The following is a 57,671-nucleotide window of genomic DNA, read 5'->3' on the forward strand; positions in this document are numbered from 1 at the left end:
CACCCACGTCGTCCCCATCGGCCGCCCCATGGCCAACACCCGCACCTACATCCTCGACCACGGCCTCCAACCCGTCCCTCCCGGCGCAGTGGGCGAGCTCTACATCGCAGGCGCCGGCCTCGCCCGCGGCTACCTCGGCCGACCCGACCTCACCGCCGAACGCTTCATTGCCGACCCCTACGCCCCAGAACCCGGCACCCGCATGTACCGCACCGGCGACCTCGTACGCCACAACCCCGACGGCAACCTCGAATTCACCGGCCGCGCCGACCAACAGATCAAGATCCGCGGCTTCCGCATCGAACCCGGCGAAATCGAAAACATCCTCACCGACCACCCCGACATCACCCAAGCCACCGTCACCATCCACCAAGACCAACCCGGCAACACCCGCCTCATCGCCTACGTCGTCGCCGACACCGCCGTAACGCCGGAAGACCTGCCTGAGTTCGCGCGACGACGACTGCCGGACTACATGCTGCCGTCCGCGTTCGTTGCGCTCGACCGTCTGCCGTTGACGGCCAACGGCAAGCTGGACCGGGCCGCGTTGCCCGCTCCCGTCCCGGCCGCGCGGGCGGATCTGCCGAGTCGTGAGCCGCGCACCCCGCGCGAGCGGCTGCTCGGAGAATTGTTCGCGCAGGCGCTGGGAGTGAACCGGGTCGGGCCCGACGACGACTTCTTCGCGCTCGGTGGGGACAGCATCGTCTCGATCCGCCTGGTCAGCCTGGCGCGTTCGGCGGGTGTGGGATTCGCGGTCCGGGACGTCTTCGAGCAGCGGACGGTAGCCGGACTCGCCGAGTTCGCCGAGGAACTGGTCATGTCGGCCCCGGAGGCCGACGACTCCGGCATCGGAATGGTGGAACCGACCCCGATAATGCGCTGGTTCGACGATCGCGGCGGTGCAATCGACGAGTTCCACCAGGCGATGCTGCTGGAGGTGCCCGCCGATCTTGGCGAGGACCGCCTTACCGCGGCCGTCCAGGCGCTCGTGGACCACCATGACGCGCTGCGGCTGACCCGGACGCCGGGTGGCTCCGACGGCCGGTCGTGGTCGCTGGAGGTCGGGCCGGTGGGCGCCGTGTCGGCGACCGACCTGGTGCACCGCGTCGAACTGGGTGGCGCTGACGTCGACGAGGCTCTGCTCCGCGGCCAGGTGAAGGCGGTGGCCGCCCGCCTGTCGGCCGAGCGAGGGCTGCTGCTCCAGGCGGTCTGGTTCGACGCCGGAACGGCTCGTCCAGGCAGGCTGCTGTTCCTCGTCAACCATCTCGTGGTGGACGGGGTCTCCTGGCGGATCCTGCTTCCGGATCTCATCGCCGCGTGGGAGGCGGTCGTGCTCAGCCGCCCCCCGCGCCTGGAACCGGTAGGCACATCGCTGCGCCGCTGGTCGCGGCTGCTGGCGGCGGAGGCCCAGCAACCGGCCCGCGCCGCGGAGGCGACGCTGTGGGCCGACTTGCTCGCCGCGGCCGACCCCTCGCTGGCCGCCGGCCGGCTGGATCCCGTACGGGACACCGTGGGCCGGGCCCGCGAACTCACGCTCTCCCTCCCGCCCGAGGTCACCACCCCGCTCCTCACCACGGTGCCGACGGCCTTCCACGCGGGGGTGAACGACGTCCTGCTGACTGCGCTGGCCCTGGCGGTCGCCCAGTGGCGCCGTGGCCATGCCCGCGGACGGCACACGGCGCTGCTGGTGGACGTGGAAGGACACGGGCGCGAGGAGATCGTCGAGGGCACAGACCTGTCGCGCACCGTGGGCTGGTTCACCTCGCTGTATCCCGTCCGCGTCGATCCTGGCCCGCTGGTCTGGGAAGAGGTCGTCGATGGCGGGCCGGCTCTCGGGCAGGCGCTGAAGCGAGTAAAGGAGCAGCTGCGGTCGCTGCCCGACCGGGGCATGGGCTTCGGTCTGCTGCGCCACCTCAATCCCGAGACCGGGCAGCAGCTGGCGGGGCGCGCCGTGCCCCAACTCGGGTTCAACTACCTCGGCCGGTTCCCCTCAGCGGGCACACCGGTGGTTCCCGGCAATCCGGCCTGGAGGGTGGCGTCCGAGACGGGCCTGCTGAGCGGCGCCGATCCGGCGACAGCCCTGGCCCACGGGCTGGAGGTCAACTCCATGGTCCGAGACGCCCCGGACGGACTGTGGTTGGAGGCCGTCTGGACGTGGGCCCCCGATCTCTGGCCCGAGAAGCACGTCCGTGTCCTCGCCGAGCAGTGGTTCCAGGCGATCCGGGGCCTGGTCCGGCACGGCGGCCGGTCCGGCACGGGCGGCCACACCCCCTCGGACTTCCCCCTGACCGAACTCAGCCAGCACGACATCGAACAGCTCGAAGCTGCGTGGAGGATTCAGAAATGACGTCGTCCGGCCTGGAAGACATCCTTCCCCTCTCCCCGATGCAGGAAGGGCTGCTGTTCCACTCCCGCTACGAGCAGGACGGCGCGGACGTCTACGCGGTCCAGCACGTCTTCGACATCGAGGGCGCCCTCGACGGGGCGCGCCTGCGGACGGCGGTCCGCGCCCTCGTGCAGCGGCACCCGAACCTGCGCGCCGGATTCCGACAGGTGGATTCGGGACAGACCGTTCAGCTGATCCCACATCAGGTCGATGTGCCTTGGGAGGAGTTCGACCTCTCGTCACTGCCCGGCGCCGAGGCGGAGGAGGAGTTGGCCCGGCTCGCCACCAAGGAGCACAGCCGCCGCTTCGACCTCGCCGAGCCGCCGCTGCTGCGCTTCTCCCTCGTGCGGCTGGCCGGGAAACACCACCGCCTGATGATGACCACCCATCACATCCTGCTCGACGGCTGGTCGACGCCCATCCTGGTCCGCGAGCTGATCACGCTGTACGGCAGCCATGGCGACGTCGCCGCGCTACCCCGGGTGACCCCCTACCGGCAGTACCTGAGCTGGCTCGCGCAGCAGGACCGGCCGGCGTCGGAGGCCGCCTGGCGCGAGACGCTCGCCGGCCTGGAGCAGCCGACCCTGGTCACTCCTGTGGATCCGGCGCGCCCCGCGCTGATGCCGGAGCGGATCACCGTTGAGCTGGACGAGGACCGTACGGCGGCGCTCGCCGACTGGGCGCGCCGGCAGGGCGTGACCCTGAACACCGTTCTGCAGGCCGCCTGGGGGCTGGTGCTGAGCCGGCGCACGGGACATGACGACGTGGTGTTCGGGGCCGTCGTGGCGGGACGCGACCCGAAACTGCCCGGCGTCGAGGCCATGGTGGGCCTGCTCATCAACATGGTGCCCGTCCGGGTCGCGCTGGATCCGGGGCAGTCGCTGTTGTCCGCCGTCGTGCGGCTCCAGGACGAACAGTCGCGGCTGACCGCGCACCACCACCTCGGGCTGGCCCGCATCCAGCAGTTGGCCGGGCCGGGCGACCTCTTCGACACGTCCCTGGTGTTCGAGAACTATCCCTGGGACGACCCAGCCGGGCTGCCGGACACCGGGCTGCGGATCACCCCGGATCTCGGCCGCGGGCGGGACGCGACCCACTATCCGCTCACATTGATCGCCGCCCCGGGGCGCCGTCTTTACCTCCGCCTCGACTACCGGGACGACCTCTTCGACCGGGCCACGGCCACCGGGTTCCTCGACCGGCTGATCCGGGTGCTCGACCTTGTCGTCACCGATGCCGATCGGCCGATCGGCCGGATCGACCTGCTCACCGACGAGGAGCGCCGGGACCTGCTCGTCGCCCGCAACGACACAGTCACGGCGACCAGCGGGACGACGCTGCCGGGGTTGTTCGAGGCACGGGCCGTCGAGACCCCGGACGCGGCCGCCGTGGTCTGCGGCAAGACCACCCTGACGTACCAGGAGCTCAACGAGCGGGCGAACCGGCTGGCCCACCTGCTCGCAGCCCACGGCATCGGCCCCGAACACATCGTCGCCCTCGCCCTGCCCCGCTCCACCGACCTCGTCGTCACCATCCTCGCCGTCCTCAAAGCCGGCGCCGCCTACCTCCCCCTCGACCCCGCATACCCACCCGCCCGCCTGACCCACATGGTCACCGACGCCCACCCCACCCTCCTCCTCACCAGCACCGCCACCGAGCCCAGCCTGCCCGCCACGCACGACACCCCCGTCCTCGTCCTGGACACACCAGACGTCGCCACCGACCTCACCGACCAACCCACCCACAACCCCGCCACCGAACTCGCACCTGATCACCCCGCCTACGTCATCTACACCTCCGGCTCCACCGGACAACCCAAAGGCGTCGTCATGCCTGCGGGCGCACTGCTGAACCTCTTGGAGTGGCACCACGGGGCGGTCGGCGGCGAACCGGGCATCAGGACCGCGCAGTTCACAGCGATCAGCTTCGACGTGTCCGCGCAGGAGGTGCTGTCGGTCCTCGCCTTCGGCAAGACGCTGGTGATCCCCGACGAGGACGTCCGGCGTGACGCGGCCCGGTTCACCGAGTGGCTGGACGAGCACCGGGTGGAGGAGCTGTTCGCCCCGAACCTGGTGCTGGAGGCGCTCGCCGAGGCCGCCGCCGAACAGAGTCGTACGCTGCCGCGGCTGCGTACAGTCGCGCAGGCCGGTGAGGCGTTGACGCTGAGCCGCCTGGTCCGTGAGTTCCACCGGTCGGCACCGGGCCGCGCGCTGCACAACCACTACGGGCCCACCGAGACGCACGTGGTCACGGCCCACACCCTGGGCGAGGACCCCGACGGCTGGCCGCTGACCGCGCCCATCGGCCGGCCGATCGCCAACACCCGTGCCTATGTGCTTGGCACCGGGCTGCAGTTGGTGGCGCCCGGTGTGGTGGGTGAGCTGTACGTCGCGGGAGCGGGTGTCGCCCGGGGCTATCTGGGCCGACCGGGCCTGACGGCCGAGCGCTTCGTCGCGGACCCGTACGCCCCCGAGCCCGGCGGCCGCATGTATCGCACCGGCGATCTGGTGCGCTGGAACCTGGACGGAGAACTGGAGTTCATCGGCCGCGCCGACCACCAGGTCAAGATCCGCGGCTTCCGCATCGAACCCGGCGAGATCGAGAAGACCCTCACCGACCACCCCGACATTGCCCAGGCCGCCGTCATCGCCGGCGAGGACCAGCCCGGCAAGACCCGTCTGGTGGCCTACGTGGTGGTGCGGGGGGCTCTTCGGCCCAAGGACGTAAGGGAGTTCGCGCGCGAGCGGCTGCCCGAGCACATGGTGCCTTCGGCCGTCTTGCTCCTTGAACACCTCCCTCTGACAGCCAACGGCAAGCTGGACCGCGCCGCACTGCCTACGCCGGGCTTCACAGTGCCGGCGTCGGGGCGGGAGGCGCGTACGCCGCAGGAGGAGATCGTGTGCGACCTGTTCGCGCAGGTCCTCGGGCTGCCGCGGGTCGGGGTCGACGACGACTTCTTCGACCTGGGCGGGCACTCCCTGCTGGCCACCCGCCTGATCGCCCGCATCCGGGCCGCCTTCAGCGTCGAGATCGGCCTGCGCACGCTCTTCGAGGCCCGGACCGCCGGCGCGGTGGCGGCCCGCCTCGACACAGCAGGGCCTGCGCGGCTCGCCCTGACCAAGCAGCAGCTACCCGACGTGGTGCCGCTGTCGTTCGCCCAGCGGCGGCTGTGGTTCCTGCACAAGATGGAAGGGCCGAGCGCCACTTACAACATTCCGCTGGCACTGCGGCTCACCGGCGAGCTGAACCACGACGCGGTTCGCGCCGCCGTGGCCGATGTGGTGGCCCGGCACGAGACCCTGCGCACGGTGTTCCCCGAAGTCCACAGCAGCCCACATCAGCACGTAATCGACGCCGTGACGGTCGAGCTGCCGACCAGCGACACCACCGAGACCGAGCTGCCGGACGCACTGGCGACAGCGGCCCGCCACGCCTTCGACCTGGCGACGGAACCGCCACTGCGGGCCGAACTGTTCCGCCTCGCACCCGACCGGCACGTCCTTCTCCTCGTCCTGCATCACATCGCGGGTGACGGCTGGTCACTGGGCCCGCTCGCCTCCGACCTCACCCGCGCCTACACCGCACGCACCCAGGGACAGGCCCCCGACTGGCCTGCACTGCCCGTCCAGTACACCGACTACACCCTGTGGCAGAACGAACTCCTCGGCGACCAGAACGACCCCGACAGCCTCTTCGCCACCCAGATCAACTACTGGACCAACACCCTCGCCAACCTCCCCGACCAACTCACCCTCCCCACCGACCGCCCCCGCCCCGCAGTGATGACCTACCGCGGCGACTACCTCACCGTCGACATCGACCCCGACCTCCACCAACGCCTCACCGACCTCGCACGCACCACCGGCGCCAGCCTCTTCATGGTGCTGCAAGCAGGCCTCGCCGCCCTCCTCACCCGCCTCGGCGCCGGAGAAGACATCCCCCTCGGCAGCCCCATCGCCGGCCGCACCGACCAAGCCCTCGACCACCTCATCGGCTTCTTCGTCAACACCCTCGTCCTACGCACCGACACCACCGCCAACCCCACCTTCACCCAACTCATCACCCGCGTCCGCGAAACCAGCCTCGCCGCCTACGCCCACCAAGACGTCCCCTTCGAATACCTCGTCGAACACCTCAACCCCACCCGCACCCTCGCCCACCACCCCCTCTTCCAAATCATGCTCGCCCTCCAAAACGCCCCCGAAGCAACATTCCAACTCCCCGGCCTCCACATCGACGTCGCCCCCGGACGCACCGGCACCGCCAAATTCGACCTCTTCATCAGCCTCGCCGAACAACGCGGCCCCCACGGCCAACCCCACGGCATCACCGGCGCCATCGAATACTCCAGCGACATCTACGACACCCCCACCGTCCAAACCCTCTTCAACCGCTGGATACACCTCCTCGACACCGCCACCACCCACCCCGACCAGCCCCTCAGCCACATCGACCTCCTCACCCCCCAAGAACACCAACAGGTGCTCGACACCTGGCTGGACACCGAGGCCGAAGTCGGCGAGGACCTGTTGCCGGTCCGCTTCGCCGCACAGGCGGAGGCCACGCCGGACGCCGTGGCCCTGATCGCCGGCGACACCACCCTGACGTACGCGGAACTGAACAGCCGCGCCAACCGGCTGGCTCACGCCCTGCTGCGCCTGGGCGCCGGACCGGACCGGGTGATCGCGCTCGCCCTGCCGCGCTCCGCCGACCTGATGGTGGCCCTCCTGGCTGTGCTCAAGTCCGGCGCCGCGTACTTGCCGCTGGATCCGGACCACCCCGCCGGGCGCATCGAGTACGTGCTGAATGACGCGCGGCCCGCCCTGCTGCTCACCACCCTGGCGACGGACTCACCGATACCGGGCGGCGGCTCGCCGCAGCGGCTGGTGCTGGACTCCGCGGAGGTGCAGGCACTGCTGGCCGACTGCCCCGACACCGACCCGGCCGACGCCGACCGTGCCGCGGCGCTGCTGGCCGCCGACGCCGCGTACGTGATCTACACGTCCGGCTCGACCGGCCGTCCCAAGGGCGTGGTCGTGCCGCACGCGGCGCTGCTGAACTTCCTGGAGGCCATGCGGCAGAAGGTCCCGCTCCGGCCCGAGGAGCGGCTGCTCGCGGTCACCACGATCGCCTTCGACATTGCCGCGCTGGAGCTGTACCACCCGCTGCTCTCGGGTGCCGCGGTCGTCCTCGCGCCCAAGGAGGCCGTCCCCCAGCCATCCGCCGTGCTCAACCTGATCGCCCGGCACGGCGTCACGGTCCTGCAGGGGACACCGTCACTGTGGCAGCTGCTGGTCGCGCACGAGCCGGAGGCCCTGCGTGGTCTGCGCATGCTGGTCGGCGGCGAGGCGCTGCCCGTCACGCTCGCCGAGTCGATGCGGACGCTCACGGAGGACCTGTCCAACCTGTACGGGCCGACCGAGACCACCATCTGGTCGACCGCCGCGGACATCGCCGGCGCCACGGGGGCCCCGCCGATCGGCCGTCCGATCGCCAACACCCGCGTGTACGTCCTGGACAGCGGGCTGCAGTTGGTGGCACCGGGCGTGGTGGGTGAACTGTACGTGGCTGGGGCCGGTGTGGCCCGCGGCTACCTGGGCCGACCGGGCCTGACTGCCGAGCGCTTCGTCGCGGATCCCTACGCCCCCGAGCCCGGCGCTCGCATGTACCGCACCGGCGACCTGGTGCGCTGGAACCCGGACGGCGACCTGGAGTTCATCGGCCGCGCCGACCACCAGGTCAAGATCCGCGGCTTCCGCATCGAACCCGGCGAGATCGAGAAGATCCTCACCGATCACATCGACATCGCCCAGGCCGCGGTCGTCGTCCGTGAGGACCAGCCCGGCGACGCCCGCCTCGTCGCCTACGTCGTCGCCGACACCGCCGCTCGAGCGGGCGACGAGGAGGTCGAACAGGACCAGCTGAGCGAGTGGCAGGATCTGTACGACTCCGTCTACACCACGGCGCCGGAGACAGCGTTCGGCGAGAACTTCGCCAGCTGGAACAGCAGTTACGACGGACAGCCGATCCCGCTGCCCGAGATGCGCGAGTGGCGCGATATGACCGTCGACCGCATCAAGTCCCTCCGCCCGCGCCGCATCCTCGAAATCGGCGTGGGCACCGGTCTACTCCTCGCCAGGCTGGCGCCCGAGTGCGACGAGTACTGGGGCACAGACTTCTCCCCCACCGCCATTGAGGACCTTCAGCGTCACGTCGACGGGGATCCCGCCCTTGCCTCCCGGGTCCACCTCCGGACCCAGCCCGCCCACGACTTCGGCAACCTCCCCGCGGGCCACTTCAACACCATCGTGCTCAACTCGGTCGTCCAGTACTTCCCGAACGCCGACTACCTGGAACAGGTCATCCACAACGCAGTCCGTGCTCTCACCCCGGGCGGGGCCCTCTTTATCGGCGACGTCCGCAACCCGCGGCTCCTGCGCACCTTCGCCGCCGCCGTCCACACCGCGCGTGCCGACGACCCGACGGACATGGCCGCCATCCGTCACGCCGTCGAACACAGCCTCGTCCTGGAGAAGGAACTCCTCGTCGACCCCGAGTACTTCACCGCCCTCGCGCACCACATCCCCGAACTCGCCGGCACCGACATCCAGATCAAACGCGGCACCAGCCACAACGAGCTCACCCGCTACCGCTACGACGCCACCCTCTACAAGACCGGCATCACCCCCCGCCCCCTCGCCGACGCCCCCACGCGGCCCTGGACCAGTCACACAGGCCCCGGCGCCAACGTCGCCGACCTGAGGCGCCAGCTGGAAGTCGAGCGGCCCGCGGAGCTCCGCGTCACTGGAATCCCCAACCCCCGCCTCACCCACGAACTCGCCGCGCGGCAAGCCCTCGACGACGGCACGCGCCTGACCCCCGACGCCGCCGACTACCACGTCGCCCTCGAACTCTTCCACGACCTGGGCGACGAGCACGGCTATTGGACCGGCATCACCTGGAACACCCACGACTCCGACACCGTCGACGTCGTCTTCGTCGACCGGATCCGGCTGGCCGACGGTGCACCCATCGGCGCCTATGCCCCCGTCCATACGGGCGCCTCCGCGCCGCCCCTGTCGACATGGACGACCAACCCCGCCTCCCGCCGCGGCACCGGTGCCCTCGTCACCAAGCTCCGCGAACACAGCCGTCATCATCTGCCCGACTACATGGTCCCGACTGCTGTCGTCCCCCTGGACCGGCTCCCCCTGACGGCCAACGGCAAGCTGGACCGGGCCGCACTCCCGGTGCCGGAGTTCACGTCGGCAGGGACCGGGCGGGAGGCGCGTACGCCGCAGGAGCAGATCGTGTGCGACCTGTTCGCGCAGGTCCTCGGGCTGCCGCGGGTCGGGGTCGACGACGACTTCTTCGACCTGGGCGGGCACTCCCTGCTCGCCACTCGCCTGATCGCCCAGATCCGAGCCGCGTTCGGGGTCGAGCTGGAACTGCGCTCGCTGTTCGAGGGCCCGACCCCGGCCGCGGCGGCGGCCCTCCTGGACACCGCCGGCCCCGGGCGCCTGGCGCTCACGGTGCGGCAGCGGCCCGAGGTCATGCCGCTGTCGTTCGCCCAGCGCCGACTGTGGTTCATCCACAAGATGGAAGGGCCGAGCGCCACTTACAACATTCCGCTGGCACTGCGGCTCACCGGCGAGCTGGACCGCGACGCGCTGCGCGCCGCCCTCGGTGACGTAGTGGCTCGACACGAGAGCCTGCGCACGGTGTTCCCGGAGGCCGAAGGCGTGCCGTGCCAGCAGGTACTGGCCCCCGAGGCGGCCGTACCGCGCCTGACCGTCACTCCGACGACCGAGACCGAACTGCCGGACGTACTGACGTCAGCGGCCCGCCACGCCTTCGACCTGGCCGTCGAACCGCCACTGCGCGCCAACCTGTTCGAGCTGTCGGCACAGGAGTACGTCCTGCTGCTGGTCGTGCATCACATCGCGGGTGACGGCTGGTCACTGGGCCCGCTCGCCTCCGACCTCACCCGCGCCTACACCGCACGCACCCAGGGACAGGCCCCCGACTGGCCTGCACTGCCCGTCCAGTACACCGACTACACCCTGTGGCAGAACGAACTCCTCGGCGACCAGAACGACCCCGACAGCCTCTTCGCCACCCAGATCAACTACTGGACCAACACCCTCGCCAACCTCCCCGACCAACTCACCCTCCCCACCGACCGCCCCCGCCCCGCAGTGATGACCTACCGCGGCGACTACCTCACCGTCGACATCGACCCCGACCTCCACCAACGCCTCACCGACCTCGCACGCACCACCGGCGCCAGCCTCTTCATGGTGCTGCAAGCAGGCCTCGCCGCCCTCCTCACCCGCCTCGGCGCCGGAGAAGACATCCCCCTCGGCAGCCCCATCGCCGGCCGCACCGACCAAGCCCTCGACCACCTCATCGGCTTCTTCGTCAACACCCTCGTCCTACGCACCGACACCACCGCCAACCCCACCTTCACCCAACTCATCACCCGCGTCCGCGAAACCAGCCTCGCCGCCTACGCCCACCAAGACGTCCCCTTCGAATACCTCGTCGAACACCTCAACCCCACCCGCACCCTCGCCCACCACCCCCTCTTCCAAATCATGCTCGCCCTCCAAAACGCCCCCGAAGCAACATTCCAACTCCCCGGCCTCCACATCGACGTCGCCCCCGGACGCACCGGCACCGCCAAATTCGACCTCTTCATCAGCCTCGCCGAACAACGCGGCCCCCACGGCCAACCCCACGGCATCACCGGCGCCATCGAATACTCCAGCGACATCTACGACACCCCCACCGTCCAAACCCTCTTCAACCGCTGGATACACCTCCTCGACACCGCCACCACCCACCCCGACCAGCCCCTCAGCCACATCGACCTCCTCACCCCCCAAGAACACCAACAGACCGTCGTCGACTTCAACGACACGGCCCTGCCCTTGCCAGAGGCCTCCCTCGCCGAGCTCTTCACACGGCAGGCGGCCAAGACCCCGGGCGCCCCCGCCGTCACAGACGGGGAGACCTCCCTGACCTACGCACAGCTCGACAACCGCGCCAACCAGCTCGCCCACAAGCTGATCACCCGCGGAGTCCGCCCCGGCGACGCCGTCGCCGTCCTCTTGCAACGCTCCATCACGACGGTCACCACCGTCCTCGGGCTGATGAAGGCCGGCGCCCTCTACGTCCCCCTCGACACCCGCTACCCGGCCGAGCGCATCCGCCAGATCCTCGCCGACACCGGCGTCTCACTCATCGTGACCGACGAGGTCTCCCAGTCCGAACTGCCGCCGCTGACAACGGGCCTGCTCGTCATCGACTCCGCCGGCCGGGACGAGCAGGAGCACGAAGCGCCGAACGTGGTCGTGGCTCCGGACGCTGCGGCGTATGTGATGTACACCTCCGGGTCGACCGGCATCCCCAAGGGCATCGCGGTCACCCACCGCAACGTCACCGCCCTCGCCCTCGACCCCCGCTTCAACCCCCAAGCACACCAACGCGTCCTCCTCCACTCCCCCGCCGCCTTCGACGCCTCCACCTACGAACTGTGGGTCCCCCTCCTCAACGGCGGAACCGTCATCATCGCCCCCACCGGCGACCTCGACGTCCCCACCCTCCAACAAGTAATCACCCAACAGCGCGTCACCGCCCTGTGGCTCACCAGCTCCCTGTTCAACGTCGTCGCCGACCACGCACCCCAATGCCTCACCGACGTCCACGAGATATGGACCGGCGGCGAAGCCGTCTCCGCCACCTCCGTCCGACGCGTCCAAAACACCTGCCCCTCCCTCACCATCGTGGACGGCTACGGACCCACCGAAACCACCACCTTCGCCACCTGCCACCCCACCACCAACCCCTACACCGGCACCCACGTCGTCCCCATCGGCCGCCCCATGGCCAACACCCGCACCTACATCCTCGACCACGGCCTCCAACCCGTCCCTCCCGGCGCAGTGGGCGAGCTCTACATCGCAGGCGCCGGCCTCGCCCGCGGCTACCTCGGCCGACCCGACCTCACCGCCGAACGCTTCATTGCCGACCCCTACGCCCCAGAACCCGGCACCCGCATGTACCGCACCGGCGACCTCGTACGCCACAACCCCGACGGCAACCTCGAATTCACCGGCCGCGCCGACCAACAGATCAAGATCCGCGGCTTCCGCATCGAACCCGGCGAAATCGAAAACATCCTCACCGACCACCCCGACATCACCCAAGCCACCGTCACCATCCACCAAGACCAACCCGGCAACACCCGCCTCATCGCCTACGTCGTCGCCGACACCGCCGCACCGACGAGCGACGAGGAGGAGCGGAGCCAGATCGGCGAGTGGCAGGATCTCTACAACTCGCTGTACTCCGATCCCGGTTCCGAGTTCGGCGAGGACTTCTCCGGCTGGAACAGCAGTTACGACAGCGAGCCGATCCCGCTGCCCGAGATGCGGGAGTGGCGTGAAGCCACGGTCGAGCGAATCAGGGCGCTCAAACCCGGCCGGGTCCTGGAGATCGGTGTGGGCACCGGTCTACTCCTCGCCAGGCTGGCGCCCGAGTGCGAGGAGTACTGGGGGACAGACTTCTCCCCCACCGTGGTAGAGGCGTTGCGGCGCCACGTCGACGCCGACCCCGAGCTCGCCCGGCGTGTCACGTTGCGCGTTCAGGCCGCACACGAGCACGGAGAGCTTCCGCAGGGCCACTTCGACACGATCGTCCTCAACTCGGTCGTCCAGTACTTCCCGAACGCCGACTACCTGGAACAGGTCATCGGGCAGGCTTTCCGTCTGCTCGCTCCCGGCGGATCCGTGTTCATGGGTGACATCCGCAACCCGCGGCTGCTGCGCACGTTCACGAGTGCGGTCCAGGCGGCCCGTGCCGACGACCCCGGCGACACCACCGCCATCCGCCGCGCCGTCGAGCACAGCCTCGTGCTGGAGAAGGAACTCCTCGTCGACCCCGAGTACTTCACCGCCCTCGCGCACCACATCCCCGAACTCGCCGGCACCGACATTCAGCTCAAACGCGGCACCACCCACAACGAGCTCACCCGCTACCGCTACGACGCCACCCTCTACAAGGCCGGTGTCACACCCCACCCCCTCGCCGACGTACCCGCCCGGCCCTGGGCCCGGGACATGGGCACCCTCGCCGATCATCTGCGCACCACGCGGCCCGAACGGCTGAGGGTGAGGGGCGTCCCGAACTCGCGCATCGCGCAGGATCTCGCCGTACAGCACACCCTCGAAACCGGGACACCGCCACCCGATCGACTGACTCCCGGCGTGGATCTGGAGGACTTCCACCGCCTGGGCGAGGAGCACGGCTACTGGACCGCGATCAGCTGGAACGCCCACGATCCGGCCGCCGTCGACGTCACCTACGTCAGGCGCGGGCTCCTCGGCGAGGGTGCCCCCGTCGGTGCCTACTCGCCCATGGCGGCACCTGGCCCCGCCACCCCGCTGTCCTCATGGACCACCAGCCCGGTTACCGGCCGGGGCACCGGCGCCCTGCTCACGGCCCTGCGGGAGCACACCCGCCGTCATCTGCCCGAGTACATGCGCCCCGCCGCCATCGTCCCCCTCGACCGGCTCCCCCTCACCGCCAACGGCAAGCTCGACAGTGCCGCGCTCCCAGCGTTCGACCTGGAGCGCGCCGACATCGGCCGGGCACCCGCCACGCCGCAGGAGCAGGTCGTCTGCGAGCTGTTCGCGGAGGTGCTCGGGCGACCCGTGGTCGGTGTGGACGAGGACTTCTTCGACCTGGGCGGGCACTCCCTGCTGGCCACCCGGCTGATGGCCCGGCTGCGGGCCGCCTTCGGTGTCGAGCTGGGTCTGCGGAGCCTGTTCGAGGCGCCGACCCCGGGCGGGATCGCGGCGCGGTTCGATGTCGACGACGCGGACGGCTCGTACGAGGTGGTGCTGCCGCTGCGCACCGGGGGCAGCCGACCACCGCTGTTCTGCATCCACCCGGGCGGCGGCATCAGCTGGTCGTACAGCGCGCTCATCAAACACCTCGGTCCGCAGTACCCGCTGTACGGGATCCAGGCGCGCAGCCTGGCCCGTTCAGAGCCCCGGCCGGGCAGCGTCGAGGAGATGGCGGTGGACTACGCCGACCAGATCCAGACGGTGCAGCCGCACGGGCCGTACCACTTGGCCGGCTGGTCGTTCGGCGGGCTGTGCGCCCACGCGCTGGCGGCGGAATTCGAGCGGCGCGGCGAACCGGTGGCGCTGGTCGCGGTGCTCGACGTGATCCCCAACTGGCAGGGGCTGACCCACGCCGACGTCCCCGCTCCCGACGACCGGGTGATGCTGCTCTACCACGTGGGTCTCGTCGACGACGGCACCCACCGACAGGACGACGAGGAGATGACCTTCGCCAAGGCGCGGGAGATCCTGCGCCGCCAGGGCAGCGTGCTGGCCAACCTGGAAGAGGACCGGCTCGCCACGATCACCGAAATCTCCGCGAACAACACCCACCTGACCGTCGACTACCGGCCCGGCCCGATCGACGGCGACGTGCTGCTGATCGCCTGCTCGCAGCAGCAGGACCCGCCGGTCACCGCCGCGGCCTGGCAGCCGTACGTCCGCGGCACTGTCGAGGCCCATGTGGTGCCCGGCGAGCACGGGACGATGCTGACCCGGCCGGACACGCTGGCGGAGATCGGACGGATCCTGTCGGCCAAGCTCCACGAGCTCACCGGCGACGAGTGACGTTCGCAGGCCGCCTACGAGGCACCCACCGTCCGTTATCTGCGAGGACCGACACCCGAGGACTGACAACGATGCTGACCGACGTGCTCTCCGTCGACCTGGCCAAAGCCTTAGCGGCCGTCGACGGCTGGCTGAGCGACTACATCCGCCAACCGCACAGCGGACTCGGACGCCCCGGTCCGGTGTGCCCGTTCGTCGAACCGGCCCAACGCGCCGATGCGCTCGAGATCCGGGTCAGGCTGGTGGGCCCCACCCCGAGCCAGACCCTCATCGACGAGATCGTCCGCTGCGGCCTGGACGAGTTCAGCGAGGTCGACTGGAAGGCCGGCAACCCGAATCTGCGCTCGCTGCTGCTCGTCCTGCCGGACCTGCCGCCCGAGCATCTGCACCTGCTGGACGCGGCGCACACCGCGCTCAAGCCCGAGAGCGTGCGCCGCGGGCTGATGATCGCCCAGTTCCACGAGAGGTGCCGGGAGAAGGCGATCCGCAACCCGGAGTTCGAGGTGAGCTACGCCCCCGTGCCGATGATGGCGGTGCGTTCCATGGCGATCCACGATGTGCTGTTCCTGGCGGACCGGCGGGAGTGGTTCGAGGAGTACGCAAGCCGCTTCGGGGCCCGCTACCTCAACTCGGCGCAAGGCATTGACCCGTTGCTGACCGAGACGTACGAACGGGCTCGTGACGCCTACGGGTTGGGGGCTGAGCCGGTGCGCGAAAAACCACGTCCTCGGGGCGCCCGATGACTGGCGCCGCCGTGTACCGGGGAATGGATCAGGCCACGCTGGACCAGCAGTACTCGCCGAGTTCCCGCGTGCCGAGCCTCGGGGCCTACCTCCGCGAATACGAGCGGCTGAGCACGGCCGCCCGCCGGGACCACCCGGTGCGGACCGGTCTCGCCTACGGCCCGCACCCGTCCGAAGTGCTCGACTACTTCCCCGGCACGGGTCCCGATCGTCCGCCGCTGCTGGTGTTCGTGCACGGCGGCAACTGGCAGGCGCTCGGCCGGGCCGAATCGGCCTTCCCGGCACCGCCGTTGCTGGCCGCCGGTGCGGCGTTCGCGGTGGTCGAGTACGGGCTGGCACCGGACGTCGGGCTGGACGCCATGGCGGGGATGGTGCGGCGCGGCGTCGACTGGCTGCTGCGGCACGCGAGCCGGCTCGGCTTCGCACCGGACCGACTCCATCTGTGCGGCACCTCGGCCGGCGCCCATCTGGCCTCGATGGCCCTGCTGCCCGGTCCGCCGGACGGCCCCGACATGTCAGCCCGGATCGCCGGGGCGGTGCTGCTCAGCGGCATGTACGACCTGGAGCCGGTCCGGCTGTCGTACGTCAACGAGGCGCTGCGGCTGGACGAGGCCGGGGCGCGCCGCAACAGCCCGCTCAGCCTGTTGCCGGCGCGGCTGCCCGAGGTGGTGGTCGCCCGCGGCGGCAACGAAACCGAGGAGTACGTCCGCCAGCACGAACGGATGGTAACGGCGCTGCGCACCCGGGCTGCGGTGACGGAGGTCGTTGCCGCACAGCGCAACCACTTCGATCTCCCCCACGACCTGGGCGTGAGGGGCACCGAGCTGGGCGATGCGGTCCTCGGGCAGATGCGACTAGGAAGGACAATCACATGACCACCGAGCAAACCGCCCAGGGCTCCGAGCCGAGCCCCGGGTGTCCTCTGTCCGCCGGCTTCCCGCCGGGCACCACCCCGTACGCGCACTATGCGCGAATGGACGAGTTGCTGACGCTGCAGCATCCGCTCAGCGCGGCGGACACCGAGCCGGGCTTCATCATCATGAGCCAGGTCAAGGAGCTGCTGTTCAAGCTGCTGCACACTGAACTCACCACCGCCCGCGACCAGTTGGGCAAGGATCGGCTCGGAGACGCGCTGTGGACGCTGCGCCGCTCGGCGCGGGTGCAGCAGGTCCTGCTCGTGTCCTGGGAGACTTTCTCCGTGCTGTCGCCCGTGGAGTTCGCCGAATTCCGGGACGTCCTCGGGTCGGCCTCCGGCTTCCAGTCGGCCGGCTACCGGCGGCTGGAGTTCCTGCTCGGCAACAAGAACCCGGCGATGGCACAGCCGCACCGAGACACGGCCGGCTACGACGCGGTGGTGAACCAACTGCACGAGCCGAGCCTGTACGACGCGGCGCTCGCGCTGCTGGCCCGCCGCGGGCTGCTCACTCCGGACGACTCCCCGGCCCGGGACGCCACACGACCGTACCGGACCGGCGCGGAGGTCGAGGAGGCCTGGCGGACGGTCTACCGGGATCCGGTCCGCCACCACGACCTGCATCTGCTCGCCGAGGCGCTGATGGACACCGCGGACCAGTTCGCCCGCTGGCGCTACACGCATCTTGTCACCGTGCAGCGGATGCTGGGCGCCAAGCCGGGCACCGGCGGCACCGAGGGCGTGGCCTGGCTCGCCCGGATCAGCGAGCACCGCTTCTTCCCGGAGCTGTGGTCGGTGCGCTCGACGCTCTGACCCGCCCGGCAGATGACGTCCTTCCGGCCGAGGGCCGGCGGCGTGGAGGACGCCGGGGACACGCAGACGCCGACCACACGAAGCAGAAGGAGGGCCGATGGAGGGCGGGATCCCGCGCGCGGCAGCCGAGGAGCTGGACGCGGCCGATCCGCTGGCCGAGTTCCGGGAGCGGTTCGTCATCACCGATCCGGAGTTGATCTATCTGGACGGCAACTCGCTGGGTCGGCTGCCCGCGGCCACCCCGGACCGGCTGCGCGAGGTGGTCGAGGAGGGCTGGGGCGGCGGGCTGGTGCGGTCGTGGCAGGGCTGGATCGACTGGGGCGCCCGGCTCGGCGACCGCCTCGCGGAGCACGTGCTCGGTGCCCGGCCCGGCGAGGTGGTGGTCTCGGACTCGACCTCGGTCAACCTGTACAAGCTGGCCGCCGCCGCGCTGGACGCGGCGCCGCGGAGGGGCACCGTCCTGATGGACGCCGAGGACTTCCCGACCAACCGGTACGTCCTGCAGGGCCTCGCCGACCAGCGCGGGCTGAGCCTGCGCCGGCTCGCCTCCGATCTCGACGGCGGCCTCGATCTCGACCTGCTGCGCTCCGCCCTGGACCGGGACGTCGCGCTGGTGGTGCTGTCGCTGGTGTCGTACCGCAGCGGCGCGCTGCTGGACATGGCGAAGGTGAACGAATTGGCCCGCGCGGTCGGCGCCCGGGTCCTGTGGGACCTGTCGCACGCGGCCGGAGCCGTCCCCGTCGACCTCGCCGCGACCGGCGCGGAACTCGCCGTGGGGTGCACGTACAAGTACCTCAACGGCGGCCCGGGTTCGCCTGCCTTCCTCTATGTTCGCCGCGAGCTGCAGGCCGGGCTGCGGCAGCCGGTGTGGGGCTGGTTCGGGCAGCGGGAGCAGTTCCGGATGGGGCCCGACTACGATCCGGTGCCGGGGATCGAACGGTTCCTGGTGAGCACCCCGCCGCTGCTGTCGCTGGCGGCGATCGATCCGGCCCTCGCCCTCGTCGAAGAGGCGGGCGTGGCGCGGATCCGGGCGAAGGGGCTGCTGCTGGGCCGGCTGGCCGACGACATGGCGGACGCCTGGCTCACCCCGCTGGGCTTCCGGCCGGCCTCGCCCCGACCGCCGGAGCGGCGCGGTTCGCATGTGTCGCTGTACCACCCCGACGCCTGGCGGATCTGCCAGACGCTCGCTGCGGACGCGAAGGTCGTCTGCGACTTCCGGGTCCCGGACCGGCTGCGGATCGGCCCGTCCCCGCTCTACACCCGGTTCACGGAGGTCTGGGACGCGCTGGCCCGCCTCCGTGAGGTCGCCGCCGGGCGCAGCTATGCATCTTGGCCCGCCGACCTGGCCCGGGTGACATGACCGCCTGCCCGGCACGGCACACCCCCTGCCCGAACCCTCACCACCCCACCCGATACGGAGTGCCCATGGCAGACGCATCCCCTCTCACCACCGACGGCCTGGTACAGATACTGTTCGGCTCCTCGGCCTTCCAGATGCTCAACGCGGGCCGCAATCTGGGCCTGTTCCCGTTGCTCCACCGGCACCCTGGATTGACTCCGCAGGAGATCGGGCGGGAACTCGGCCTGGAGGAGCGCCCGGTGCAGATCCTGCTCCTGGGCACCACTGCCCTGGGACTGACGATCCATCAGGGCGATGGTTACGGCAACGCCGACCTTATGAACGGCATGTTCGCGGACGGAACGTGGGAGATCATCGAGGACCTGATCGAGTACGAGGAGCGGATCGTCCGCCCCGCCGAGGTGGACTTCACAGAGTCGCTGCGCGAAAACACCAACGTCGGCCTGCGGCGGATCAGGGGCAGCGGCACGGACCTGTACCACCGGCTGTCTGCTGACCCAGACCTTGAGCAGCTGTTCTACCGCTGCATGCGGTCCTGGTCCCGGCTGTCGAATCCCGTGCTGGTCGAGAAGGCGGACCTGACCGGGGTGCGCCGGGTGCTCGACGTCGGCGGCGGCGACGGCGTGAACGCCATCGCCCTCGCACGGGCGAACCCTGGGGTCGAGTTCACCGTCCTCGACCTCCCCGGCACGGTGGAGATCGCCCGCCGCAAGATCGCCGAGCACGGCCTGGACGACCGGATCTCCGTCCGGGCGGCCGACATCTTCGCCGATGCCTACCCGTCGGGGCACGACTGCGTGCTGTTCGCCAACCAGTTGGTGATCTGGTCGCCGCAGGAGAACGTACGCCTGCTGCGCAAGGCCCACGCGGCTTTGCCGGACGGCGGGCGGGTGCTGGTGTTCAACGCCATGTCCGACGACAGCGGCGACGGTCCGCTGTACGCGGCGCTCGACAACGTGTACTTCGCGACCCTGCCCGCCGCGAGCAGCACCATCTACCGGTGGGGGCAGTACGAGGAGTGGTTCGCCGCGGCCGGCTTCGTGAACTCCGACCGGCTGCCGGGCGGCCGGTGGACGCCGCACGGCGTGATCAGCGCGGTCAAGTGACGCCCGAGCGAGAACCGGAGCCGACCATGTCCCTCACGTCCCGCGACGCCTTATTGACCGGCGGGGGTGCCGTGTGCCCCGCCGGTCCGCACATGATGGATCCGGATCTGCTCGCGGACCCCTTCGGCGGCTACGGCCGGCTGCGCGAGCAGGGGCCGGCGGTCCGCGGCAGGTTCGTCGACGGCACACCGGTATGGTTCGTGACCCGTTACGACGACGTCCGCGCGACACTGCGCGACCCCCGGTTCGTCAACACCCCCTCCAACGTGCCGGGCGAGGGGGGCGCGGATCCGCGCGAGGGCATGATGGAGCTGCTCAAGGTCCCCGAGCACCTGCGCGTCTACCTGCTCGGCTCCATCCTGGACAGCGACCCGCCGGACCACACCAGGCTGCGCCGCCTGGTGACCCGAGCGTTCGCGGCCCGCCGGATTCTCGATCTGCGGCCGGACATCGAGCGGATCGCCGACCGGCTGCTGGTCGAACTGCCGCACCGGGCGGAGGACGGGGCGGTCGATCTCCTGGAGCACTTCGCGTATCCGCTGTCGATCACGGTGATCTGCGAGCTCGTCGGGATACCGGCGGCCGACCTAGACCGGTGGCGGGAATGGGGCGGCGACCTTGTGTCGATGCGGCCCGAACGGCTGCAGCACTCCTTTCCCGTGATGATCGACTACTGCCACGAACTGATCGAACAGCGCCGCACCGCGCTCAGGGGCGATCTGCTGAGCGAGCTGATCCGGGCCCAGGACGACGACGGCGGACGGCTCAGCGACATCGAGATGGTCACCATGGTCCTCACCCTGGTGCTCGCAGGCCACGAGACGAGCGCGCATCTGATCGGCAACAGCACCGCCGCGTTGCTCACCCATCCCGACCAGCTGGCGCTGCTGCGCAATGACCCGGCGCTGCTGCCGCGCGCGGTGCACGAGCTGATGCGCTGGTGCGGGTCGGTGCACGTGGCGCGGCTGCGCTACGCCACCGAGGACCTGGAGCTCGCCGGCAAGCCCATCGCCCGCGGCGACGCGGTCCAACTGGTGCTGGTGTCGGCCAACTTCGACCCGCGGCACTACACCGACCCGGACCGGCTGGACATCACCCGCCAGCAGGACGGGCAGGCGGAGAACCATGTCGGCTTCGGCCACGGCATCCACTACTGCCTGGGCGCCACGCTGGCTCGGCAGGAAGGCGAGGTAGCGCTCGCCCAACTGCTGAAGCGCTACCCGGACTTGGCACTGGCGGAGGGCGACCCGGAGCTGGACCGCGCCCGGCTTCCGGGCAGTTGGCGGCTGAATTCGCTGCGCCTTCGGCTGCGGCCCTGACCGCGCTTCCATGACAGGGGGCCGCCCGGCGTAGGGAGGCCCCCTGTCATAGAAGTGTCCTGGCAGCATGCTCAGTCGGCTTGCGGGCCGTCCGCCACTACGATGGCCTGCACCGGGCAGGACAGCGCCGCCTCGGTTATCTGCTGCCGCGTCGCCGTCTCAGTGCCTCCGGGCACCAGCACCGAGTAACCGTCGTCGTCCTGAATGAAGAGACCGGGCGCCGTCAGGAAGCACTGCCCGGACCCGATACAGGTGTTGTGGTCGATACGAATCTGCATGAGATGCCGTCTCCGGTGGTGAGGCGAGCAAAGACCGTCAGCGATCGAGCTCGTGCGCGGCGGCGCGGTCGAGTGATACGAGTATCCATTCCTCGAAGTCCCGTTCGACCTTCGACGCGGCCTCGCGCCAGCGCTCCACGCGGTCGCCTGGCGCGCTGATCCGGGGCAGGCTGGCGCGTGCGGGCGTAGCCGCCAGATTGCCCTGACGGCTCTCCCGCAGATGAACCCTGAGCTGGTTCCTGGACCAGCCTTGCTGCTCAGCGCGGTCGAGCCACCCGTCCGCCTCCACAGCAGGCAGGGAGGCGACCTCGGCATGGTGGCCGAAGCTGAGGTTCTCACGCCGGCGCCAGAGTTCGAAGTGCCGAGCCACCCACGCGTAGTTGCGCAGCGTCTGGTAGTCGAGCCCGGCGGCCTGCACTCCGGTCTGGTAGCGGTCGGCGTACCTCTCCTGGCCGTACACCAGCCAGTCCCCCAGACACCAGGCGGAGGAGTCCGCGATCTGGAAGATGTGCAGTCCGGCCTTCTCCCACCGGTTGTACGACAGGGTGGCCGGGATCTTCAGGCCGACCCGGGTGGTCAGGATCCGCTCCTGGCCGCTGTTACTGCGGCGAACGGCCGCGTCGCCCGCCCTGCGACCGACTGGTAATTGGCTGTCACGCTGGTAGTCGTTGGTGAATCGCTTCACGAGCATTCCCCCGCATTTGACGCACTGACAATTCTCGTAGGTCATCGGCGGCTGAGAGCCATGGAAGGTTCAAGCTGAAAGTAACGGTAGATCACCGTTCGAGATGCAGTCAACGATCATTTCTAGTCGGAGTGCGACCGGTTCTGACGTAAGTTGGTCACCGACTGACACAATTGTTCCGGAACCCCGCACAGCCCGCCCCGTCCGGCCTGTCAGAGCGTGGGCGAGGAAGCGCGAACCGGGCTGCCAGAGGTGGACCGCACGGCCGCGTCGATGCCGTCAAGGATCAGCTCCAATCCAGCCCGGAAGGCATTCTTGGCCTCGCGCTCCAAGTACGGTATGGCGTCATCGGCTTCCTCCTCGGCGGCTGCAGGAGTCGCCCGCGCCTCCAGTGCCGCCAGCGACGGGAAGCGCTCGGCGAAGTCCGGCACCACCTCCGCGAGCAGCGCGGATCGGACCGACCACCACTCGTCGTCGGACACCCCGGTCGCCGGCGCCGCCTGCCGGTGCTCAGCGGCGACCCGAGCCATGCCGCGGACGAACTGGAACAGCACGGCGATGACACGACGGACCTTCAATGGCTCCAGGCCGATTCCGCCCAGGATCCGCACCACGGTCTCCAACTGCGCGTACTCTCCCGGCCCGAGCACCGGCCTGGCCTGGGAGACCTGCAGCACCCACGGATGCCGCAGGTAGAACGCCCACGTGCCCTCGGCCCAGGCGGCGATCGCCGGGCGCCACCCGGCGCCGGTGTCGTACTCGGTGGGCAGCTCGGCCAGCACCCGGTCGTGCATAAGGTCGACCAGTTCGCTCTTGCTCGGCACATAGGTGTAGAGCGCCATGGCGGTCCGCCCGAGCCACGCCCCCACCGCCCGCATCGACAGGGCTGCCATCCCCTGCTCGTCGGCCACCGCGATGCCCGCAGCCACGATCGTGTCGACGTCGAGTCCAGGCTTGGGCCCGGGCACGGCTCTGACGCCCCCGGGATCGGCCACGCGCCAGAGCAGAGCCATCGAGCGGCGGGCATCGCCCTGTCCGGCAAAAACAACCACCTTGCAACTCCTTACTGCATAAAGTAACCTCGCCGAGGCATCTCCTTACAGCGTAAGGATATCAGGTGGACACGGGGTCCACCTCGGGATGCCCGACGTTCTTGGAAGGTTTTCGATGGCAGAGCTGCCTGTCTCATTCATCCAGGTCACCGACATCACACACCTCACACCGCGTATGGCCCGCGTGACATTCGACGCCGACCAACTTGACGACCTCGTCGGGCAGGCGCCCGACCAGCAGGTCAAGCTCTGCTTTCCCCGGCCCGGTCAGCGCCTCCCCGTCCTGCCGGAGCCGGGCGAGGACGCGACGAGCTGGTACCAGGCATTTCTCGCCATTCCGGAAGACGAGCGCCCGTGGATGCGCAGCTTCACCATCCGCCGGCGCCAGCCGGGTACCAACACGATCGAGATCGACTTCGTCCTGCACGGGGAGACCGGCCCAGCCACCCGCTGGGCCGGCTCCGCCCAGGCCGGTGACCAGCTCGGCATGGTCGGACCGTCGGCGGTCTACTCCCGGCCGGTCTCGCTGACGGACTCGATCACGCACTCCGACTGGCTCTTCCTGGCCGGTGACGAGACCGCTCTGCCGGCCATCTGCACCCTGCTCGAGGCACTGCCCGAGGGAGCCCGTGCCGTGGCCTACGTCGAAGTCGCCGACGCCGCCGAGCGGCAGGACTTCGAGACCCGCGGCGACGTCACCGTCCACTGGCTGTACCGCGACGGACCTCAAGCCGGCCAGAGCGACGTCCTGATCCGCACTGTGCTCAAGGCCGAGTTCCTCCCCGGCCGCCCGTTCGCCTGGCTGGCAGGCGAGTCGGGCACCGTCCGGGCCCTCCGCCGCCACCTGGTCGACGACCGCGGGCTGGACAAGCGGTCGATCGACTTCAGCGGGTACTGGCGGCTCAAGCTGACCCAGGACGACGCCCCGACTGCGCAGGACATGGCCGAGGCTCAGGAGCGCCTCGCCGAGGCCCAGGCAGCCGCCGAGGTCGGCTCGGAATGAGCCGCGCGGAAGGGCCTGTCACTCGGCCGTGCCCTTCCGCGACCTGACCGAACAGCGAGCACACGAGAGAAGGATCTCATGATCACAGTGCGAGGTCTTGCCCGGCAGTTCGCCCTCCGGGGGCGAACCGTCGACGCTGTGAAGGGCATCGACTTCGATGTGGCGGCCGGGGAACTGGTCGGGTTCCTCGGCCCCAACGGGGCCGGCAAGACCACGACCCTGCGGATGCTGACCACCTTGCTGCGCCCCACCGGCGGAACGGGCACCGTGGCCGGCTGCGATCTGCTGACGGACCCGCAGGGAGTCCGGCGCAGGATCGGCTACGTGGCTCAGGGCGGTTCCACCTGGCCAGAGTCCAAGGTCGCGGAGGAGATCGAGCTGCAAGCCCGGCTCTACGGCCTGTCCCGGGCCGAGGCTCGGCGCCGCGGGGCGCTGCTGGCGGAGCGGCTCGACCTGGCCGGCCTGGACCAGCGCCCCTCCAAGACGCTCTCCGGCGGCCAGCGGCGCCGACTCGACATCGCGCTCGGGCTGGTGCACGAGCCGTCGCTGGTCTTCCTGGACGAGCCCACCACCGGACTGGACCCGCAGAGCCGCGCCAACCTGTGGGACCACGTCCGCCGGATGCGCGCCGAGCAGGGCATGACCGTCTTCCTCACCACCCACTACCTCGACGAGGCCGACACCCTGTGCGACCGGATCCTGGTGACGGACCACGGCACGATCGTCGCGGAGGGCACCCCGGACGAGCTCAAGGCCCACGTCGCCGGCGACGCGATCACCGTCGACGTCGGCGACCGGGCCACGGAGGCCGCCGAACTCGTCCACCGGCTGCCCGGCGTGCAGGAGGTCACCGTCGTCGCCGACACCGTGCGGTTCAGGGTCCCCCGTGGTGATGCGGCGCTGCCGGAGCTGCTGCGCACGCTCGACAGTCACCGGATCACCATGAGCTCGGTCAAGATCACCCGACCCACCCTCGACGACGTGTTCCTCAGCCTGACCGGGCGCTCCCTGCGCGACGGCGAGGCCGCGACCCCGGTCATGGAGGCCACCCATGCTGCGTGACACCCGTCTGATCTTCCTGCGGGACATGAAGCTCTCGCTGCGCAATCCCACCTGGCTGATCATCGGGATCATGCAGCCGCTGCTGTACCTGTTCCTCTTCGGGCCGCTCATGGTGACGGTGGTCGACCACACCCCCGGCTTCCCGTCCGACGACGCCTGGAAAGTGCTCACCCCGGCCCTCATCGTGCAGACGGCGCTGTTCAGCGGCTCCTTCGCCGGGGTCGGGCTGCTCACCGAATACCGGGTCGGCGTGGTCGACCGCTTCCGCGGGACCCCGGCCAGCCGGTCCGCCCTGCTGTTCGGCAAGGTCCTGGCCCAGGCCGTCCAGGCCACCGCGCAGTCGGTGCTGATCGTGCTCGTGACACTGCTCGTCTTCGACCTGGACGCGCCGCCGTCCGGGATGCTGCTGAGCCTCGCGATCGCCGCGGTACTGGCCATCACGCTGTCCTCGGGATCGTATGCGCTGGCCATGGTCCTCAAGAGCGAGGCCGCGTTCCCCTCGCTGATGAACGCCGTGCTCCTGCCGCTGCTCCTGCTGTCCGGCGTCCTGCTGCCGGTCACCGAGCAGATGGCCCCCGGCTGGCTCTACAACCTGGCCCGGATCAACCCGCTGACCCACGTGGTCGACGCCGAACGCGCGGCGTTCCGGGGGGACTGGAGCTCGACGGAGCTGCTGACCGGTTCCCTCGTCCTGTTGTGCATGTCTGCGTTGGCCCTGCTGTGGGGCACGCGGACGTTCCAGAAGGAAAACGCCTGAGGGCGACGTCCACCTGCCCGAAAGCGACCGGGGCTCCCCAGGAGCCCCACCCGTACCGCCCAAGGAGCACATGTGAGTACCGACGCCATCAGGGTGACCGGTGCGAGGGAGAACAACCTCAAGAACGTCTCGGTGCAGATCCCGAGACAGCGCCTAACGGTCTTCACCGGCGTCTCCGGCTCGGGCAAGTCCTCCCTGGTGTTCGACACCATCGCGGCCGAGGCGCAGCGCCAGCTCAACGAGACCTTCACAGCGTTCGTCCGCAACTTTCTGCCCGACCACGGCCGTCCGGACATGGACACCATCGAGAACATCTCTGCCGCGGTCGTCATTGACCAGAAACGCCTGGGCGGCAACCCGCGCTCCACGGTGGGCACGATCACCGACATCGCCCCGCTTCTTCGGCTGCTGTTCTCACGCGCGGGCGACCCTGCCGGCCTGCCGCCCAGCGCCTTCTCGTTCAACGACCCTCAGGGCATGTGCCCGACCTGCGAGGGCCTTGGCACAGTCGTGCGGCTCAACCTCGACGCGTTCGTCAACCGCACCAAGTCCCTCAACCAGGGCGCGCTGCTGCACCCCGACTTCTCCACCGACAGCTGGTACTGGCTGAGTTGCGTGGAGTCCGGCTTCTTCGACAACGACAAGCCGCTGGCCGACTTCACCGAGCAGGAGTGGCACCTGCTGCTGCACGGTGAGATGCCGCAGAAGCTCCGCCTGGTGTGGCAGGGCAACACACTGAACGTCAAGTACGAGGGCTTGGCGGACAAGTTCGCCAGGCTGTACATCAAGAAGGAGGTCATGTCCGAACGCAACCGCCAGGTCTTCCAGCGGTTCGTGCGTTCGACTCCCTGCCCGGACTGCGACGGCACCCGCCTCGCCCCCGCCGCCCGTACCAGCCGGATCGCCGGCCACCACATCGCGGACCTCACCGCGATGGAGGCGGGGAACCTCGTGGCGTTCCTGGTGCAGTTGGACCTGCCCCATGTGAAACCGGTCCTCGACGACCTGATGGCCCGCCTGCGGCACCTGGTCGACATCGGTCTCGGGTACCTGAGCCTGGAGCGGGAGACCCGCACCCTCTCAGGCGGCGAGTCGCAGCGGATCAAGATGGTGCGTCATCTGTCCAACAGCCTGACCGAGATGCTGTACGTGTTCGACGAACCGAGCGTCGGCCTGCACGCACGGGATGTCCACCGGCTCAAGGAACTCCTGGTCGCGCTGCGGGACAAGGGCAACACCGTGCTGGTGGTCGAGCACGATCCGGACGTCATGGCCATCGCGGACAACCTCGTCGACATGGGCCCGAAGGCCGGGACGCTGGGTGGCGAAGTGGTCTACGAGGGGAGTTTGGCGGGCCTCGCCGACTCCGACACCCTCACCGGCCGCCACCTCCGGCACCGCCTGCCCATCAAAGCCGAGCCCCGCCGCCCCACCGGAGCGCTCACCGTCTCCGGCGCGAACAGCCACAACCTCAAAGACGTCACGGTCGGCTTCCCCACCGGCGTCCTGACCGTGGTCACCGGAGTGGCCGGATCGGGCAAGACCTCGCTGGTCAACGACGAGTTCCTGAGCCAGCACCCAGACGCGATCGTGATCGACCAGTCCACAGTGACGGGTAGCCGGCGGTCCAACACCGCCACCTACACCGGGCTCATGGACCCGATCCGCAAACTGTTCGCCAAGACCAACGGGGTCAGCGCCTCGCTGTTCAGCGCCAACTCCAAGGGCGCCTGCCCCAACTGCCAGGGGCTCGGCGTGCTCTACACCGACCTGGCGTTCATGGAGACGCTGAAGTCCGCCTGCGAGGTCTGCCGGGGCCGCCGCTTCTCCCACGACGTCCTCGGCCACCGCCTGCGCGGCCGCTCGATCAGCGACGTCCTGGAGATGACGACGGCCGAGGCGGCGGACTTCTTCACCGAACCCAAACTCCGCCCGGTCCTGCACGCACTGAACGAGGTGGGTCTGGACTACCTGCGCCTCGGCCAGCCGCTCAGCACCCTGTCCGGCGGCGAGTGCCAGCGCATCAAACTCGCGGCCGACCTGCACCGGGTCGGCAGCATTTACGTGATGGACGAGCCCACCACCGGCCTGCACATGTCCGACACCCACCGCCTCCTCGGCATCGTCGAGCGCCTCGTCGACCAGGGCAACACCGTCATCGTCATCGAGCACAACCTCGACGTCGTCAAGAGCGCTGACTGGATCATCGACCTCGGCCCCGAGGGCGGCAGCGGAGGCGGGCGGATCCTGTTCGAGGGAACCCCGGCCGAACTCCTCAAGACGACCGGCTCCCACACCGCCGAACACCTCCGTATGGACCTCTCGGTCGTCTGAACACATCCGCGCGCGAAGGACACCGTCCCTGCGCCTCGGCAGCCGTGTCCGCCAAACAGCGTCCAACTCGGCTCTCCCCAGCCGCCCCGTTGGGGAGCAACTGGGGAGTTCCATCACCGCTCGGGGAGTCCCTGAGGAGTTCAAACCACCTAAGCAAGTAAGCTCGTGAAAAGCTCCGAAAGAAGAATCCCCGCAGGTCAGCCCCACATAGTCGACGGAAAGCCCCGGTCACTGACCGAGCCCCAGGGCCTACATGACGTACGTGCCGAGATCGTCGGCCTCGACGATGCCGGGGAGCGAGCCGCCTTCACGCAAGGGCGTGACATAGCGGGTCGCTGTGACTTCGGAGAGCATTGCCCCACAGTACTTCGGGGCGGGTCGGGTGATCGCTCGGATTTTCGCTTGTCATGACCTGTGCGGACATGCCAACGATGCCCCATGGCCGAAGACACACAAGACCTCATGGACGCCCAGGCCGCTCTCGGGGGCCACCCACCTGGCCACTCAGGAGGACCAGGCCGCCAACCTGATGGTGCTCGAGACGGCCTTTCTGAAGAAATCCTTGAATTCCCCGAGTATCTGAACGTGCCGCGCCGCCCACTCGTACACCATCAAGAACCGGCCGTTGCGCGGGGCCGGACAGGGACCGTTGAGAGGGAGCCATCATGACCGGATCGCAGGGTTCTGCGCGGAACATGACACGCCGTGCCGTCGTCGCCGCGGCGGGCGGGGCCGGTCTCGCCGTCGCGCTGACCGCGTGCGGCAGCTCGGACGACGGCAGTACGTCGGTGGCCGACAAGCCGACGGGCGGGGCGGACGGAGCGGGCGCCGGGGGCGGCGGCAAGGAGATCGCCAAGATCACGGACATTCCCGAGGGCGGGGGCAAGGTCATCGGCGATGTGGTCGTCACCCAGCCGAAGCCCGGAGAGTTCAAGGCGTTCTCGTCCAAGTGCACCCACGCGGGCTGCGCGGTGAAAGACATCTCGAACGGCACCATCAACTGCCCCTGTCACGGAAGCCAGTTCAGCGCGGAGGACGGCAGCGTCACCAAGGGGCCCGCCACCAAACCGCTGCCCGCGGCCTCGATCACCGTGGACGGCGGCTCGATCAAGATCGCGTAGCGCGCCGGGGCCGTTTCCAGCAGGACAGGACATCCTCGGTCGTGGTGATCGTGGCGACGAGCGCGAGCGTGTTGCGGACCATCGCGGGGATGTAGTCGGCGGGCACCCCCGCGATGGCATCCTGCGGAACCACCGCCGTATAGCCGAGGTTGACCGCGTCGAAGACGGCGTTGGGGATGGCGATATTCGCCGAGACCCCGGTGACGACCAGCGTGCGGCAGCCGAGATTGCGCAGCAGTGCGTCGGCGTCCGTGCCCGCGATCGGTGACAGGCCGTGCAGCCGCCGTACGACGAGATCCTCCTCCGCCACCTCGATCGGAGGTGCGATACGGACGGCCGTCGTACCGGGGTGCTGCTGGACGGGCAGCCGGGCAGCCGCACGGAACAGCCGGGCGTTGTTGCCGGCGCCGCGCCCGTCGGGACGCCGCTCGGCGACCGCGTGGAGCACCTGCACGCCCGTCTCATGAGCCGCGGCGACCAGCCGGGCGACCCGGTGGAGCGCGCCGGACGACCTGGCCTGCTCGGCGAGTTCGGGCAGCGCGCTGTCCATGCCGACGACACCTTGCTGGCACTCGACGGTGAGCAGCACGGTGGTGGCCCGGTCGAGCTGGTCCGCGAGCTGTTCGATGGACGGCACGGCTTCCCCCTCATGCGGCTGGGACTGGGCGCGCGACAGTAACCGCCATTGCGCGAGGGCGGAAGAGCCCCCATGATTTCTGACACACAGTCAGTTACATGGGTCAGCTACGAGGGAGGGGCCGCGCATGGCCGTCACACAGCGCCGGGGCCGTCGCATCATGATGACGCCCGGCGAGCTGGACGAGTTCCTGGCCGGGCAGCGCACCTGCCGGGTGGCCACCGTGTCCGCGGACGGCCGTCCGCATGTCAGTGCCCTGTGGTTCGCCTGGGACGGGAGCTCGCTGTGGTTGTACTCCCTCACCCGCAGCCGCCGCTGGACCGAACTGCGGGCCGATCCACGGATCGCGGTCGTGATCGACGACGGCGAGGAGTACGGGGAGCTGCGCGGCGTCGAGCTTTCCGGTACGGCCGTCTTCGTCGGCGAGGAGCCGCGCACCGGTGAGCCGTGCCCCGAACTGGACGTACCGGAAAGCCTGTTCGCGCGGAAGAACTTCGGCCTCGACGAGATGCCGCACGACGGCAGGCATGCCTGGCTGCGGCTGACTCCCGACGCGATCGCGTCATGGGACTTCAGAAAGCTGTCGGACCTCTGAGCCGGTCGCGCCGCTCGGCCGGTCAGAGCTGCTGCCGGCCGTCGAGACGCTGTCAGGCCGCCGAGCCGTCCGCGCCCTCCCGGCCGGCCGCCTCGCGCAGCGCCGCGACCGCCGCCCTGATCGACGGTCGGCGGTCGGCGTCCGTCCGCCACACCGCGTAGATGTGCCTGAGCATCCGCTGCCGTACGGGTACCAGCCGCACCCCCTCGGGCACCCAGCCCCGCCCCAGCCTCGGCGTCACGCACACCCCGAGCCCCGCCTCGATGAGCGCCAGCTGCGTGTGGTGCTCCTCCGCCATGTGCCCGATCCGCGGCTCGAAGCCCTTCGAGCGCAGCGTGAACATCAGCCACTCGTAACAGAATTCGCCTTCCGGCCAGGACACCCACTCGTCCTCCGCGAACTCCTCCAGATCCACCTCGGTCCGGTCCGCCAGCGGATGATCCGCGGGCATGGCCACATCGGGGATGTCGTCGAGCAGATGAGCCTGGGCGAGCCCGCCGGGCATGGGCAGTCGTTTGTTGCTCCAGTCGAGGACCACGGCGAGGTCGAGGTCGCCCCTGACCACCTCCCTGATCCCCTGCTCGGGCTCCACCTCGCGTGAGCGCACGCGCAGTTCGGGGTGGGCCGAGCGCAGTGCGGTCAAGGCGGCGGGGAAGAGCCCGCGGGCGGCCGTCGGAAACGCCCCGATCCGCACCTCGCCGACAACCTGTCCGCGCTGTGCCTCGATGTCGGACTGGGCGAGCTCGACCTGGGACAGGATGCGCGCGGCATGGTCGGCGAGCAGCTGACCGGCGTCAGTCAGCCGGACTCCGCGTCCGTTCTTCGCCAGCAGCTGCTGGCCCACCTCCCGCTCCAGCTTCGCCATCTGCTGGGAGACGGCCGAGGTCGTCACATGCAGCCCGTCGGCTGCTCCACTGACCGAGCCGTGGCGGGCCAGCGCGTCCAGGGTTCGCAGGCGCTCCAGATTCAACATGTAAGCAATGCTAAGCGAAGGCCGCAAAAAATTCTCGCTTGTCCTACGAGATCGGAAACGGGATCGTTGACACCATGAGCACCGCTGCCCCCTCCAGAACCTCTTCGGCACCCACCCACACCCCGACCGGCTCCGTACGCCGCCGCGGCCTCGACTGGCGCATCCGGTTCGCGGTGCTCTCCACCGTCTGGGGCTTCAGCTTTCTCCTCATCAAGGTCGGCACCGGCGCGTACGCCCCCTTTCAAGTGACCTTGGGGCGGCTCTTCTTCGGTACGGCGGTGCTGGCCGTCGCGATGGCAGTCCGGCGGGACCGGCTGCCGCGCGGAATCCGCACCTGGATGCACCTGACGGTGGCCGCCTTCCTGCTCAACGCGCTGCCGTTCTCACTCTTCGCCTACTCCGAGCTGACGATCCCCTCGACGCTCGCCGGGATCTGCAACGCCACCTCGCCGCTGTGGGGCATGGCCCTGTCGATGGTCGCCCTCTCCGAGGACCGGCCGACCCGCCGCCGGGTCGCCGGGCTCGGTATCGGCTTCCTCGGCGTGCTGACGGTGCTCGGCGCCTGGCAGGGCTTCTCGGGTCTCGACTTCGGCGGCACGGCGATGGCGCTTCTCGCCTCGCTCAGCTATCCGATCGGCTGGATCTATGTCCGCCGCACACTGGCCGGGAGCAGCGACTCCAATCTCTCGCTGACCGGGGCACAGCTGCTGCTCGCGACAATTCAACTCGCCGTCGTCACACCGCTGTTCACCACACTGCCCGCCTCGTTCCCGCTCGTCCCCCTGCTGGCGGTGATCGCGCTCGGCGCGCTGGGAACGGGCTTCGCGCTGCTGCTGCAGTACGGCCTGGTCGCGGAGGTCGGCCCGACGACCGCGCAGATGGTCACGTACTTCATTCCGGTCATCGCGACAGCGGCGGGCGTCGCGGTGCTGGACGAGCAGCTCGGCTGGAACACCCCGGTCGGCGCGCTGATCGTCCTGGCCGGCGCGGCGCTGAGCCAGAGCAGGCCGAAGGCGCGCGCCGCGGCTCAGCCGTAGCTGCGCGCGGGTGCCGGGCCGGCCGCCGCGGCGACCGCGTCGGCGACCTGCCCGATCTCGTCCATCGCCAGGCCCGAGACGGTGAGCCGCACGCCGGGCACCGAGGACATCCGGAAGCGCGCTCCCGGCGCGACCGCCCAGCCCGCGCGCAGCAACCGGGTCACGGCTCCGGTCTCGTCTGGCACGGGCACCCAGACATTCATCCCGCTGCGGCCGTGGGCCTCGATACCGCGCTCGGCGAGGGCCTGGACGAGCGCGTCGCGGCGCTGCCCGTAGGAGCGGGCGACCTCTCGGGGATCCACCGCGCCGGACCTCCACAGCTGGACGACAGCACGCTGCAGCAGCCTGCTGACCCAGCCGGGCCCGAGCCCCTGCCGGCCCATCACACGGTCGACGGTGACCGCGTCGCCGGTGAGCACGGCGACGCGAAGATCCGGGCCGTACGCCTTGGCCGTGGAGCGTACGAGCGCCCAGCTGTCCGTCGGCCCCGCGAGGGGGTGCAGCGGCAGATCGACGATGGCGTGCCCGTGGTCGTCCTCGATGAGCAGGGTGTGGGGGAACTGGGCGAGTACCGCGCGCAGTTCACGCGCGCGTGCCTTGCTCACGGCGGCGCCGGTGGGGTTCTGGGCGCGGTCGGTGACGATGAGCGCCCTGGCTCCTCCGGCGAGCGCCTTGCGCACCTCGCCCGGCAGGGGCCCGTCGTCGTCGAGCGCCACCGGCACGGGCTTCAGCCCCAGCGCCGAGACCAGATCCAGCAGGCTTCCCCAGCCGGGGTCCTCGACGGCGACGGCGTCACCGGGCTTGAGGTGGGCGGCGAGTACGCGCTCGATGGCGTCCAGCGACCCCGATGTGACGGCGACCGGCCCGTCGGGCACCCCGTCGGCATCCATCGCGGCACGGGCGAGACGCCCGAACTCCGCGTCGACAGGGGCCTGTCCGTACAGGCCCGGCTCCTGGGCATTGCGCCGGGCCGCGGCGGCCAGCGCCTCGTGCAGCGGAGGCAGCAGCGCGGGGTCCGGGTTCCCCTCGCCGAGGTCCCGCACGCCGGGGGGCGCTTCGACCCCGATGGTGCCGCGGGCGGTGCTGGCCGGGCGGGGCCGCACCCGGCTGCCCTTGCGTCCGGCCGTCTCGATCACCCCGCGCTCGCGCAGGGTCCGGTACGCGGACGCGACGGTGTTCGGGTTGACGCCGAGCTCGGTCGCCAACTCCCGCATGGGCGGCAGCAGTTGCCCCGGCTCCAGGTCACCCGTGCCGACCCCGCGCTCGACGCTGGCGGCAATCTCCGATGCGCGGCGCCCTACGATCCGATACTCTCCTAGCACAAACGAGATTATGCACTAGTGCAATGGAGAAGGCAATGCCGGACGCATACGAGCCGACCGACCGCACCGTCCCGACGCGCGCCAAGGAGCGCGCGGCGTACGACCGCGAGCAGGTCCACTCGATACTGGACGAGGCGTATGTCTGCCACCTCGGTTTCGTCCGTGACGGCGCGCCGGTGGTTCTGCCGACGCTGTACGCCCGCGTCGACGACCACCTCTACCTCCACGGCTCGACGGGCTCACGCCCCCTCCGCATGGCGGGCGAGCCGGACCCGGGCCTCGCCGTATGCCTGACAGTCACCCATGTCGACGGCCTGGTCCTGGCCCGCTCGGCCTTCCACCACTCGATCAACTACCGCTCGGTCGTCGTCCACGGCACGGCCCACCCGGTCACGGACCCCGACGAGAAGCGCACGGCCCTGGACGCCCTGGTGGACCACGTGGTCCCGGGCCGCTCGCTCGACTCGCGGCCCGCCAACCCGAAGGAACTGGCGGCGACGGCGGTCCTGCGCCTGGACCTGACGGAGGTCTCGGCCAAACTCCGCACGGGCGGCCCGAACGACGACCCGGAGGACGCGACGCTCCCGTACTGGACGGGTGTGGTGCCCGTGACCACGCACCAGGGAACCCCGATCCCGGCGGCGGACCTGGACGAGTCGATCCGCGTACCGGCCTACCTGACGCGGAGCTGACCCTCAGCCCGCGGGGCGGGGGAGGCGCCCCCACCCCGCACCCCTAACGCCGCCCCACCCGCGTCTCCGCCACCGCCAGCCCAGCCACCGCCGCCAGCAGCAGCGAGGTCCCGGCCACCGTCGCCCCCGTCAGCCGCTCGTCCAGCACCGTCACCGCGATGACCGCCGCGCTCACCGGCTCGAGCAGCATGATCACCGAGACCGTCGCGGCCCGCACCACCGCCGCACCGGCGAAGTAGAGGGCGTACGCCAGCGCCGTCGGCACCGCCGCCACATAGGCCAGCAGCCAGAGAACACGCCCCAGTTCCTCGGTGTGCGGCAGCAGCCCCTCCCCCAGCGCCATCGGCAGCAGCCCGACCGCACCGATCGCGAACGCCCAGGCCGTCGTCGACAGCGAGTCGCCACCGCCCCCGCCGCGTCCGAGCCAACGTGTCAGCAGGGTGATCGCCGCGTATCCGGCGGCGGAGAGCAGCGCGAGGGCCACACCCACCGGCCGTACCGTCCCGCCCTCGCCGCCGAGCACGAGCACGAGCAGGCCGGCCAGTGCCCCCGTGACCGCCATGACACCGCCGCGCCCGAGCCGCTCGCCCATCGTCAACCGCGCACCCACCGCGATCAGCACGGGACCCGCGCCCAGCGTGACGACCGTGCCGACAGCGAGCCCAGTCGCGTCGACGGCCGCGAAGTAGGCGCTCTGGAAGACGGTGAGGCCGATGCCCGTGGCCACAATCCGCAGCAGCCGACGACGACGCGGCTCACCGGCCGCGGCACGGCGCACGGCAGCCGTACGCCGCGTACGCAGCGCCAGCGCGCCCAGCAGCAGCACCAAGCCCCCGGCGCAGCGCCAGAACGACAGCGCGAGAGGACCGAGATCGCTCACCTGGAAGACCAGCGAGGCAGCCGCGCCCGCGGTCCCCCACGCGACCCCGGCGAAGATCAGATAGAGGAGGCTCCGCCCGACGGGCACCGGAGTCGGGAGCGGCGTCGGCACCGGCACTTGTGCGGGCACGCCGACAGCAGGAGTTGAGGAAATTTTCGACACGTGACTTCTCCGTGTGAAGAACGGGATGGCTGGTCGCTCGGCTCCGTCACGCGGGCAGCGACGAACCGCTCGGGGACACCCCGAGCCCGGTCTTCGTCAATGGCTTGCCGCCCGCGCTAAGCGGCAGGCGGCGGAAGTACGGTCGAATGCATGACCGGCACCCTACGGTGCGGCATGCGGGGCCGACAACTGTCCCCCGGGGACGGCGGACTCGGTGGGCCCACCCCCCGCGACCGGCCCCGACGGTGCCTTCGGAGCCTGTGACTGCGCGATGAACGCCCCGACCAGCACCACCGCACCGCCGAAGATCTGCGGCGCCGAGAGATGCTCCCGCAGCAGCACCCATGCCAGCACTGTCGCGATGACCGCCTCCAGGCAGGCCACGACGCCCGCCACCTGCGGCGAGAGCCTGCGCACCGAGACGACCCCGGTGACATACGCGAGCACCGTGGCGATCAGGACGATCCAGCCGAGGAGCAGCGCCGCGGGCACCTGCGTGCCGCCCATGTCCGCGCTCCCGCCGAGGAGCGAGAAGTCCATCCCCCACGGCCGGGCCACCAGCGTCAGCACAGCCGCGCCGATGAGCAGTCCGTACGCGATGACACCCATCGGGTCCGCCGCGTCGTCACCGTCGCCGCCGTGGTCGGACAGGACGAAGTAGCCGACCTGGCAGCACGCGGCGGCGAGCGCCAGCAGCAGACCGACCACGTCGAAGCCGACTCCCGACCACACCTCGACGACGCAGGCGAGGCCGGCGACGGCGAGAACCACGCCGAGGGCGGCGGCCCTGGTGACCGGCCTGCGCTGGACAAAGCGCACCCATCCCAGGACGAGCGCGGGCGCGAGATATTCGATGAGGAGCGCGACACCGACCGGGATCCGGGAGATCGCCGCGAAGTAGCAGGCCTGTACGCCCGCGACGGCGAGCAGCCCGAAGCCGACGAGCAGCGCGGGCCTGCGCAGCACCAGGTCACGGTGGCGCCAGGCCACCGGCAGCATGACAAGCGCGGATCCGGCCACGCGCAGCCACACCACATGCAGCGGGTCGAGACCCGCTTCGATCAGCGGCTTCGCCGCTACACCCGATCCACCGAACGCGAACGCCGAGCCCAGGGCGAGTCCCAGGCCGGCGTTTCTTCCCTCAGACGCCTGCATCGGCACATCATGACAGCGCACGACAGGACCGTCACCCCCGTGACACATGTCGAGACGCTGTCGAGAAGCCGCGCCCCGGAGCCTGCGTCCGGCGGTCAGCCGGCCGCTATCCGCCCGCTCAGGACCGCCGCGTCCACCCCGGCCCGCCCGAGCACCTCCACGGCCCGGCACTCCGGATCCGCGGCGAGGCAGGCGAGAAGATCGATGCCCGCGGCCCGCGCCCGGCCGCGCAGTCCGGCGCGCTCCTGCGCGCCCTCCATCGCGGCGGCGGCCGCGGGCGACCACCCCGACAGTTCGCCGTCCGTCTCGCGTACGACGGCAAGGGTGCCCGAGTCCTCCACCGAGCCCTGCCAGCGCAGGCCGTATCCGATGCTCCGCTGTACGAGATAGCCGAGGACGCGCGCGACCTGCGGCCCGCCGCCAAGTGCCGTCCGCACCTCGGGGTCCGACTCGATCAGTGAGTGCAGCAGGTGCGCCGTGTCGATCTGCCGGTCGCCGTCACGCAGCGCCCTGCGGCGCGCACCGGCGACCACCGAAACCAGCTCCGCGGTGAGCCGGGAATCGATGCCCGTACGGATGGGGGCGGGCTGCCGAGGCACCCGCGGGGTAGGGCTGTGCACACCTCCCACCCCATCAGCTCCCGAGGGCACGGGCGTCCTCGCCGGGGCCCATTTGCCCATCCCACGGAGGTTGGGCACGCGCGGCCGGTTTCTCCTCCTTACGGATGAGATCGAGACACTTCTCCCCCAAGGGCGCGCGCCGCCTTGCTCGATCCAGATCTGACTGTTCATCAGTATTGAATGTTCGGGCAGGTCCGGCTACGTTCCGCGACACCGTAACCCGACATGGAGGGGTGGTCGTATGGCCGAAGTCAGTGCCGAAGCCCGGATCGAGGCGCCGGCCGAGAAGGTCTGGGCCCAGCTGACCGACTTCACCAGCTACGGCCAGTGGAACGCCACCCACACCAGCTTCCCCAAGGGCGGGCCGCAGACGCTGGAGCTGGGAGCCACCTACGACGAGAACATGAAGCTCATGGGATTCCCGGCCGAAGTCGCCTGGACCGTGGACGAGTTCGAGGCCGGCCGGGTGCTGGGAATCAAGGGCAAGGGACCGATGGGCGTCAGCGTCGGCAACCGCTACACGCTCACGCCGGACGGGAACGCCACACAGGTGCGCATCGACGGCGAGTTCACCGGCGCCGCCGTGTCGCTGATGGCGGGCAAGCTGAAGGACTCGGCGACCGCCGCACTCAACGAGTCGCTGCGCAAGCTGGGGGGACTGGTCACCTGACGCCCGCGGAACACGGGAAGGACCACAGGACACACGGGAAGGGCCCCGCGCTCACGCACGGGGCCCTTCTCGCGCCGTGAGTCAGTGCTCGTCGGCAAGGATCAGATAGAGCTTCTTGCGGGCTTCGTTGATGACGGCCACGGCCTTCTGCCGCTGCTCGGTGCTGCCGGTCTTCCAGACCTGGCCGAAGGCCTCCATCAGACCGAAACCGGCCTGACGGATCTCGTTGACCGTGTCCCAGTCGACGCCGCGCCCGGCCTCTTCCCACGGGGCCTCCGGCCCCGACTCGGCCTCGGTGCGCCCGGCGTCGGTGAGCGTGAACAGCTTCTTGCCGCCCTCGGTCTCGTTGGTGATCAGGCCTTCGTCCTCGAGCAGCTGGAGCGTCGGGTAGACCGAGCCCGGGCTGGGCCGCCAGGCCCCTCCGCTGCGCTCGCCGATCTCCTGGATCATCTCGTAACCGTGCATCGGCCGGTCCTTCAGCAGCGCCAGGATCGAGGCACGCACATCTCCGCGCCGCGCCCTTCCCCGACCGCCGCCACGACCGCGTCCGCCCCCGAAGGGTCCGCCGAACGGCGGCCCGAACGGGCCGAACGCCGCGCGCCGCCCCTCGAAGTCGCCCCGACCCTGATGGCCGGGCCCGCAGTGCCCATGTCCCTGACCGTGATCGTGTCCCTGTCCATGTGAACGCATCGCTACGCTCCTTCCATCGTTGATCTGTCGCGATGCGTCAACGATATATCGGAATGTGTCGGCTGGCAATCCTCAATCGGTCCAGCAACCTCGAATTGGCCTTGGCCTGCGGCTTCGTGGCACCTCTACGGTCGCGGGATGCGGATTCGAATCGTCGACGCCTTCACCGACCGTCCCTTCACCGGCAACCCCGCCGGAGTCCTCCTGCTGGACTCCGACCACTTCCCCGAGGACACCTGGCTTCAGCACGTGGCCAGGGAGGTGAACCACGCCGAGACCGCCTTCGCCCACCCGCTCCCGGCGGGCGGCGATGCCGACTGGGCGCTGCGCTGGTTCACCCCGGCCACCGAGGTCGACATGTGCGGCCACGCCACGCTGGCCACGGCCCATGTGCTGCACACCACCGGGGTGGCCACGGGCACGGTGCGCTTCGCGGCACGGTGCGGCATCCTGGCCGCCACCGCCGACCCGAGCGGCACGATCACGCTCGACTTCCCCACCGCGACGCTCACGCAGCTGAAGATCCCGGACGGAGTCGCCGAGGCGCTCGGCGCCGACGTGCTCTCGGCGCACGACACGGGCCCGCACATCGGTGATCTGCTCGTCGAGCTGGCCGACGAGCAGGCCGTACGCTCACTGACCCCGGACATCCGTGCCCTGGTCGACCACTCGGAGCGCGGCATCATCGCCACGGCGGCCGCAGCAGACCCGGCGAACGGCTATCACTTCGCCTCGCGCTGTTTCTTCCCGCGGGTCGGCATCGACGAGGACCCGGTGACGGGCAGCGCCCACACGGCGCTCGCGCCGTTCTGGTCCGCCCGGCTGGGGCGCACCGAGCTGACCGGGCTGCAGGCCTCCGCCCGTACCGGTCTGGTCCGCACCTCCGTGCGCGGCGAGCGCACCCGGCTGACCGGCCATGCCGTCACCGTCATCGACGGCGAGCTGCTCTCCGCACCCTGATCCACTGCCGGACATGCCAAGGGGGCGTACGGATCGCCCGTACACCCCCTCTCCGCACCCCGCTCAAGGCGTGGGCAGCCACCCCACCTTGCCCGCCAGCAGTCCGTATCCGACGAAGGCCACGATGTCGAGCAGCGCATGCGCCGCCACCAGCGGCCCGACCCGCCCCCACCGCCGGTAGAGCAGCACGAACAGCACGCCCATCACCATGTTGCCGACGAACCCGCCGACGCCCTGATAGAGGTGGTACGAGCCGCGCAGCACCGAGCTCGCCACCAGCGCGGCCATCGGGCTCCAGCCCAACTGCCCCAGCCTGCGGAGCAGATATCCGACGACGATCACTTCCTCCAGTACGGAGTTCTGGATCGCCGAGAGAATCAGTACCGGGTACTTCCACCAGACGTCCGGCAGCGACTCGGGCACCACCGTGAGGTTGAACCCGAGGGCGCGCGTCGCCAGATAGAAGGCCAGCCCGGCGCCCCCGATCCCCGCCGCGACAAGTGCGCCGCGCCCGAGATCGCTCCATGGCCTGCTCCGGTCGAAGCCGATCGACCGCAGCCCGGCGCCCTCCCGGAACAGGAAGTGCGCGACGAGCAGAACAGGCACCAGAGCCGTCGCGATGTCGAAGAGCTGCCAGGCGAGATCGAGCCATGGCCGCCCGGGGGCGAACGACCCGTTCAACGTCGCCGCCTGCTGCTTCAGGCTGCCCGGTTTCGTCAGCGATCCGACAAAGCTGATCAGCGCCGACACCGCGCTCGCACCCAGTGAGAGCGCCAGCACGAGCAGTGTCTCGGACCGCAAGATCCTTCGCGACATGCCCTCTTGAGGAAGAGAATCAGCCACGCGTCCCGCCTCCGCCTGCACACCTGCCTCCAGTTGAGTAATCCCGTCTCATCCCCATCCTCGCCCCGCTAGGGTCTCGAATACAGGTACGAAGATCGCGCGCGACAGGCCGGGGGACGAGCGTCATCGCGATGAGGCGGTCCCCTTTTCCTTGCTCATCGCTCGAAGAGGGGCACCACCGCATGGGACGTCACAGCTTGCCCGACGACGAGGCGAGGGACGGAGGCAGGTCCCGTCCACGCGTACGCAGGCGCACGATCGCCATCGCCACGATGCTCGTTCTCGCCGTGGCGGCGGGGACGGGCATCGCAGCACAGAGCGGCCTGCTCTCCTTCGCCACGTCGTGCGAGGACTCCGCGGTACGCCTGGACGTCGTCGCCTCGCCCGATATCGCGCCCGCCGTGCGCGATGTCGCCGACCGCGCCCGCGAGAAGCGGATCAGATCCGACGGCCAGTGCATGGACGTACGCGTCACCCCGCGCGAGAACTACCAGGTCGCGCAGGAACTCGCCGCGCGCAGGGCCGAGCCCGGCTACGAGGTGTGGCTGCCCGACTCCAGCGTCTGGGCCGAGCGCGCCAAGGCGCTCGCGGAGAAAGTCCCGCTCACACCGGCCGGCAATGTCGCCGTCTCCCCCGTCGCCCTGGCCACGGTCCACTCGGCGGGCTCCGCCCTCGGCTGGCCCAGGAAGACGTACACCTGGGCACAGCTGACGCAGGCCGCCACCACGACGGACAGGGTGCGCCTCGGCTCCGCCGACCCGGATCGCAGCGCGACCGGGCTGCTGGCGCTCACCAGCGTCGCCCAGTCCGTCGGGAAGGCAGGCGGCCAGGATGCCGACACCATGGTCGCCGCCACCGCCAAACTCCTGTCGCAGCGTGTCTCGGACGCGGACGCCAAGGTGGTGGGCACCCTGGCGCCCGGCGAATCCGGCAAGGGTGGCGGCGACCCCCGGAGCAACCAGGCCGTGTATCTCTCCGAGCAGGCCGCCTTCGCGTACAACTCAGCCACCCGCGACAGCGCACGCGACCTCGACCTCTTCTATCCCAAGGACGGCGCGCCCCAGCTGGACTATCCGTACAACCTGGTCGACGAGAGCGGGCTGAGCACCGACGAGGGCCGGGCCGCGACGCGCTTCCTGGGGCTGCTGGGTGAGACGGAGTCCCGGCGGACGCTCGCGGCGCACGGCTTCCGCGCTGCCGAGGGCACGGTCGAGCAATCGGTCGTACGCACCGCCGGCGGCCGTGCGCCCCAGCCCTACGCTCCTTCCGCGGCCACGGCCCAGCCGCTGCCGACGGACGCCCTGCAGGAGACGCTGGGCACATGGACCATCACCGTGCAGAGCGCCCGTCTCACCACGGTCGTCGATGTCTCGGGATCCATGCAGCAGCCTGTGCCGGGCCGTGAACCGGAGAGCAGGCTCGATGTCACCAAGGCGTCGCTGCTGCAGGCCCTCGGCCAGTTCACACCGCAGGACGAGATCGGGCTGTGGGAATTCGCGACCGGCCTCGACGGACCGAATGACTACCGCAAGCTCGTGCCGACGGCCCGGCTGGGTGCCCCCGCCGAGGGCGGGGGCACCCAGCGGGCCCGGCTCTCCAAGGCATTCAAGGCGCTCGCTCCCGTCCGGGACGGCGCGACCGGTCTGTACGACACGACGCTCGCCGCCTACAAGGAGGCTCGGGCGACGTATGTGAAGGGCAAGTTCAACGCCCTCGTCCTGCTCACGGACGGCTCCAACCAGGACCGGTTCAGCATCTCCCGCAGCGAGCTGATCTCCCGGCTGAAAGAGCTCACCGACCCCGATCGTCCGGTGCCCCTGATCGCGATCGCGGTCGGCCCCGACGCCGATCAGGCGGAGGTCGACGAGATCGCCAAGGCGACGGGCGGTGCCGGCTACCAGGTCAGCGATCCCGCGGAGATCCAGGGCGTGATCCTGAAGGCGATCATGGCGGTCGGGCAGACAGGGCGGACCGCGGCTCAGGAATGAGTCCAGCCCAGTGAGTCCCGCCCAGGAGTGAGGCGCAGGAGTGAGGCGCAGCCCAGGACGGGGCCCGCTCATGGACGGGACCAGCTCAGGAGCGGGATCCGGGGAAGCCGACCGGCCAGGTGTGCACCGGCTCGCCCAGGTGCATCAGCTCGCAGTAGCGACGGGTGGTGGCCGCCAGCGCGGCATCCCGTTCGAGGCCGGCCTCCAGAGCACGGTGATAGGTGTCTGCCTGCCAGGTGGCCCCGTTCACACGCCGCTTGCACCGCTCCTCGATGACGCCGAGATAGAAGTCGCGGTCGGCGGGCTCGACGTTCCACGCGTCGAGCCCCGCCGCGGCGAGCGGCAGCAGTTCGTCCCGTACGAGCTTGACGGCCGGCACCGTGGTGATGCCGCCCGCCCGGCCCGGACGCGGCCACTGGAGCTCCGCCTCGATGCCGTGGCGGCACGCGGTGTCGAAATTCTCGGCCGCGGCCGAGAAGGGCAGTTTGCTCCACACCGGCCTTGCCTCCTCGGCGAGCGCGCGCACCAGCCCGTAGTAGAAGGCGACATTGGCGATCACGTCGGTGACCGTGGGGCCGGCCGGGAGCACGCGGTTCTCGACCCGCAGATGGGGTACGCCGTCGACGGCCGCGTACACCGGGCGGTTCCATCGGTAGACGGTTCCGTTGTGCAGCACGAGCTCCTGGAGCTTGGGGACCCCGCCTTCCTCGAGCACCCGCAGCGGGTCCTCGTCCTCGTCACAGATCGGCAGCAGGGCGGGGAAGTAGCGCAGATTCTCCTCGAAGAGGTCGTACGCCGAGCTCACCCAGCGTTCGCCGAACCAGGTACGCGGCCTGACCCCCTGAGCCTGCAGTTCGGGCGGTCGCGTGTCGGTGGCCTGCTGGAACAGGGGCGGCCGCGACTCGCGCCACAGTTCCCTGCCGAACAGGAAGGGGGAGTTGGCGCCGACGGCGACCTGGACGGCGGCCACCGCCTGCGCGGCGTTCCACACATCCGCGAATCTCGCGGGCGTCACCTGGAGGTGCAATTGCACGGACGTACAGGCGGCTTCGGGCGCTATGGACGCCGAGGTGCAGGTCAGCCGCTCCACGCCTTCGATGTCGAGCGCGAATTCCTCGCCGCGAGCCGCGACGATCTGGTCGTTGAGAAGTGTGTACCGGTCGACGTCCGAGAGGTTCGCGGAGACCAGGTCGTCCTGGGCGAGCGTCGGAAGAATTCCGATCATGACGATCCCGGAGCCGAGTTCTACGGCCTTTCGGTGCGCGTATCCGAGGCCGGTGCGCAACTCCTCTGCCAGCTGGTCGAGAACCCGCCCGCTCAGCCGGTGCGGAACAATATTTACTTCCAGGTTGAACATTCCGAGCTCGGTCTGGAAATCATGGCTTGCGATGCGCTCGAGTACTTCCGCATTCATCATCCGTGGCAGCCCGTCGGCACCCGCGAGATTGAGCTCGATCTCAAGGCCCATGAGATTCTTGGGCCGGTCGAACCTCTTCTCGGCCAGCAGCCTCCCCAGTCCCGCGAGGCACTGCTGCAACTTCCTCCGGTACTTTTGCCGATCGGACAGGTGGAACCCGCCTGCCACGACCTTCTCCCCCATCGAAGCGTCCCTCCTCGAGTGGGCACCACGCAGCACCAGCCGATCACGTCACGGTCGATAATGCCCACACTGACTGATCCATAACGCCCCATGCGCGGTCCGCTGCCGGTAGTGTGTGCGAAGTGGCCGAGCGGCACATTCCCTCGGCATGATGCAGTTTGCAGTTTCCGCTGCCCGACGCCTGGTGAAAAACACCGACTGGTTTCAGCCTACCGTGCCGACAGTAAAGCCCCAGGCCGTGGCCCTGCACTCTCAAGGAATCGGCAGATACTTCGCAGCAAATAGACCTGATTCCGCCTTGCCGGAAATACGCGGGAACGCTAGCAGAAACATGGCGAGAACACGTGTCGTATAAACTTCGCGAACGAGGCAGAGAGTTGGCGCCCGGTGGGGTTTCCGGCCCCCTCTGACCCCGCCACGCTGACAGTGCCGTCCGCACCTGCCCCTGCTCAAACGTGTCTCCGAAGTGAGAGGCGACCCATCATGCCGCTGCATGTCCCCCCGGCCCCCGCGCCTGCCCTCCGCAGCGTCCTCGCAGCACTCGGTTCCCCGACCGCCGTCCGCGAGGCCCGCACACCCGCTCTGAGGTCCGTCCAGGGATCTGTGAGCCCCGAACTGCCGCTTCCCGTCCATGTACTGGATCAGATCGTCCCGAGCAGCAGTGCCCCCTACACCCGCCTCACGGGCTGGCGCTTCCTCATCCGCAGCGGCGAACGCTCCGTGGCCGCGGCGGAGACGATGCTCACCCCCGACGGCTGGACCTTCTCGCATTTCTTCGAAGGCCCCTATCTGAGCTCCACCGAGCGGGCACTGCGGCAGGCCGAGTCGATGAGGACCCACTTCCAGCCGCGGCTGCTCTCCATCCCCGAGCTCTACATGCTGACCCTCTGGCTGCACGGCGACACCGACGCCGACGCCGGGACCGGCACACCCCGCCCCACCGACGTACTGGTACCGCTGGCTCCGGCGCCTCCGGGCATCACCGCGCACCGGCCGCACCAGGTCTCCGATCTGCTCCCGGTCATGACCCTGCGCCTCACTCCAGCCCCGCTGCTCGGCTCCCCCGCCTGACCGCCGCGGCTTGAGGAGCGCCCCCACAGGTGCCCTGCTCACACCGTCTTCGCGCCCCGTGACCATCCGGTCGCGGGGCGCACTTCTGCCCCGGGTGGACTAGCCCATACCGGCCCCCCCGAACCACCCGAAAGGACAATGGAGTTGAACTGAACCGTCCGCCCGGGTGATACGTCATTAACCAGTAAGAAGAGCTGCCGCGAAATCCCTGCGGATTTACGCCCGTGGGGCAACACTGGGATCGGACCGAGAGATACGGGGGGGGCGGCCATGAACTCCTCATCGAGCCGCAGGACAGTCACAGTCGACACAACGCAGCGAAAGAACCCAGCCATGTGCCAGCACCAGCCAGCCTGCCCGACATCCGACTCAGCCGACCGGGAAGCCGCGCGTCTCGTGGCACACCACCCGGAGCAGGGCTGGAGCCTGCTGTGCAACGGCATCCTGCTCTTCGAGGACACCGGCGAGCTGCTGCCGGACGGGCAGATCATCGCGCCGCACCGGCAGGTGATGACGGCCGCCTAGGGGATGTCCGTAGGGCGACGAGAGCCGTCCGTTACGACGAGGGGCCGGCACGGAGACTGATCTCCGCACCGGCCCTGACGCATGCGCGCCGCCGCTCCGGCCCCGTTCGCCGGTCGCCGTCCCCGTCAGTTCTCGTACTCGTCCATCGGCGGGCAGGAGCAGACGAGGTTACGGTCGCCGAACGCACCGTCGATCCGGCGCACCGGCGGCCAGTACTTGTCCGCGGCGCTCACCCCGGCCGGGAAGACCGCCTCCTCGCGGCTGTAGGGGTGCCCCCACTCCCCGCCGAGCGCGGCCGCCGTGTGCGGGGCGTTGCTGAGCGGGTTGTCCTGCGCGGGCCACTCGCCCGAGGCGACCCTCTCGATCTCGCCCCGGATCGCGATCATGGTGTCGCAGAAGCGGTCGATCTCGGTCAGGTCCTCACTCTCGGTGGGCTCGATCATCAGCGTGCCGGCCACCGGGAAGGACATCGTCGGCGCGTGGAAGCCGTAGTCGATCAGCCGCTTGGCGATGTCGTCGACACTGACACCGGTCGCCTTCGACAGCGGCCGCAGGTCCACGATGCACTCGTGGGCGACGAGGCCCGCCGGGCCCGTGTAGAGCACCGGGTAGTGCGGCTCCAGGCGCTTGGCGATGTAGTTGGCCGCGAGCACGGCGACCTGCGTCGCGCGCTTGAGGCCCTCGCCGCCCATGAGCCGCACGTACGCCCAGGAGATGGGCAGGATGCCCGCCGAGCCCCAGGGAGCGGCCGAAATCGGACCCACACCCGTCTCGGGTCCCGCGGTCGGCTGGAGCGGGTGGTTGGGGAGGTACGGCGCGAGGTGTGCGCGGACACCCACCGGACCGACGCCCGGACCGCCGCCGCCGTGCGGGATGCAGAAGGTCTTGTGCAGGTTGAGGTGCGAGACGTCGCCGCCGAACTTGCCCGGCTTGGCGAGACCCACCAGCGCGTTGAGGTTGGCGCCGTCGACGTACACCTGGCCGCCGGCCTCGTGGACCTGGGCGCAGATGTCGGCGACGTGCTCCTCGAACACACCGTGCGTGGACGGGTAGGTGATCATCAGGACCGAGAGCTCGTCGCGGTACTGCTCGATCTTGGCGCGCAGGTCCTCGATGTCCACCTCGCCGTCGTCGGCGGTCTTCACCACGACGACCTTCATGCCCGCCATCACCGCGCTGGCGGCGTTGGTGCCGTGCGCGGAGGAGGGGATGAGGCAGATGGTGCGCTGCTCGTCGCCGTTGGCGCGGTGGTAAGCGCGCACGGCCAGCAGGCCAGCGAGCTCCCCCTGCGAACCGGCGTTGGGCTGGATGGAGACCGCGTCGTACCCGGTGACCTCGGCGAGGCGCTCCTCCAGCTCATGGATGAGCGTGAGGTATCCGGCGGCCTGCTCGACGGGGGCGAAGGGGTGGATCTGGCCGAACTCCGGCCAGGTGACCGGCTCCATCTCGGTGGTCGCGTTCAGCTTCATGGTGCAGGAGCCGAGCGGGATCATGCCGCGGTCCAGCGCGTAGTCCCGGTCGGCGAGCTTGCGCAGGTAGCGCAGCATCGCCGTCTCGGAACGGTGCTGGTGGAAGACGGGGTGCGTGAGGTAGTCGTCCGTCCGCAGCAGCGACTGCGGCAGAGCGTCCTCGGTCGCCGCGTCCAGCGCCTCGATGTCGCCCTCGAGGCCGAAGGCCGCCCAGACCACGTTCAGCTCCGTGCGTCCCGTGGTCTCGTCGCAGGAGATGGAGACGGTGTCGGCGTCGACGAGGTGGAGGTTGACCCCGCCCTCGCGTGCGGCGGCGAGCACGTCGGCGGCCTTGCCGGGCACCCGCGCGGTGAGGGTGTCGAAGTACGAGCCGTGCACGACCTCGACGCCACCGGCCCGCAGGCCCTCGGCGAGCAGGGTCGCGAAGCGGTGGGTGCGCTGCGCGATCGACCGCAGGCCCTGGGGGCCGTGGTAGACCGCGTACATCCCGGCCATGACGGCGAGCAGCACCTGGGCGGTGCAGATGTTGCTGGTGGCCTTCTCGCGGCGGATGTGCTGCTCACGGGTCTGCAGCGCGAGGCGGTAAGCCCTGTTCCCGTCCGCGTCGACGGAGACGCCGACGAGCCGGCCGGGCAGGCTGCGCGCGAACTTCTCGCGGACGGCCATGTAGCCGGCGTGCGGTCCGCCGAAGCCCATCGGGACGCCGAACCGCTGCGTCGTGCCGACCGCGATGTCGGCGCCCAGCTCGCCGGGCGAGGTGAGCAGGGTCAGCGCCAGCAGATCGGCGGCGACGGTGACGATCGCGCCGAGCTCGTGCGCCTCCTCGATGACGGGCTTGAGGTCACGGACGGCGCCGGAGGCGCCCGGGTACTGGAGCAGTACGCCGAAGACGCCGCGCTCGGCGATCTCGGCGGGGATGCCCTCGCTCAGGTCGGCGGTGACGACCTCGACACCGGTCGGCTCGGCGCGCGTCTCGATCACCGCGAGGGTCTGCGGCAGGGCATCGGCGTCGACCAGGAAGACGCCGTTCTTGACCTTGCCGACGCGGCGGGCGAGCGACATGGCCTCGGCCGCGGCGGTGGCCTCGTCGAGCAGCGACGCGCCCGAGGTGGGCAGGCCGGTCAGATCGGCGACCATCGTCTGGAAGTTGAGCAGCGCCTCGAGGCGGCCCTGGGAGATCTCCGGCTGGTAGGGCGTGTACGCCGTGTACCAGGCAGGGTTCTCCATGACATTGCGCAGGATGACCGGCGGCGTGAAGGTGCCGTAGTAGCCGAGGCCGATCATCGGCGCCAGCACCTGATTGCGGTCGGCCAGCGTGCGCAGCTCGGCGAGGACATCGGCCTCGGTGCGCGCGCCCGGGAGGTTCAGCGCCTCCGCGCTCTTGATCACAGCGGGCACCGCGGCGGCGGTCAGCTCGTCCAGCGAGCCGTACCCCACCTGCGCCAGCATCTTGGCCTGGGCCTCGGCGTCGGGCCCGATGTGGCGCTGCTCGAAGGGGATGCCCTGCTCCAGCTGGGAGAGCGGAATGCGGTTGGCGGTCATTTAGGAGGCCTCCTGGTCTGACACGACCGGCGAGGGGCATCGCGGCGCGGATGCCCGGACGGCCTCCCCCTCTGTCATCTCAACCTGAGAGCTTCACCGGCGCGCACGCAGGCGCGCCGGCTTTCACCGTCGGTGAGAGCGGACGCCGTCCGACGCCCGCTCTGCTTTCCAGAGTGACCTCATCCGTGCGGTACAGGGGCCTGAGAGATTCCGGGGAGGATTTGCTCCTTCGGCGCCGCCGGTGTGTCACCGGTGGACTCTCCCGCACGGGGTCAGCAGCCGTCTGCCAGCGTACCAGCGCCCTCCCGCTTCGATCGCTCAAGTGGCCGACAGTCACGATGTGCACTTTTGTAGTATTTAAACAGCAGTTGCGACCAATTGGAGGGACCGTGCAGACCGACATCGATCCGCGCAGCCTGATCGGCCGCAAGGCGTTCGACCGCAACGGCACCAAGATCGGGACTGTGGACGAGGTGTATCTCGACGATGCGACCGGCGTGCCCGAGTGGGCTGCTGTGCGCACCGGCCTGTTCAGCAGGGACGCTTTCGTCCCGCTGGAGCCCAGCAAGGTGGTCGACGACACCCTGCACGTCCCGTACGAACGCTCGCTGATCAAGGACGCGCCGGACTTCGGTGTCGGCCGTCATCTCTCCCCGGAGCAGGAACTGCAGCTCTACCACCACTACGGCCTCGATCTGTCCGAGGCCCCTGAGACGCCCACGCCGTCGGGGGACACCTCCTTCGGCCGCGTCGCGGGCCAGGAGGACTGACCCGGGCCCTGCTCCTTCTCGGGCAGCGGCACCAGCGGCAGGGGGTCGGAGGGCTCGAGATCGGGGTCGTCGATAAGGAAGGTACGGACGCGTCCCGGCGGCGACCCCGGCTCCTCGAACCGCACCGTGACCCGTCCGACGCCGCTGCCCTGCACCCAGCCCGCCCCGTACTGGGCATGCCGTACGTCGTGCCCGGCCGCCCAGCGCCGCTCCGGATGTGCCACGGGCTCCGCGACGACCGCCCCGGCCGCCTCGTCGCCCCCATGGGCCCCGTGGTCGCCCTCCGCCTCCGAAGCCCCCTCGTTCGCCGGTCCGCCATGATCGTCCGCGGCGGCCTGGGCGAAGAGGTCTTCCTGGGTGTAGTCGGTGAGCCCGGTGACGCCCACGCCGAGCAGCCGTACCCCGCCTGTGGTGTCCACGGCCTCCAGGAGCCGCCCGGCGGCCTCCCGCACCACCGAGGGATCGTCGGTCGGCCCGCGCAGCGTCTCGGAGCGCGTGAGCGTCGAGAAGTCGTATCGCCGCACCTTCAGCACGATGGTCCGCCCGGAGTGCCCGGAGGCCCGCAGCCTCTGCACACACCGGTCGGCGAGCCGCTCCACCTCTATCCGCACCCGCACCCGGTCGTGCAGATCCACATCGAAGGTGTCCTCAACGGACACCGACTTCGTGTCCCGCTCAGCCACCACGGGCCGGTCGTCGTACCCCATGGCCATCCGGAACAGCGAGGTCCCGTGCGCCCTGCCCAGCAGCCGTACGAGCTCGTCCTCGCCCGCCTCCGCGAGCTCGGCGACAGTCGTCATACCCGCGCGGCGCAGATGCTCCCCCGTCGCCGGGCCAACCCCGGGCAGCGTCCGCACTGACATCGGCCCCAGCAGCTCACGTTCCGTACCCGGCTCGATGAGCACCAGACCGTCGGGTTTCGCCTGCTCCGAGGCGATCTTGGCCAGCATCTTGGATCCGGCGAGACCGACGGACCCGGTGAGACCCGTGACCGTGCGGATCTCCGCACGCAGCCGCTCCCCCGTCGCCCTGGCGGACGCGGAGTCGTCGGCGACCCCGCCCGCCTCCAGGTCCACGAACGCCTCGTCCAGGCTCAGCGGCTCCACCAGCGGCGAGAGCCTGCCCAGCAGCTCCATCACCTGCTCGCTGACCGTGCGGTAGAGCGAGAAGCGCGGGACGAGATAGGCGGCATTGGGCGCGAGACGTCTCGCCTGCGCCATCGGCATCGCGGAGTGGACCCCGAAGCGCCGTGCCTCGTACGAAGCGGTCGCGACGACCCCGCGCGGCCCGAGCCCGCCGACCACCACCGGCTTTCCGCGCAGACTCGGCTTCGCCGCCTGCTCGGCGGCGGCGAAGAAGGCATCCATGTCCAGATGCAGAATCGTCGGCGCGGATCTCACAACTCCGATGCTGCCCCACGCCACTGACAATGGCCCCGGCAGAGCGTGGCCCCTCCGCCGCGCCGCTCAGACGGCCCGGTCGCGTCTGCGCCTGGCCAGCTCGTCCGCGGGGTTGTTGCCAACGAGCGTCTCGCCGGTGTCGACCCGCTCGCCGTGGAGCTGCGACAGCGCCGCCTCGACATCACGCCAGACCACACCGACGGCGATCCCGAAGATCCCCTGGCCGCCCTGGAGCAGATCCACGACCTCGTCCGGCGACGAGCACTCGTAGACGGTGGCACCGTCGCTCATCAGCGTCATGCGCTCCAGGTCCGAAACGCCACGCGCCCGCAGATGCTGCACCGCGGTGCGGATGTTCTGCAGTGCTACGCCGGTGTCCAGGAAACGCTTGACGATCTTGAGGACAACCACATCGCGGAAGCTGTAGAGCCGCTGCGTCCCCGATCCGTACGCCGGCCGCACACTGGGCTCGACCAGCCCGGTGCGCGCCCAGTAGTCGAGTTGGCGGTAGGTGATACCCGCCGCCGCACACGCGGTCGGACCGCGGTAGCCGATCGTCTCCCCGGCCTCGGCCGCACTTTCGTGAAGCGGATGCAGCCCGCCCTCCCCCAGACTCCGTCCGGGGGCGCCGCCCCCAGCCGTACCGTCGCCGCTGCTTCTCACGCCGACCTCCGTCCTTGACCTGCCGACTCGACGGTAGGCAGTCACCAGGGGTGCGTCAACGATCGCCACGCCGAGTGATAATCACCCTGAGAGTGGTTTCTCGTGCCCGTTTTCGGGGAAAGGCTACTCGAATGCGCTGACGACAACCGTTCGGACGGTCACTGGCTGTTGGTGCCGAAGTCCTCGGGCGAGATCTGATCGAGGAACTCGCGGAACTTCTCCACCTCGTCCTCCTGCTCGTCCGGGATGGCAATTCCCGCGTCGTCGAGGACCCCGTCGCTGCCGTAGATCGGCGTACCCGTGCGCAGGGCCAGCGCTATGGCGTCGGACGGTCTCGCGCTCACCTCGACTCCACTGGCGAAGACCAGCTCCGCGTAGAAGACCCCTTCGCGCAGGTCAGTGATGCGCACCTCGGTGAGCTCCTGGCCCACCGCCTCCAGCACATCCTTGAAGAGGTCATGCGTCAGCGGCCTCGCCGGAGCCATGCCCTGCTGGGCAAAGGCAATGGCGGTGGCCTCCCCGGGACCGATCCAGATGGGGAGGTACCGGTCGCCTCCCACTTCACGCAGGAGCACGATCGGTTGGTTCGAGGGCATTTCGACCCGGACACCCACAACGTCGAGCTCGTTCACACAGCAACCCTAGGACGTGCCCGACCGGTTTGGGTAGTCGGGCTCTCCCATGATCAGTGCAGCCGGACCCCGAGAGCCGTCTGTACGAGGGCCGCATGCAGCCGTACAGACAGGGCAGCGAGCTCTTTTATGGTCGCCTCGGCATGCGCCCTGGTCTGCGGATTACGGTGCCGCCGCAAGGGTGCAACGACCTGCTCGACCAGGCTCGCCTCACGGTCCGCGGCGGCTTTCATCGCCCGCAGATGACGCGGCTCCAGCCCGAATCTCCCCAGGTCCGCGACCAGCTTGGCCACGGTCACCGACTCGGCGTCGTAAGCGCCGTCATCGCCCTGCGCCAGCAGGCCGTACGACTCCCACTCGGCCAGGTCCGCCTCGCCCACGTCAGCGGCCGCGAGGAGCTCGGCACGCCCCAGCCGCGCGGCCGTCGGCCGGTCGGCGACGGCTTCCCACGGGCCGTCGAACAGTTCCCGCTGCGGGCCCTGCGCGGGCAGCTGAACGTGCTCACCGCGCCCCAGGGCGTCGAGATGCTCACGGATGACCTTCAGCGGAAGGTAGTGATCCCGCTGCATCCGCAGCACCTGCGCCAGCCGCTCCAGGTCCTCGGGGCTGAACTTGCGGTACCCGGACGGTGTCCGCCGCGGCTCGACCAGCCCTTCGGACTCCAGAAAACGGATCTTGGAGATGGTCACTTCGGGAAACTCGTCGCGCAGCCGGCTGAGCACCGTACCGATGCTCATCAGCCTCTCGCCCGCGGTGGCGGTGCCGTGCCCGGCACCGCCCGTCGGTGTTCGCAGCATGTACCTTCCCTGTGGTCCCCCCGGACGGAGTCCGGGGGAGGGTTACACGCCCCGCTGGCTCGCGTAGAAGACCAGCCGGTACTTGCCGATCTGGACCTCGTCACCGCTCGACAGGACGACGGAGTCGATCCGCTCGCGGTTGACGTACGTGCCGTTGAGGCTGCCGACGTCCGCGACGCTGAAGCGGCCGTCCGGTCCCCGGCGGAACTCCACATGACGCCGCGAGACGGTCACGTCGTCGAGGAAGATGTCGCTCTGCGGGTGACGGCCGGCCGTGGTCAGCTCGCCGTCCAGCAGGAAGCGGCTTCCGGAGTTCGGACCGCGGCGCACCACCAGGAGCGCCGAGCCGAGCGGCAGCGCGTCGACGGCGGCCTGGGCCTCGGGAGAGAGCGACGGAATCTGCGTCTGCCCCGTCACCTCCGAGTCGTACGCCTCAAGGCCGGAGATGGAGATCGTCGAGGTCGTCTCCGAAGCACGCTCGGCGGGCGCCCCGCCACGCAGCGGCGCACCGCAGTTGGAGCAGAACCGGCTGGCCTCGGCATTGCGGTGCCCGCACCTCGTACAAACCAAGGCCGACATGGACGGATCCTCCTGCCGCGGCTGCCCCGCGTGGGGATTGGTTGAGTACGGGTCCGTGGCAAACCCTCCACCCGTACTTGAGGTTGATGGTTCCCCGAAACCTATGCGGCCGGAACCGGCAGGGTCAACAGACGACGCGCCCTGACCGCCCGAAATGTCACCGCCCGGACCAGCGACCTCATCCCGGAAGAGCGGCCTCTCAGCGCCCTGCTCCTCACTCTGGCCATGGCGCGGCGCGCGATGCCGGGCGTTGCCACCGTCCTCGCGTGCGCTCTTGCCGAACAACTTCCCAAACAACTTCACGGGCGATTCCCCTTGACCGAAATAGACCCGCCCGTGGGGCAGGACGAACCCTCAATGATCAGACCTGCCGACCCGGACATCCTCACAACGTCCGTGACCACCAGACAGTTTCCACCACGCGGCACGCTTGTGATGTGCCGACCCCCCGCAAGCTCATGCCCTGGTCCGCCGGACCCCATGCACCCCCGCCTCACTGCGCCGACGACCGAGCGTAGTCAGGCCGCTTCGCGGGTCGCAAGGCATCCACGACGATCTTCTGCGAGCGCGCCACCGTGGCGGTGGCCTGCTCCTTCTCCAGTGTCTGGACCACGCCGCCCGGGATGTTCAGGGCGGGCTCCAGATCCTGCGGCTTGCCGATGACCTCGAACCGGTACGGGGCCTTGACCGGTTTGCCGTCCACCTCGATGTCGGCGCCGGTTCCCGTGAAGTAGGTGTCCGCGACGACCCGGATGTCGTTGACCTGGATCGCTTCCGCGCCCGCCGCGCGCAGTTCCTGGATCGCGTCGAGCAGCATGTCCGACTCCACCGTGCCGGACGGGTCCTGGACGGTGAGCGTGATGCCCGGACCCTGCGCGGCGACCGTACCGGCGAGGATGCCGAGTTGCTGCTCCTTCTGCACGGTCTGTTTGCGAGCCTCTTCGGCCTGGTCGGAGCTGTTTTCCAGCTCGGTGCGCTGGTCCTCCAGACGCTGTTTCTCGTCCTCGAGCCGCTGCGTGCGGTTGTCGAGCTCGTCGAGGATGCGCACCAGGTCCTCCTGGCGCGCACCGCGCAGCGCGCTGTTGTCGCTGTTGGAGCGGACCTGGATGGCGAGGCCCAGACCGAGGACGAACAGCAGGAGGGCGACGATGAGTTGAGCGCGGCTGACCCGCGGGGGCCACAGCACCGCGACAAGCCGCTGCCGACCGGTCTGCTGCGCGGGCTCGGGCTCTTCGACCTCGGGCTGCTCCGGGTGGGCCTGTTCTGGGCGGGGCTGATCCGGCTCGGGCTGTTCCGGCTCGGGCTGTTCCGGCTGCTGCGGCCGGGTCTGTTCCGGCTCAGCGTTCCCGGAACCGGTGTCGGCGGCCGGCGGCGTCACCGACTCCGGCACCTCGCCCTTGGGGTGCTCTTCGCCGTGGGGATTCTCTTCGCTTTTCATCGGCCTCACGCCCGGAACACGTGCCGGCGGATCGCGGCAGCGTTGGAGAAGATCCGGATACCGAGCACGACCACCACACCCGTCGACAGCTGGGCGCCCACGCCCAACTTGTCGCCCAGGAACACGATCAGCGCTGCCACCACCACGTTCGACAGGAAGGAGACGACGAAGACCTTGTCGACGAAAATTCCGTCGAGCATGGCCCGCAGGCCACCGAAGACCGCGTCGAGAGCCGCGACGACGGCGATCGGCAGATAGGGCTCGACCACCGCCGGCACTTCGGGCCGGACCAACAGTCCGACCACGACTCCGACGACGAGGCCCAGTACGGCGATCACGATGTGCCCTTCCCTGTGTCAGCCGTGCCCTGCCCGTTGCCCTTCCCGGCGTCGGCGGTCTTCGGCTCTGCTGTACGTACGATCAAGCTCGGCGCCGCCGGCAGGCGCACCTTCTCCTCGGTGGAGATGCTGGTGCGGATACCGAAGTTCTCCTGCAACGCGTGCAGATACTGCCCGTCGGCACTGTCCTGGAACGCGGTGCTCAACTTCTTCCCGTCCCCCACCGCGAGCACCGTGTACGGCGGCACCAGCGGCTTGTTGTCGACCAGTATGGCGTCGCCCGCCGCGCGGATCGCCGACAGGGCCGTCAGCCGCTGCCCGTTGATCGCGACGGCCTCAGCGCCCGACTCCCAGAGCCCGTTGACGATCCGCTGCATGTCCCGGTCACGCACCCGGCCCGTGTCGTTGAAGCCGCTGCTCTCCCGCGGCCCGCCGCCACCCTGATCGGTGTCTTTCGCGTCGTCGACGACGAGCTTGACCCCCGGCCCCTCCACCTCTGTGGCACCGGAGAGCAGTGCGACGAGTTCTGCCTGTTCCCCGCCCTGCGTCTTGAGGGCCTTGCGCTGCCGGTTCCCCACCTCGTCGCGGAGCGTGTCGACACTCCGCTCCAGCGCGTCGGCGTCCGCGGTCTCCGCGTCGATCCGGTCGATGAGCTCCTCGCGCTCCTTCGCCACCACCGGTGCCGATATCCGCGCCTCGGCCGCTCCCACGGTCACGACGAGCGCGGCCAGCACCAGGCCGGCCGCGAGTCCGAGCTTGGCACGCAGCGTACGGGGAAGACCCCCGCCCTCGGCCTCCCTGCGGGCCGCCGCCTCCGCGTATCCGTCGTCGAGGCTGTGCTCCATGACGTTCGTCAGCAGCGACATGGACGCATCGGGACGTGCGGGTGGAGAGCCGGTGCTCCGAACGGGGGGCTGCTGCGACATGTCGCACATCGTCGCACGTCGCAGGTGTTACCGCCGAATGGCCCCACCGGTGCGCCGGAAGCCGTCCGCGGACAACTCCCGGCACACCCGTCACACGTCAGTGACCTGCGCTGTCCACAACGGCGGACCATTCGTCGAGGAGCGCCTGCGCCGAAGCGTCGTCCGGCCCCTCTGCCCACAAATGAGTGACGGCCTCCGCGGGGTCGGGAAGGACCATCACCCAACGGCCGTCGGCCTCAACCACACGTACCCCGTCGGTCGTGTCGACATGCCGGTCACCGGCAGCCTCCACGACGCGTCGCATCACCAGCCCCTTGACCGCCCAAGGAGTCGCCAGATCGCGCCGCAGCACATGCGCCCGCGGGATGCGGGCATCGATCTGGCTCAGCGTGAGCTGCGTACGGGCCACGAGCCCGACCAGCCGTACCAGAGCCGCAGAGCCGTCGAAGACGCTGCTGAACTCCGGAATGATGAAGGCGCCCCGGCCGTCACCACCGAAGATCGTGGTCTCCTCGCGCCCGACACGCGTCAGATCGTCGGGCGAGGTGGTCGTCCACTCCACCTGCGTGCCGTGATACGCGGCGACCTGCTCGGCGATCCGCGTGGTGGTCACGGGAAGCGCCACCCGCCCACTGCGCCGCTCCGCCGCCACCAGGTCGAGCAGCACAAGCAGCGCGCGGTCGTCCTCGATGATGCGCCCGCGTTCGTCGACCAGCGACAGCCGCTCACCGACGGGGTCGAAACGCACCCCGAAGGCCGCCCGGGCCGAGGCCACGATCTCGCCCAGCCGCACCAGTCCGGACCGTCGGGTGTCCGCTGACTCCGTCGGCCTCGATTCGTCCAGCCCGGGGTTGATGACCAGGGCGTCCACGCCGAGCCGTCCGAGAAGGCTCGGCAGAACCAGCCCGGCGCTGCCGTTGGACGCGTCGATGACGACCTTGAGACCCGACTCGGCGATGCCGGAGGTGTCGACATTGCGCAGCAGGGATCCGGTGTACGAGTCGAAGACGCTGGACGGGAAGTGCAGATCCCCGATCTCGCCGGGGAACGCCCGCCGGTACTCCTGG

The 57,671-nt window shown here is 69.9% G+C and carries 44 protein-coding genes and 1 riboswitch (2 of these 45 running past the window's edge); of the genes, 22 read left to right on the forward strand and 22 right to left on the reverse strand.

Translation table 11 applies throughout. The annotated features are described in order from the left end of the window. From OOK40_RS31680 to OOK40_RS31715, 8 genes are all read left to right on the forward strand, one after another. A protein-coding gene (locus OOK40_RS31680; RefSeq protein ID WP_266488439.1) for a non-ribosomal peptide synthetase crosses the window boundary here: on the forward strand, nucleotides 1–2,347 show its final stretch. Its footprint begins 5,501 nt before the window's first position; only the last 2,347 of its 7,848 coding nucleotides appear in the window; its start codon lies off the left edge, out of view; its stop codon occupies nucleotides 2,345–2,347. Further along, nucleotides 2,344–15,084: a non-ribosomal peptide synthetase gene (locus OOK40_RS31685; RefSeq protein ID WP_266488441.1), complete on the forward strand. Its 12,741-nt coding sequence runs from the start codon at nucleotides 2,344–2,346 to the stop codon at nucleotides 15,082–15,084. Before OOK40_RS31680 ends, OOK40_RS31685 begins: the two co-directional genes overlap by 4 nt. Before the next feature lie 71 nt (nucleotides 15,085–15,155). Further along, nucleotides 15,156–15,827: a DUF6875 domain-containing protein gene (locus tag OOK40_RS31690; RefSeq protein WP_266488442.1), complete on the forward strand. Its 672-nt coding sequence runs from the start codon at nucleotides 15,156–15,158 to the stop codon at nucleotides 15,825–15,827. Next, entirely contained in the window at nucleotides 15,824–16,702 is an 879-nt protein-coding gene (locus OOK40_RS31695) for an alpha/beta hydrolase (protein ID WP_266488444.1), read from the forward strand. Before OOK40_RS31690 ends, OOK40_RS31695 begins: the two co-directional genes overlap by 4 nt. Further along, nucleotides 16,699–17,553 (forward strand): tryptophan 2,3-dioxygenase, encoded by an 855-nt coding sequence (locus OOK40_RS31700; RefSeq protein ID WP_266488445.1) that lies wholly within the window; start codon nucleotides 16,699–16,701, stop codon nucleotides 17,551–17,553. Before OOK40_RS31695 ends, OOK40_RS31700 begins: the two co-directional genes overlap by 4 nt. A 97-nt stretch (nucleotides 17,554–17,650) precedes the next feature. After that, nucleotides 17,651–18,913, forward strand: coding sequence for a kynureninase (kynU, locus tag OOK40_RS31705; protein ID WP_266488447.1), 1,263 nt, complete (start codon nucleotides 17,651–17,653; stop codon nucleotides 18,911–18,913). Nucleotides 18,914–18,978: 65 nt separating this feature from the next. Continuing rightward, nucleotides 18,979–20,019, forward strand: coding sequence for a methyltransferase (locus OOK40_RS31710; RefSeq protein WP_266488448.1), 1,041 nt, complete (start codon nucleotides 18,979–18,981; stop codon nucleotides 20,017–20,019). Nucleotides 20,020–20,111: 92 nt separating this feature from the next. Continuing rightward, a complete protein-coding gene (locus OOK40_RS31715; RefSeq protein ID WP_266488449.1) occupies nucleotides 20,112–21,338 on the forward strand; it encodes a cytochrome P450 in 1,227 nt (408 codons plus the stop codon). Nucleotides 21,339–21,409: 71 nt separating this feature from the next. On the opposite strand, the gene OOK40_RS31720 is transcribed toward OOK40_RS31715, so the two are convergent. The 3 genes from OOK40_RS31720 to OOK40_RS31730 all read right to left on the reverse strand — a co-directional run bounded on the left by OOK40_RS31720 (nucleotide 21,410) and on the right by OOK40_RS31730 (nucleotide 23,353). After that, nucleotides 21,410–21,616 (reverse strand): ferredoxin, encoded by a 207-nt coding sequence (locus OOK40_RS31720; protein WP_266488451.1) that lies wholly within the window; start codon nucleotides 21,614–21,616, stop codon nucleotides 21,410–21,412. A gap of 37 nt (nucleotides 21,617–21,653) precedes the next feature. Beyond that, nucleotides 21,654–22,301, reverse strand: coding sequence for an LmbU family transcriptional regulator (locus OOK40_RS31725; RefSeq protein ID WP_323136136.1), 648 nt, complete (start codon nucleotides 22,299–22,301; stop codon nucleotides 21,654–21,656). Nucleotides 22,302–22,513: 212 nt separating this feature from the next. Next, nucleotides 22,514–23,353 (reverse strand): TetR/AcrR family transcriptional regulator, encoded by an 840-nt coding sequence (locus tag OOK40_RS31730; protein WP_266488455.1) that lies wholly within the window; start codon nucleotides 23,351–23,353, stop codon nucleotides 22,514–22,516. A gap of 115 nt (nucleotides 23,354–23,468) precedes the next feature. Between OOK40_RS31730 and OOK40_RS31735 the strand changes: the two genes are divergently transcribed. From OOK40_RS31735 to OOK40_RS31755, 5 genes are all read left to right on the forward strand, one after another. Next, nucleotides 23,469–24,356: a siderophore-interacting protein gene (locus OOK40_RS31735; RefSeq protein WP_266488456.1), complete on the forward strand. Its 888-nt coding sequence runs from the start codon at nucleotides 23,469–23,471 to the stop codon at nucleotides 24,354–24,356. Nucleotides 24,357–24,434: 78 nt separating this feature from the next. Beyond that, on the forward strand, nucleotides 24,435–25,418 hold the full coding sequence (locus tag OOK40_RS31740) for an ATP-binding cassette domain-containing protein (RefSeq protein WP_266488457.1): 984 nt from the start codon (nucleotides 24,435–24,437) through the stop codon (nucleotides 25,416–25,418). Continuing rightward, nucleotides 25,408–26,175, forward strand: coding sequence for an ABC transporter permease (locus OOK40_RS31745; RefSeq protein ID WP_266488460.1), 768 nt, complete (start codon nucleotides 25,408–25,410; stop codon nucleotides 26,173–26,175). The genes OOK40_RS31740 and OOK40_RS31745 overlap by 11 nt, the downstream gene beginning before the upstream one ends. A 72-nt stretch (nucleotides 26,176–26,247) precedes the next feature. Further along, on the forward strand, nucleotides 26,248–28,509 hold the full coding sequence (locus OOK40_RS31750) for an excinuclease ABC subunit UvrA (protein ID WP_266488461.1): 2,262 nt from the start codon (nucleotides 26,248–26,250) through the stop codon (nucleotides 28,507–28,509). A gap of 665 nt (nucleotides 28,510–29,174) precedes the next feature. Further along, nucleotides 29,175–29,630, forward strand: a complete 456-nt coding sequence (locus OOK40_RS31755) for a Rieske (2Fe-2S) protein (protein ID WP_266488463.1) — start codon at nucleotides 29,175–29,177, stop codon at nucleotides 29,628–29,630. Here the strand turns inward: OOK40_RS31755 and OOK40_RS31760 are convergent. Next, entirely contained in the window at nucleotides 29,617–30,267 is a 651-nt protein-coding gene (locus OOK40_RS31760; protein ID WP_266488464.1) for a cysteine hydrolase, read from the reverse strand. The two genes, OOK40_RS31755 and OOK40_RS31760, sit on opposite strands and share 14 nt — an antisense overlap. A gap of 127 nt (nucleotides 30,268–30,394) precedes the next feature. Between OOK40_RS31760 and OOK40_RS31765 the strand changes: the two genes are divergently transcribed. Next, nucleotides 30,395–30,862, forward strand: coding sequence for a pyridoxamine 5'-phosphate oxidase family protein (locus tag OOK40_RS31765; RefSeq protein ID WP_266488467.1), 468 nt, complete (start codon nucleotides 30,395–30,397; stop codon nucleotides 30,860–30,862). Between the two features lie 52 nt (nucleotides 30,863–30,914). Here OOK40_RS31765 and OOK40_RS31770 read toward each other — a convergent pair whose 3' ends face one another. Further along, entirely contained in the window at nucleotides 30,915–31,835 is a 921-nt protein-coding gene (locus OOK40_RS31770) for a LysR family transcriptional regulator (protein WP_266488470.1), read from the reverse strand. A 74-nt stretch (nucleotides 31,836–31,909) separates the two neighbouring features. Between OOK40_RS31770 and OOK40_RS31775 the strand changes: the two genes are divergently transcribed. Then, nucleotides 31,910–32,872 carry a DMT family transporter gene (locus tag OOK40_RS31775; RefSeq protein ID WP_266488472.1) on the forward strand — a complete coding sequence of 321 codons (963 nt, stop codon included), beginning with the start codon at nucleotides 31,910–31,912 and terminating at the stop codon, nucleotides 32,870–32,872. On the opposite strand, the gene OOK40_RS31780 is transcribed toward OOK40_RS31775, so the two are convergent. Beyond that, nucleotides 32,863–34,194, reverse strand: coding sequence for an aminotransferase class I/II-fold pyridoxal phosphate-dependent enzyme (locus tag OOK40_RS31780; protein WP_266488474.1), 1,332 nt, complete (start codon nucleotides 34,192–34,194; stop codon nucleotides 32,863–32,865). The genes OOK40_RS31775 and OOK40_RS31780 overlap by 10 nt on opposite strands. Nucleotides 34,195–34,229: 35 nt before the next feature. Between OOK40_RS31780 and OOK40_RS31785 the strand changes: the two genes are divergently transcribed. After that, a complete protein-coding gene (locus OOK40_RS31785; protein ID WP_266488475.1) occupies nucleotides 34,230–34,886 on the forward strand; it encodes a pyridoxamine 5'-phosphate oxidase family protein in 657 nt (218 codons plus the stop codon). Nucleotides 34,887–34,929: 43 nt separating this feature from the next. On the opposite strand, the gene OOK40_RS31790 is transcribed toward OOK40_RS31785, so the two are convergent. From OOK40_RS31790 to OOK40_RS31800, 3 genes are all read right to left on the reverse strand, one after another. Further along, nucleotides 34,930–35,895 carry a DMT family transporter gene (locus tag OOK40_RS31790; RefSeq protein WP_266488478.1) on the reverse strand — a complete coding sequence of 322 codons (966 nt, stop codon included), beginning with the start codon at nucleotides 35,893–35,895 and terminating at the stop codon, nucleotides 34,930–34,932. A 195-nt stretch (nucleotides 35,896–36,090) separates the two neighbouring features. Further along, complete coding sequence (locus OOK40_RS31795; RefSeq protein ID WP_266488480.1) at nucleotides 36,091–37,083, reverse strand: DMT family transporter; 993 nt, start codon at nucleotides 37,081–37,083, stop codon at nucleotides 36,091–36,093. A 95-nt stretch (nucleotides 37,084–37,178) separates the two neighbouring features. Next, nucleotides 37,179–37,703, reverse strand: coding sequence for a Clp protease N-terminal domain-containing protein (locus tag OOK40_RS31800; protein ID WP_266488482.1), 525 nt, complete (start codon nucleotides 37,701–37,703; stop codon nucleotides 37,179–37,181). Nucleotides 37,704–37,944: 241 nt separating this feature from the next. Here OOK40_RS31800 and OOK40_RS31805 point away from each other — a divergent pair, with 241 nt between their 5' ends. Beyond that, the gene (locus OOK40_RS31805; protein WP_266488483.1) at nucleotides 37,945–38,373 is read left to right on the forward strand and encodes an SRPBCC family protein; all 429 of its coding nucleotides are present in this window, start codon (nucleotides 37,945–37,947) and stop codon (nucleotides 38,371–38,373) included. 81 nt (nucleotides 38,374–38,454) lie between these two features. Here OOK40_RS31805 and OOK40_RS31810 read toward each other — a convergent pair whose 3' ends face one another. Then, entirely contained in the window at nucleotides 38,455–39,063 is a 609-nt protein-coding gene (locus tag OOK40_RS31810) for a PadR family transcriptional regulator (protein ID WP_266488485.1), read from the reverse strand. A 138-nt stretch (nucleotides 39,064–39,201) separates the two neighbouring features. Here OOK40_RS31810 and OOK40_RS31815 point away from each other — a divergent pair, with 138 nt between their 5' ends. Further along, nucleotides 39,202–40,023 carry a PhzF family phenazine biosynthesis protein gene (locus tag OOK40_RS31815; RefSeq protein WP_266488488.1) on the forward strand — a complete coding sequence of 274 codons (822 nt, stop codon included), beginning with the start codon at nucleotides 39,202–39,204 and terminating at the stop codon, nucleotides 40,021–40,023. A gap of 63 nt (nucleotides 40,024–40,086) precedes the next feature. Here OOK40_RS31815 and OOK40_RS31820 read toward each other — a convergent pair whose 3' ends face one another. Beyond that, a complete protein-coding gene (locus OOK40_RS31820) occupies nucleotides 40,087–40,887 on the reverse strand; it encodes a CPBP family intramembrane glutamic endopeptidase (RefSeq protein ID WP_266488490.1) in 801 nt (266 codons plus the stop codon). 161 nt (nucleotides 40,888–41,048) lie between these two features. On the opposite strand from OOK40_RS31820, the gene OOK40_RS31825 reads away from it, so the two are divergent. Further along, nucleotides 41,049–42,854, forward strand: a complete 1,806-nt coding sequence (locus OOK40_RS31825) for a VWA domain-containing protein (RefSeq protein ID WP_266488492.1) — start codon at nucleotides 41,049–41,051, stop codon at nucleotides 42,852–42,854. Between the two features lie 85 nt (nucleotides 42,855–42,939). Here the strand turns inward: OOK40_RS31825 and OOK40_RS31830 are convergent, their stop codons facing one another. Next, on the reverse strand, nucleotides 42,940–44,454 hold the full coding sequence (locus tag OOK40_RS31830; protein ID WP_266488493.1) for a glutamate-cysteine ligase family protein: 1,515 nt from the start codon (nucleotides 44,452–44,454) through the stop codon (nucleotides 42,940–42,942). Between the two features lie 483 nt (nucleotides 44,455–44,937). Between OOK40_RS31830 and OOK40_RS31835 the strand changes: the two genes are divergently transcribed. Both OOK40_RS31835 and OOK40_RS31840 read left to right on the forward strand, forming a co-directional pair. Then, nucleotides 44,938–45,525, forward strand: a complete 588-nt coding sequence (locus tag OOK40_RS31835) for a hypothetical protein (protein WP_266488494.1) — start codon at nucleotides 44,938–44,940, stop codon at nucleotides 45,523–45,525. Nucleotides 45,526–45,858: 333 nt separating this feature from the next. Beyond that, complete coding sequence (locus OOK40_RS31840; RefSeq protein ID WP_323136137.1) at nucleotides 45,859–46,050, forward strand: DUF5999 family protein; 192 nt, start codon at nucleotides 45,859–45,861, stop codon at nucleotides 46,048–46,050. A 125-nt stretch (nucleotides 46,051–46,175) separates the two neighbouring features. Here the strand turns inward: OOK40_RS31840 and gcvP are convergent, their stop codons facing one another. Further along, complete coding sequence (gene gcvP, locus OOK40_RS31845) at nucleotides 46,176–49,061, reverse strand: aminomethyl-transferring glycine dehydrogenase (protein WP_266488497.1); 2,886 nt, start codon at nucleotides 49,059–49,061, stop codon at nucleotides 46,176–46,178. 178 nt (nucleotides 49,062–49,239) lie between these two features. Continuing rightward, nucleotides 49,240–49,336, reverse strand: a riboswitch (glycine riboswitch). Nucleotides 49,337–49,450: 114 nt separating this feature from the next. On the opposite strand from gcvP, the gene OOK40_RS31850 reads away from it, so the two are divergent. After that, nucleotides 49,451–49,831: a PRC-barrel domain-containing protein gene (locus tag OOK40_RS31850; protein ID WP_266488498.1), complete on the forward strand. Its 381-nt coding sequence runs from the start codon at nucleotides 49,451–49,453 to the stop codon at nucleotides 49,829–49,831. Here the strand turns inward: OOK40_RS31850 and OOK40_RS31855 are convergent. From OOK40_RS31855 to OOK40_RS31895, 9 genes are all read right to left on the reverse strand, one after another. Then, a complete protein-coding gene (locus tag OOK40_RS31855; RefSeq protein ID WP_266488499.1) occupies nucleotides 49,744–51,231 on the reverse strand; it encodes a DNA polymerase IV in 1,488 nt (495 codons plus the stop codon). The genes OOK40_RS31850 and OOK40_RS31855 overlap by 88 nt on opposite strands. 66 nt (nucleotides 51,232–51,297) lie before the next feature. Beyond that, nucleotides 51,298–51,894: a MerR family transcriptional regulator gene (locus OOK40_RS31860; protein ID WP_266488501.1), complete on the reverse strand. Its 597-nt coding sequence runs from the start codon at nucleotides 51,892–51,894 to the stop codon at nucleotides 51,298–51,300. Nucleotides 51,895–52,052: 158 nt separating this feature from the next. Beyond that, the gene (locus OOK40_RS31865) at nucleotides 52,053–52,526 is read right to left on the reverse strand and encodes a bifunctional nuclease family protein (RefSeq protein WP_006123076.1); all 474 of its coding nucleotides are present in this window, start codon (nucleotides 52,524–52,526) and stop codon (nucleotides 52,053–52,055) included. 53 nt (nucleotides 52,527–52,579) lie between these two features. Next, nucleotides 52,580–53,323: a MerR family transcriptional regulator gene (locus OOK40_RS31870; RefSeq protein WP_266488503.1), complete on the reverse strand. Its 744-nt coding sequence runs from the start codon at nucleotides 53,321–53,323 to the stop codon at nucleotides 52,580–52,582. Between the two features lie 42 nt (nucleotides 53,324–53,365). After that, nucleotides 53,366–54,247, reverse strand: a complete 882-nt coding sequence (locus OOK40_RS31875; RefSeq protein ID WP_266488549.1) for an FHA domain-containing protein — start codon at nucleotides 54,245–54,247, stop codon at nucleotides 53,366–53,368. Between the two features lie 148 nt (nucleotides 54,248–54,395). Continuing rightward, nucleotides 54,396–55,349, reverse strand: coding sequence for a DUF881 domain-containing protein (locus OOK40_RS31880; RefSeq protein WP_266488505.1), 954 nt, complete (start codon nucleotides 55,347–55,349; stop codon nucleotides 54,396–54,398). Next, the gene (locus tag OOK40_RS31885) at nucleotides 55,346–55,678 is read right to left on the reverse strand and encodes a small basic family protein (RefSeq protein ID WP_003970459.1); all 333 of its coding nucleotides are present in this window, start codon (nucleotides 55,676–55,678) and stop codon (nucleotides 55,346–55,348) included. Before OOK40_RS31885 ends, OOK40_RS31880 begins: the two co-directional genes overlap by 4 nt. Then, nucleotides 55,675–56,604, reverse strand: a complete 930-nt coding sequence (locus tag OOK40_RS31890) for a DUF881 domain-containing protein (protein WP_266488511.1) — start codon at nucleotides 56,602–56,604, stop codon at nucleotides 55,675–55,677. Before OOK40_RS31890 ends, OOK40_RS31885 begins: the two co-directional genes overlap by 4 nt. Nucleotides 56,605–56,701: 97 nt before the next feature. Next, nucleotides 56,702–57,671, reverse strand: partial view of a mannose-1-phosphate guanyltransferase gene (locus OOK40_RS31895; protein ID WP_266488513.1) — the end only. It continues 1,526 nt past the right edge of the window; the window shows 970 of its 2,496 coding nt (coding positions 1,527–2,496); its start codon lies beyond the right edge, outside the window — the gene reads right to left on this strand; the stop codon is at nucleotides 56,702–56,704.

It is taken from the genome of Streptomyces sp. NBC_01481, assembly GCF_026339995.1.
Lineage (GTDB): Bacteria > Actinomycetota > Actinomycetes > Streptomycetales > Streptomycetaceae > Streptomyces.

Bases quoted from the DNA above. Each gene is read 5' to 3' on its own strand.
- OOK40_RS31740 (WP_266488457.1), top strand. From the start codon at position 24,435: ATGATCACAGTGCGAGGTCTTGCCCGGCAGTTCGCCCTCCGGGGGCGA.
- OOK40_RS31720 (WP_266488451.1), bottom strand. From the start codon at position 21,616: ATGCAGATTCGTATCGACCACAACACCTGTATCGGGTCCGGGCAGTGC.
- OOK40_RS31745 (WP_266488460.1), top strand. From the start codon at position 25,408: ATGCTGCGTGACACCCGTCTGATCTTCCTGCGGGACATGAAGCTCTCG.
- OOK40_RS31815 (WP_266488488.1), top strand. From the start codon at position 39,202: ATGCGGATTCGAATCGTCGACGCCTTCACCGACCGTCCCTTCACCGGC.
- OOK40_RS31710 (WP_266488448.1), top strand. From the start codon at position 18,979: ATGGCAGACGCATCCCCTCTCACCACCGACGGCCTGGTACAGATACTG.
- OOK40_RS31825 (WP_266488492.1), top strand. From the start codon at position 41,049: ATGGGACGTCACAGCTTGCCCGACGACGAGGCGAGGGACGGAGGCAGG.
- OOK40_RS31700 (WP_266488445.1), top strand. From the start codon at position 16,699: ATGACCACCGAGCAAACCGCCCAGGGCTCCGAGCCGAGCCCCGGGTGT.
- kynU (WP_266488447.1), top strand. From the start codon at position 17,651: ATGGAGGGCGGGATCCCGCGCGCGGCAGCCGAGGAGCTGGACGCGGCC.
- OOK40_RS31735 (WP_266488456.1), top strand. From the start codon at position 23,469: ATGGCAGAGCTGCCTGTCTCATTCATCCAGGTCACCGACATCACACAC.
- OOK40_RS31805 (WP_266488483.1), top strand. From the start codon at position 37,945: ATGGCCGAAGTCAGTGCCGAAGCCCGGATCGAGGCGCCGGCCGAGAAG.
- OOK40_RS31795 (WP_266488480.1), bottom strand. From the start codon at position 37,083: ATGCAGGCGTCTGAGGGAAGAAACGCCGGCCTGGGACTCGCCCTGGGC.
- OOK40_RS31830 (WP_266488493.1), bottom strand. From the start codon at position 44,454: ATGGGGGAGAAGGTCGTGGCAGGCGGGTTCCACCTGTCCGATCGGCAA.
- OOK40_RS31765 (WP_266488467.1), top strand. From the start codon at position 30,395: ATGGCCGTCACACAGCGCCGGGGCCGTCGCATCATGATGACGCCCGGC.
- gcvP (WP_266488497.1), bottom strand. From the start codon at position 49,061: ATGACCGCCAACCGCATTCCGCTCTCCCAGCTGGAGCAGGGCATCCCC.
- OOK40_RS31715 (WP_266488449.1), top strand. From the start codon at position 20,112: ATGATGGATCCGGATCTGCTCGCGGACCCCTTCGGCGGCTACGGCCGG.
- OOK40_RS31755 (WP_266488463.1), top strand. From the start codon at position 29,175: ATGACCGGATCGCAGGGTTCTGCGCGGAACATGACACGCCGTGCCGTC.
- OOK40_RS31685 (WP_266488441.1), top strand. From the start codon at position 2,344: ATGACGTCGTCCGGCCTGGAAGACATCCTTCCCCTCTCCCCGATGCAG.
- OOK40_RS31835 (WP_266488494.1), top strand. From the start codon at position 44,938: ATGCCGCTGCATGTCCCCCCGGCCCCCGCGCCTGCCCTCCGCAGCGTC.
- OOK40_RS31775 (WP_266488472.1), top strand. From the start codon at position 31,910: ATGAGCACCGCTGCCCCCTCCAGAACCTCTTCGGCACCCACCCACACC.
- OOK40_RS31695 (WP_266488444.1), top strand. From the start codon at position 15,824: ATGACTGGCGCCGCCGTGTACCGGGGAATGGATCAGGCCACGCTGGAC.
- OOK40_RS31890 (WP_266488511.1), bottom strand. From the start codon at position 56,604: ATGTCGCAGCAGCCCCCCGTTCGGAGCACCGGCTCTCCACCCGCACGT.
- OOK40_RS31690 (WP_266488442.1), top strand. From the start codon at position 15,156: ATGCTGACCGACGTGCTCTCCGTCGACCTGGCCAAAGCCTTAGCGGCC.
- OOK40_RS31785 (WP_266488475.1), top strand. From the start codon at position 34,230: ATGCCGGACGCATACGAGCCGACCGACCGCACCGTCCCGACGCGCGCC.
- OOK40_RS31810 (WP_266488485.1), bottom strand. From the start codon at position 39,063: ATGCGTTCACATGGACAGGGACACGATCACGGTCAGGGACATGGGCAC.
- OOK40_RS31770 (WP_266488470.1), bottom strand. From the start codon at position 31,835: ATGTTGAATCTGGAGCGCCTGCGAACCCTGGACGCGCTGGCCCGCCAC.
- OOK40_RS31870 (WP_266488503.1), bottom strand. From the start codon at position 53,323: ATGCTGCGAACACCGACGGGCGGTGCCGGGCACGGCACCGCCACCGCG.
- OOK40_RS31840 (WP_323136137.1), top strand. From the start codon at position 45,859: ATGTGCCAGCACCAGCCAGCCTGCCCGACATCCGACTCAGCCGACCGG.